Raw genomic sequence first — 56,022 nt, 5'->3', positions numbered from 1 at the left:
CATGCACCGGATCGGCAAACCCCGGCGTTAGCGTGGAGAGCGCGATGTGCGCATCGGTTGATGTAGCGTTCATCAGTCGCCTCGAACCATCGTGAAAAATTCGACGCGCGTCGATGCGACGTCGACTTGTTTTTCCGCGCGCGCCGCGGCCAGTTGCGCAGCTAGCGGGGCAACCAGTTGCGCATGCAAGCGCGCATGATGTTCCGGCAGTTGCAGCAGTGCATCGGCCAGCGCAGCCAGTTCGGCGCGCCGGCGGTCACGGCCGAGGTGACACGCAACGCCGACCGGCGCTTGACCCTCCGGTTCGCGCAGACGCAGCGTTGCGCGCGTCACGGTGGCCTCGCCGAGATTGAACGGATCGCCGCTGCCGCCGATACGTCCGCGCACCATCGCAAGGCCGATTTCGGGCGGCCGCAGCCAGTCGAATGCGGGCGCTGCTGTGCCTTCCAGCGCGCGTTCAAATGCAGCTTCGAGTGCGGCGCGCGGCGTGCGCGCGAACACCGCCATCCATGCGCGCCGGGCAGCGCCCGATGCAGGTGGCGAAACGGAAGAAGGGGAAGCAACGCTCATGAAGATGTCCTGTCGATCCAGCGTACCGCCATTTGAGCATCTATTCATCTAAACGTCTAGACGTTTAGAGTTAAAATGCGCCGTATCTCGCGCGATGGACATTTCATAATTCCATCACGGCTTGCGCACTACAATGCATCCAACGTTATTGAAACCGAAAGGAATGACAGCACCATGACATCGAACGACGGGGCAACACCCGGCACGACGGTGGAGCGAGGGGGTGGCGTTGCCGTGTGGCGACAGATCGAACAGATACTCGCGGCCGAGATCGCCGCCAGCGGTTTTGGAGAAGAGGGTCGTCTGCCCAGTGAGGGCGAACTGGCGAAGCGCTTCGATGTTAACCGTCACACGGTGCGACGCGCGATGCTCGGTCTAGCTGCGCTCGGACTCGTGACTGTCGAGCAGGGACGCGGCACGTTCGTGCAGCCCGGCGCGATCGACTACTCGATCGGCAAGCGAACCCGCTTCACGGAGAACTTGCGTCGCCAGAATCATGCGGCGGCGGGCACGATACTGTCGGCCGTGCGCGTGAAGGCGGAACCGGGCGTGGCGAAGGCATTGGGGCTGCGTGCCGGGGCGCTCGTGTACCGGATCGAGGTGCTGAACGAAATGGATGACGTGCCGCTCCTTTACGCGCGCAACTGGTATCCGGCTGCACGTTTTGCAGATCTGCCCGCTGTGCTCGAGCGAACCGGAGGTATCACGAAGGCGCTGGCGGAATTCGGTGTCGCGGATTATCTGCGCAAATGGAGTCGCATCGGTAGCGTGCTACCCGATGCGGATGTAGCGCGGCGTCTTAACATCAATCGTCAGCAGCCGGTGCTGTGGGTCGAGAACGTCGACGTCGACCTCAATGGCGTCGCGATCAAGTATGGCTTTACGCACTTTGCCGCAGACCGCGTGCAACTGATGGTGGAACACGACCTATGAGCGCAGCGGGGGAAGCGGAGTGGCCCGCGACGGCGCGTTTCGCGCTGTACTACGCACCGCCGCGAGAGTCGGCGTGGTGGCGCGCGGGTTGCGAGTGGCTGGGTCGCGATGCGGAAAGCGGCGTGTCTTGCACGACGCCGCAGCCGGATGGATTGCAGGGACCACTAGCCGATCTCACGCAGGCGCCCAGGCGCTACGGCTGGCACGGCACGCTCGTCGCGCCGTTTCGTCTCGCCGACGGTGTGACGCAGCACGATGTGCTCACGGTTGCGCGTCATTGGGCACAAACGTGCAGCAGTTTTGCGCTGCCGGTCGAGGCGGCCCGGCTCGGCGATTTCGTGGCGTTGCGACCGGCGACATCCACGGCTGAGGAACAGATGCGCGACCTGGCCGCCACCGCCTTGCACGCGCTCGCTGCGCTACGTGCTGCACCGACCCCCGCCGATCTCGCGCGCCGCCTCGAAACCCCATTGACCGAACGTCAGCGCACGTTGCTGATCGAATGGGGCTATCCGTACGTGTTCGACGAATTCCGCTTTCACATGACATTGTCGAATTCGCTCGATCTAGCCGACGAGCGCGATGCATTGCTCGCGTGGTGGCATGCGCGAGCAATGCACCTCGGACCGTTGCGGGTAGAGGGCGCAGCGCTGTTCGTCGAGCCGGCGCCCGGTGAACCGTTCGCGCTCTGGCAGCGGCTGACGTTTTCTCACACGCGCGACAGGTAATACGGAGCATCGATGCAGGGTCGTTTGATCTATGTGATGGGACCTTCGGGTGCGGGCAAGGATGCGCTGCTCGGTTTTGCGCGCAACCGTCTGGCAGGCGACCCGGTATTGTTCACGCATCGTTACATCACACGGGCCGCCGGTAGCGGCGAGAATCACATCGCATTGTCCGCCGATGAGTTCGACGTGCGTTCCGCACTAGGCCTCTTCGCACTCGAGTGGTCGAGTCACGCATTGCGCTATGGCATCGGCGTCGAACTCGATGCGTGGCTGGCGCGCGGTTGTACGGTTGTCGTCAACGGCTCGCGACAGCATGTGCCGCATGCGCTGGCGCGTTATCCGCAGACGGAACTGGTTCACGTGATTGCCGAGCCGCATATTCTTGCTGCGCGACTCGGCGCACGGGCGCGCGAAACGGCGGATGAAGTCGCAGCGCGCCTTGCGCGCCAGGCGCCGTTCGCGGTAGCGGACCACGTACGCGTCACGACCATCGACAACTCAGGCACGCTCGAAGAAGCGGGTGACGCATTTGTCGATGCGCTGCGCGGTGCGATCGAAAGCGAGCGCGTATAGCCCGGCCACTGAACTTCCCGTTTCAGGTGGTCAACCCACCGATCCGCTCGCGTGCCGCATCCTGCAGACACGACACGAATTGCAATGCCGCCGGCGTAGGCAGCAGGTCACGGCGTGACAGCACACTGATGTCATAACCCGGCAACGCTTCTTCGATCTCCACAACACGCACGCCGAGCGGCGCGACCGCGGCCGCGAGCGGTCGCGTGAAGCAGGCAATCACGTCGGTCTGCGAGATGAGTCCGAGCGTGACGGCAAACGACGATGGCGCACGCAATACACGCTTCGGTACGGGCAACCCGTGCGCATCGAACATCGCATGCACCACGCTGTGCGGCACGTCGTCGGTACCGACGGTCACGATCCATTCGCTATCGAGCAGTTCATGTAGCCGCCGCGCGTTAGCAAGCGGATGACCCGTGCGCATCGCAACCACGAACTGTGTCGAGAACAACGGCGTCTGCACGAGATCCGCGTCGAGCGCCTGCACGTGGTGAGTCGTCGCGATATCGAGTGTGCCGTTGCGCAGTTTCGCCAGCGCCTCGGGCAACGTCACCTCTTCCAGATGCAGACTCACTAGCGGCATCGCGCGACGAAACGTCGATACGGCTTGCGGCAACATCGTCAGTGCGATTGACGGCGTCGTGCCGAGGCTGACCTTTCCGGCCAGTTCGCCCTTCACCTGTTCGACTGCTTCGACGGTGCGCTGCATGTCGCCGAGCAACTGTTCGGCACGCGGCAGCAGCGCAAGCCCGCATGCGGTCAGTTCGATGCCGCGCACGCTGCGGATCATCAGTTCCGCGTTCAGCGTGGTTTCCAGTTCGCGGATCGTGTGCGTCACGGCCGGCTGCGTAATACCCATCTCCCGCGCGGCGGCGCGCAGACTGCGATGGTGGGCGGCCGCGACGAACGCCTGCAGGTGCTGGAATTTCATAGGGTATTCCCGGAGATAAACACTGTTAATCACGGTGAAAAAAACAGCATCTTATTCGAACAAAACGGCGCCGATATAGTGCTGGCGAGTTTGCCGTGCCTTCCCGCTGGCCGCGGCACGCGAGATATCCGAATCCACCCATGGAGTCCCTGATGAGCGAAGCACCCCACGCCGCCGCCCCGGTTACCGCAGGTTCTGCGGCCGGTTTGACCGAAATCGCCGATCTGGCGCCCGCCGCAGAAGGGCTGCGCGAGATCCGCCATCACATCCACCGTCATCCGGAACTCGCCTACGAGGAAGTGGAGACCGCGAAGTTTGTCGCGGAGAAGCTCGAACAGTGGGGCTGGCAGGTCACGCGCGGTGTGGGCCGCACCGGTGTGGTCGGTACGCTGAAGGTGGGCGACGGCACGCGCCGCATCGGCATTCGCGCGGACATGGACGCGCTGCCGATCATCGAGGAAACCGGCCTGCCGTATGCAAGCGAGACGCACGGCAAGATGCACGCATGCGGCCACGACGGCCACACGACGATGCTGCTCGGCGCCGCGCAACGCCTCGCCGCGACGCGCCGTTTCTCTGGCACCGTGCATCTGTACTTCCAGCCGGCCGAAGAAAGTGGCGTGGATAGCGGCGCGAAGAAGATGATCGATGACGGTCTGTTCGAACGCTTTCCATGCGATGCCGTGTTCGGCCTGCACAACCATCCGGGCGCCGAGCCGGGCATGTTGCTGTTCCGCAAGGGGCCGTTCATGTCCGCGGGCGACAAGGTGTTCATCACGGTGAAGGGCGTGGGTGGTCACGCAGCGCGGCCGCATCTGACGGTGGACCCGGTGGTGATCGCATCGAGCATCGTCATGGCGCTGCAGACCGTCGTGGCACGCAACGTGGACCCGTCGCAACCGTCGGTGGTGACCGTCGGCTCGCTGCATGCGGGCACGGCGAACAACGTGATCGCGAGTACCGCGAAGCTCGAACTGAGCGTGCGCTCGTTCAGCCCGGAAGTGCGCGCACTGCTGAAAAAACGCATCGTCGAGATCGCTCAGAGCCAGGCGCAGAGCTATGGCGGCGAGGCCGTGGTCGATTACATCGAAGGCTATCCGGTCGTCGTCAATTCGGATGAAGAGACGCAGTTCGCGATCGACGTCGCACGCGAACTGGTCGGCGACGACAAGGTCGTTGCGCAGACCGACATCCTGATGGGCAGCGAGGATTTCGCGTTCATGCTGCAGAAGCGCCCGGGCACGTTTCTGCGCATCGGCAACGGCGTGGGCGAAGACGGCTGCATGGTGCACAACCCGCACTACGACTTCAACGATCACAACCTGCCGATCGGTGCGGCATTCTGGACGCGGCTCGTCGAGCGTTATCTGAGTCACTGAGTCAACCGCTAGGGGAGCGCGTCACCGCCGCCATCCCGACAAAAACGCAACAACAATCACACGCTATCCAGCGACAAGGACGACCACCGATGAACACGGCCACCCACGCCCTGGACGTATCACGACCCACGAGCCGCAGCGCGATCGCCGCTGCGGTGATCGGCAACTGGCTCGAGTTTTTCGATTTCACTGTCTATGGTTTTTTTGCGGTGATCATCGGCAAGCTGTATTTTCCGTCGTCCAATCCGACGACGTCGTTGTTGTTGTCGGTGGCGACGTTTGCGGCGGGTTTCTTCACAAGGCCGCTTGGTAGCGTGCTGCTCGGCGTCTATGCGGACCGCAAGGGCCGCAAGGCCGCGCTGAACCTCACGATCATGCTGATGGCGTTCGGTACCGGTCTGATCGCGATTACGCCGACGTATGCGCAGATCGGCGCAGCGGCGCCGATACTGATCGTGTTCGCGCGGCTCGTGCAGGGTTTCTCGCAGGGTGGCGAGTTCGGTGCGGCGACTTCGACGCTGCTCGAGCAGGGCAATAGCGCGCGACGCGGTTTTCGCGCGAGCTGGCAACTCGCGACGCAAGGCGGTGCCGCGCTGATGGGCTCGGGCATTGCGGCGACGCTGTCGGCGGTGTTGTCGAAGGAGTCGCTGGAAAGCTGGGGCTGGCGCGTGCCGTTTGTGATCGGTCTGCTGATCGCGCCGGTTGGTCTCTATCTGCGTCGTCGTCTCGCCGACGATCCCGCCGGCGATGCGCACGGCATCCAGCGCGGCGTGTTGCGCGAACTGTTCTCCGACCATCTGCGCACGCTGATTCTGCTCACGCTGACGGTGATGGGCGGCACGGTCTCGACCTACATCCTGACGTTCTACATGCCGACCTACGCGATCCACACGCTCGGGCTACCGATGTCGCTGTCGATGCTCGTCGGCGTCACGTCGGGTTGCGTCACGTTGATCGCGTGTCCGCTGTTCGGTCTGCTGTCGGATCGTATGGGCAGTCGCAAGCGGCCGATGTTGATCGGTCGCGGCGTGCTGGTGCTGTTGCTGTTTCCGGCGTTCATCCTGATCGATCGGTTTCCGTCGCTGGCCACGATCATGCCGCTGACCGGGCTGATGCTGCTGTTCTTTGCGATGGGATCGGCGTCGGAATTCGCGCTGATGTGCGAGTCGTTTCCGCGCCATGTACGCGCGACCGGCATTTCGATTTCGTATGCGTTGAGCGTGTGCGTATTCGGCGGAACGGCGCAACTGGTCGCAACGTGGCTGATTCGCGTGACCGGCAATCCGCTGGCGCCGGCCGGGTATGTCGCGACGTGTGTACTGATATCGCTGGTTGCCATATCGCTGCTGCGCGAAACTGCGCGGACAACGGCTGCTGCGGATTGACCGCATTCAACTGCGCAGTGCAATCATCTCCGATACGCTCTGCGCCGCTTGCTGCAGCGGTTCGAGAAATGCTTTCACCATCTGCTTTGCCGAATTGCGCTGCGCGTTGCCGCTGATATTCATCGCAGCGATCACACGACCCTGGCGGTTGCGGATCGGCGCAGACAGCGAGATCAGTCCGACTTCGAGTTCCTGATCGACGATAGCCCACCCCTGGCGGCGCACCTGCACGATCGTCTTCTTCAATTCTTCCTTGTCGACGACGGTGCGCGGCGTATGCGCATAGAGCGGCGCGGAACTGAGCGTCGCATCGAGCGTGTCGTCGTCGAGGGCAGCCAGCAACACGCGTCCCATCGATGTGCAGTACGCGGGCAACCGGCTACCGATCGACAGGTTGATCGTCATGATCTTGTGCGTCGGCACGCGCAGCACATAGACGATCTCGGTGCGATCGAGCACGGCCGCCGAACAGCTCTCGTGAACTTGCGCAGAGAGGTTCTCCATGACCGGCTCGGCGAGATTCCAGAACGGCATCGAGGTCAGATACGCGAAGCCGAGGTCGAGAATCTTCGGCGTCAGGCGGAACAACCGGCCTTCGGCTTCGACATAGCCGAGCGTTTGCAGCGTGAGCAGAATCCGGCGTGCGCCCGCGCGTGTCAGCCCGGTCGCGGATGCGACGTCGGTGAGTGTCTGCGCGGGATGCTCTGCATTGAACGCACGGATCACGGCAAGACCGCGAGCGAACGACTGCACGTAGGAGTCGCCCGGTTTCTCGGGGAGCGGTTCGGCGCTGACAGGAACGGCAGAGGACGGCGGCAGGGCTTTGCTCATGGGCCTGTAGGAATCGCGTTCGCGAGAGAGTGAGTGCAGGGCGGCTCGCCTGCATACAAGGCGTAGCCGAAAGCCGTGACGATAGCTTATGAGTGGTCTTTCGCCAACCTTGCCGCGTTTTCCCGCTGGCTTGCCGACATCGGAAACCGACTTGCGCGCAGCGGCCAAGCGCTTGATTATAAATAATTTGTTGTCTTGAAGGGCGTTGCCGTCTCGTAGGCGGAGATGGCCCGAGTGGTCCCCATGTCGCGCTGATTCGACCGCTAACCATGTGCTACGCTTTGCGAAGGCACGCACGAGAACTGAATCATCGGCGGATCGTATACGTGAAGCGGCGAGGATCGATTCAGCAGGAATAATCGAGTTGTTCGACTGACATTCGGGGAGCTGCAATGAAAAGAGGGTACCAGGTGGTGCTGATCGGCGTCACGCTTCTAACGGGGTGTGCAACCGGGACGACCGTGCGATACGACAGCATGGGGCCGGCGATGTCGCTGATGTCGCAGCAGCAGAAATGCTATCTCGTGGCCCAGACCGCGTCGGCCGCGGCGCATTGGCGCGATGACGGCGTTCCCGTCAGCGAAGCGCATGCGCGACTCGACGCCGTCCTCACACCGATGCGGGCACCCGACGACTACAAGGAGCGCGTGCAGGAAGGCATCGATACGACCTATCAAAGCCACATCACGGCGCTGGAGCTCTATGCAAGCATGAAAGGTGCGTGCCGTGCTGAAAGCGCACGAGTGCCGCCGGCGAACTGAACTGCAATCTCACGGAAGCGCCGCCGGCGCCTGTCGTTGCGACACCGGCACCGGCGCAAACGCGCACGCAATGCCCACTGCAGCGAGCCCAACGATCGACGATCCGATATAGAGCCACGTATAGCGCCCGGACAGATCGAAGATCCATCCGCCGATAACCGGCCCTAGCGCCATCCCCAGGCTAGATAGCATCGTCGCAGCACCGAGTACGGTGCCGATGATCCGCGTGCCGAAGTACTCGCGTGCGAGCACCACATAGAGCGGCATCACGCCGCCATAGGCCGCGCCGAAAATCAATGCGAGCGAATAAAACTGCTCGAGACGATGCGCAAACAGATAGCCGCTGATCACCAGCGCCTGTATCAACAGTCCTGCAATGAGCACGCGTTTCGCGCCGAAGCGGTCCGCGAGCACGCCGAGCAGCAGACGGCCGCCCAGCCCCGATAGTCCTTCGACGCTGTAGATGCTGACCGCCGCCATCGGTGGAATACCGCACAGGATCGCGTAGCTCACCATGTGAAAGATCGGCCCCGAGTGGGCGGCGCAGCAGGCGAAGTAGGCGAGTCCGAGCGCAAGAAACTGGCGGCTGCGCAGCGCATCGAAGACGCGCATTCCTGTGGCGTCGGCGTGGTGGGCGGGCACGTTGCTGTCGAGCGCAGCCGCTGCCTCGGCGGCCGGCGGTCGGCGCACCAGCAGCGCCGCCGGAATCAGGATCGCGCAGGCGAGTACGCCGATCGACAGCATCGCGGTCCGCCAGTCGTACGTGGACACCAGCCAGCGCGCAAACGGCGAAACGGTCATCGGTGCGACACCCATGCCCGCCGAGACCAGCGAGACCGCCAGACCGCGCTGACGGTCGAACCATTTCGAGGTGATCGCCATCATCGGTGCGAAGAAGGCGCTGGCCGCGAGCCCGACGAGGATGCCGTAAGTGAGCTGAAACTGGAGCAACGACGTGGCGCGACTCGCGAGTGCAAGCGCGACGCCGAGCAGTACCGCGCTGGTCAGCACGACGGGCCGCGCGCCGATGCGGTCGCTTGCCGCGCCCCAGCCGAATCCGCTCACGCCCATTACGACGAAGTTCAGCGTCATGCCGCTCGAGATGCCTGCGCGGGACCAGCCGGTATCCGCGGAGATCGGTTGCAGGAAGATTGCCAGCGAGAACATCGCGCCGATCGCGATGCACGTCATGACCGCGCCGGCGCCGACGATGGTCCAGCGATACCGGTCGGCTGACGAACTATCAGGATCGGCTGAAAGCGTTTTGTCGTGTTGAGGGGTCATGGGTCGCTCCGTTCGTGGGGTTTCGGTGCGGTTTGCTGTGCTCCTGCAGCTACGACGAATGGGAACAGGCTAAATCGACAAGAACGTGGCGGGACTACGTTCGACATGGCGTACGCGGACCGCCAGTCAACGAAGCCCCGCCGGCGATCATCCCGGGCGCTTCATCCCGCTTCGAGCAGGATGTTCGCGATTTCTTCGGAGAATTGCGCCTTACGACCGGCAATCAGCACAAGCTCAGGATTGTCCGGATCGCGCTGCGCTGCCGGCATGCCATGTGCGAGCAGCGCGCGAGTGCAGGCAACCAGATCGCCGTCCGCGACCGGCTCGTTGACGGACGCCCACGACAGCGTGCCGATTACGTCCGAGTCATAGCCGTGTTTTTCCTGCCAGCTTGCTCCATGAGCTAACAGGAACGCGGCCAGATCGGCGTTACCGTTAAACACGGCCTGGTTCAACGCCGATGCACCCCAGTCGCCACCGGGCGTGGCAATCGGCCAGCCAAGCTCGACCATCACGCGAACGGCCGCGTCAGACGATCCCCAGGCGATGGTGTCGGGAAGCACGCGCAATTGCGCCTCCTGCAACGAACCGGGCAGATCGGGACGTAGCGCCTTGATGCGGCGCGCTTCGGCAGCGTCGGCGCGTGCGCAGGCAGCGACGAACTGCTCATCGAGCGAAAGCGGCTCGGCTGCGCCTGCGCGACTCAATACGTCAGCCACGTCCGGCATGCCGACCTGCAGCGCGAGCCTGTATGCGCCGATGCCGCCGGGCGTGCGTGCTGATGCGTCGGCGCCGGCACCCAGCAACGCTTCGATATGGCGAGGCGAGCGTCGAAGTGCGATCGCGCGCAGCAAGGGGGCGCCCCAGTCGCTGGTCGGTGGGCCGCTGGCTGGCTCGTTGGCATCGCCGCCGTGCGCGAGCAAGAGTTCGAGTGCCTCGGCGTGTGCCATGTCGAGCGAGCGGCGCAACGCATTGGTTCCCGCGACGTGGGCACCATGCAATAGCAACAGGCGTGTGCACTCCGGGTTCTCCAGCGAGTGGTACAGGGATTCGCCGTCGTTGGGATCGGCGCCGGCATCGAGTAGCAAGGTTGTCAACGCGGGATCGCGGTTGATTCCGGCGGCGCCGTACAACGCGGATAGAGGCGCGTTTTCACCAGGCGCTCCCAGCGATGCCCCCGGGTGCCGGTTGAAGATTTTCTGGTTCGCATCGGCGCCGGCTTCCAGCAGGTAGCGTGCGCTTCGGTAAAGCCGTTCCTGGAATTCAGGTAACTGCGCTAAGTGGGAATGCGCGACTGCGACGAGGGGCGGCAACTTTAACGGGCCGCCTGGACGATTGAGCCATGCCGGGTCGACCGCTGTCGCCTGCCGCAATATGGCTTCGTCTCCAATCGCGCAGGCGACATAGGGGTCGTCGCTTGCAAGACCGGGGTTCTCGTGCAAGATGCGGGCGGCGAGGTGTGGCCGGGCGAGACCGGAATGGCCCGCCACGTCTCCGCCGTAGACCACTGCAAGCCAGCGACTCAAACGGACCGTCGGCTCGTCCTGCCGCAGCCGCAGCGCCTCGACATGATCCGCGAGATCTGCCCACGAGAGAAAGCCATATTCGCGCGCGATGCACGACTGCGCGTCGTGCAAACGCAGTGGCTGCGCCGAAGTATTTTCAGGGCGCCGGTTTCTGGCGGATGGAAGACTGCGTGCGAACCGTGCGATGGCATCGCTATCGCCGGCTCTATAGAGACGAAGCAGATCTTTTGCCTGCTTCTTCAGATGCTCGAGATTGGGGTGATGGGGTAACAGTTGCATGAAAACCTCCGTGCGTTAGATCGCCGAAGGCCCGCGATACCGGCGGCACAAAGGTTCTGGCTGCTGTCCTCGATCAACACAAGTGGGTTCAACCCTTTCCGCGGGCCCGGAAGCGGCTTGCAACGCTGTAGGGGTGAAAGCCTAGCGAAGGCAATCTTAAGCGTCAAGCGGGCACGGTTTTGAAGCTGTCCGATAAACAAAGGTAAAAAACATCGGGTACGGGTGATAGCACTGCTTGCAGTTCTTCGTGAGTACGCTATCATTGATAGCATTCTTTGCGGGAGCGTGAAATGGCAAATCTTCTGGTTCGTGGGATTGATGATGCACTGGTGCAGAGCCTGCGTGAGCAGGCTGCTGCACATGGGCGCAGCGCGGAGGCTGAGCACCGGGAAATCCTCGCGCATGCATTACGTCGCCCGAGAAAGCGCAGCTTTGCCGAGGTGTTGATGAGTATGCCGGACGTGGGTGAGGATGCGGACTTTGAACGCGTGAATGATTCAGGTGAGGCCGCGCGTGTATTTGGTTGATACCAACATCGTGAGCGAAATAAGAAAGAAAGAGCGCTGCAATAAAGGCGTGCGCGCTTTCTTCCGGCAAGCAGTGAAGTCGGATATCGATCTGTATCTGTCCGTGGTCACCATTGGTGAACTGAGGCGTGGCGTCGAGATAGTTCGACATCGGGGAGATGTGGCGCAAGCCGCATCCCTCGAGGCGTGGTTGACGGCGGTGCTCAACGAGTTCGCGCAGAACATTCTCCCGGTGGACGAGGACATTGGGCAATTGTGGGGGAGACTACGCGTACCGCACCCGGAGCATGCGTTGGATAAGCTGATCGCGGCGACGGGGCTGATTCACGATCTGACTGTCGTGACGCGGAACGTCGATGATTTTTCGCCCACGGGGGTTCGTGTATTGAACCCGTTTGATTGACGGCACAGCAAACAGGGGGAAATCATGCGCACTACCGTTACTATCGATGACGATTTGATCGAGAGAGCCCAAGCCTATACAGGCTTGGAGGAAAAAACAGCACTTGTGCGCGAAGCGCTCAAGGCATTGATCGAGCGTGAAGCCGCAAAACGACTCGCCAATCTTGGCGGTAGCCAGAAAGGAATCAAGGGAGCGCCGCGTCGCCGGCGCGATGTGTTGCCAGCAGCACACCGATGATCATCGCTGAACCGTAATCCACGAGGATCCACCCACCGTTACAGCATCGCGACAGGAGGAAACCATGCACCCTTCAAGCGTTCCCACACGGCACACTGGATCATCGACTAACCAGCGATCGACACTAACCCGCAAACTGATCGCCGCGCTACTCACCCCCGCCATCTTCACAGCAAGCGCCTGGGCCGGAACGATACCGGTCACCGCACTCTCGCCGATCCAGCCCGCCAGCACCGGCACGGGCATCACATCCGAGTCGAGCAGCGACGCATATGACTACGTGTACGTACCGACGACAGCAAGCCAGCGACAGAATGTGCTCGTCGTATTCCTCGGTGGTTCGACTTCGACGCCGTCCAGCTACACCAGCATTACCGCGGAAGCCGCAAGCGACGGTTACGGCGCGATCGATCTACGTTATCCCGACAGCACGATAATCGGCACGTCCTGCGCGTTATCGCTGACACCCGCTCTCAAGAACGCCTGCTTTGCGAATGAACGCGGTGCGACGATTTTCGGCAGCGGCGTGGCGTACGCGTCTGGCTCGACAAAATGGAGTTCGCTTGGCGTGTCGGTCACGCTAGCCAACTCCGTCGTTAATCGTCTGGTCGGATTGCTCGACTATCTGGTCCATACGGACACAGCTCGCAGCAGCTACTGGAGCCAGTTCCTGATTTCGGATCGCACTTCACCCTATGTCACTGCCAACGAGGGACCGGTGTATCCCGACTGGTCGAAAATCGCCATCGCTGGGCACTCGCAGGGCGGAGGGCACGCGGCCTTTGTCGCGTTTCATCTTTCTGTTCTCGGCGCGATCATGTTTTCGTCCGTCAACGATAACGTCGCCGGTGCGAGTGCGAGCTGGATCACCGCGTCGTCGGTGACGCCGCTTGCCCGTTACTGGGGGCTCGTCAACGAGAGCGATCTGGCGTCGAACGGCTACAGCTCCGCGGTGGCCACGAACTGGGCCGATCTGGGCGGAGTGGGAATCGGTTCGCCCGCCAACACGGCGACAGTTCAAATTGCCGACGGAGCCGGTGCGCCTCTTGGTGCGCATCGCCTCGTCACGACCGGACCAACCTGCGCCAACAACGCTATCGCCGATCTCGCGTGCCACGACAATACAGCGGTCAACGGCGCATATCTCACGGATATCACTGCAGCGTGGGACTACTTGTTCGGGGCTGCAGGTTCACGGTAAGACGCTGTCTTGCGTCGTCACCTCAAGGAGACATCGATGAAGCGGTGGCATCGACTGCTACAAACAGTGGTCTTACTCGTTGGCGCGATCCTGTCGCACGCTTCTGTTGCCGCGCTGTTCGCCGGCGAGCAAATCGAAACAGACGCCGGCTTTCCAACCTTGACGAAATTTATCCCGGGCGACCCAGGCCGACCGCTCGTGGTCTTCGTCCCGGGCGCGCATCACAACGCGCGGATTGCCTATGGTGGCCACACCGGCAGTCACGACGACGACTTCGTTGCTTATTGGCTGGTGCGCGAAGGCTACAACTTTCTTGGCGTCTCGTATCCGTTGACCACCCACAACCCGGTGATCACCGACACCTACCCGAACTACGATGCGCGCGACTGGGGCAAACAGGTCGCGGCCGCTGCACGTCGCGCGATCGATGAGCACCATCTGACACGCAAGATCATCGTGATCGGCTGGAGCATGGGTGGTCGCAGCGCAGAGCCGATCGCAGAGGCTGCGAAGGAGCAAGGGCTAGACCTTGAGTTCTTCACCTCGTTTTCGGCGACGCCGGGCATCATGGGGCTCGTCGACATGAATGCGAACTTCCCGATGACGGCAAGTGGATACGCGGACCGCAGCAACATCTACCCGATGTTCATGAAGCAGATCGCACTAGAAAACGCGATGAACGGCCACACGATTATCGACACCACGAGCTATCTGAACGATTACGTCGGTGACATGCCAGTGAATCTCGAAGGTTACGGCTTGCACTATCGCGACGGTCGGTTCGTGCGCGACAACTGGGCCGACGAAGAAGAATTCAGGGTCTACGCATACGACAAACTGCCGTACATCGCAGCGCTCATGCCGAACGAGCCGCTTGACGCAAGACACGCGTTGACGGATCAGGCGAACTGGGGGTTCGTGATGACGAACAAGATTCAGGCCACCATCGAAGCCAGCAAAGTCGATCTGAGCGCGATGCCGCGTGCCCGCTGGCTCGCATTGATCGACCTGGTCCGCAGCGCGCCGCAACGTCTGTCCATCGAGATGAACGGCGACCATTTCTTCTTCATCGGTGCTGCCGGAGCGCACGAAACCGCACGGGCAATCCAGACGCTCGACGACCGGGTTGCCGGATTCAAATCGCAGCTACAGGAGCTCGTGCCGTTAAAAGCGACGCCGAACTGATCAGCCGCTGAAGCTGTACACGCCAAATGTCATCGTCTCAAAGGAGTTGTCCTCATGCTTCGCTTCGCTGCGAACCTCACCATGATGTACACCGAGCACGCCTTTCTTGACCGCTTCGCCGCCGCGGCTAAAGACGGTTTCAAGGCTGTCGAGTACCTGTTTCCCTACGATTTCCCCGCCGCCGAACTGAAGACCCGTCTCGACGAAAACGGTCTCACGCAAGCGCTCTTCAATGCACCGCCCGGCGACTGGGCCGGTGGCGAGCGCGGCATCGCGTCGCTGCCGGGACGCGAAGACGAATTTCGCCGCGGCATCGATACCGCGCTCGGCTATGCGCGTGTGCTCGGCAACCGCAGGCTGCATGTGATGGCCGGCCTGATTGCCGCGGGTGAATCGCGCGAACGTCATCGCGAGGTCTATTTGCAGAATCTCGCGTATGCCGCGAATGTCGCACAGGCCGAAGGCATCACGATTGTCATCGAGCCGATCAATACGCGCGATTTCCCGGGCTTCTTCCTGAACCGCCAGGACGATGCGCAATCGGTGTGCGCGGCGGTCGGCGCGCCGAACCTGAAGGTGCAGTTCGATTGCTATCACTGTCAGATTGTTGAAGGCGATCTCGCGGTGAAGCTGAAACGCGACATTGCCGGCATCGGCCATATCCAGATTGCCGGCGTGCCCGAGCGCCACGAACCGGATACCGGCGAACTGAATTACCCGTACCTGCTCGATCTGATTGATTCGCTCGGCTACGACGGCTACATCGGCTGCGAGTACCGGCCGCGCGCGGGTACTTCGGCGGGACTGGGTTGGCTCAAGCCATATCTGCGGGACGCACTTTGATTGAAGGACGAACTCCGTCATGAAAGTACTGATTACCGGTGGCGCCGGCTTTCTCGGCCAGCGCCTTGCACGCGAACTGCTGGCGCGCGGCACGCTGAAGGACGCGGAGGGCAAGCCGCAATCGATTACCGAACTGGTTCTGCTCGACGTCGTACGTGCCGCGGATGCCGGCGACAGCCGCGTGCGCACGGAAGTCGGCGATATCGCGGATCGCAATGTGCTGGAGCGCGCAATCGACGAGCGCACAGCGGCGATCTTCCATCTGGCGGCGATCGTCAGTGGTCAGGCGGAAGCGGATTTCGATCTCGGCATGCGGATCAATCTGGATGCGTCGCGCCTGCTGCTCGAGACGTGCCGGCAGCGCGGACATCGACCGCGCGTGGTGTTCACGAGTTCGGTTGCGGTGTATGGCGGTGACATGCCCGAGATCGTGCAGAACGATACTGCGTTGAATCCGCAGTCGTCGTACGGTACGCAAAAAGCCATCGCGGAGCTGCTGCTGAACGATTACACACGACGCGGTTTTATCGACGGTCGCGTGTTGCGGTTACCGACTATCAGCGTGCGGCCGGGCAAGCCGAATGCGGCGGCATCGTCGTTTGCGAGCGGAATCGTTCGTGAACCGCTGAACGGTGTTACCGCTGTGTGTCCGGTTGCGGGCATCACACGTGTGTGGCTACTGTCTCCGCGCAAGGCGATCGAGAGCCTGATTGCCGGACTCGAAATCGATGCGGCGTTGCTAGGTATGCAACGCGCGCTGAATCTGCCTGGCATCTCGGTGAGCGTCGACGAGATGGTCGCGGCGCTGCGAGAAGTGGCCGGCGATACCGTCGCGCAGCGGATCGTCTGGGAGCCCGATGCGCGTACGGAGAAAATCGTCAGTAGCTGGCCGGGGCGTTGGGACACAATGCGCGCGGAACGGCTCGGCCTGACCGGCGACCGGACGTTCGCCGAGGTGATTCGTGCCTATATCGATGACGAGTGCATTCAGATTCGCTGAAGTTGACAGTCTTTCCCGCGTGCGCCTATTATCGACCTAAATGTTCGTTAGACGATCTCGTTGTTCTTATATAGAACAATTTGCGTCGACATCGAACCTGTTCATCAACGCCTTGCGCCAGGCTCGTTCCATACGTGCTGTGGCCCAAGGCCACTCGTGCATGGCATGGCCACTGCGCATGTGCGCTCGTTGCGGCAACGCATGGCGCTGCGCGTTGCCCATCAACTGGAGACATCTCATGACCGAAGCTTTTCTGTGCGACGCGATTCGCACGCCGATCGGCCGCTATGCGGGTTCGCTGTCGCAGGTGCGCGCCGACGATCTCGGCGCCGTGCCGTTGAAGGCGCTGATGGAGCGCAACAAGGAAGTGGACTGGAGCGCAATCGACGACGTGATCTACGGTTGCGCGAACCAGGCTGGCGAAGACAATCGCAACGTCGCACGTATGTCGTTGCTGCTGGCAGGCTTGCCGCAGGGCGTGCCGGGCTCGACGGTGAACCGTCTGTGCGGCTCGGGCATGGACGCGGTGGGCATCGCGGCACGGGCGATCAAGTCCGGCGAAACATCGCTGATGCTTGCGGGCGGGGTCGAAAGCATGAGCCGTGCACCGTTCGTGATGGGCAAGGCGACCAGCGCGTTCTCGCGCGAGGCCAATATCTTCGACACGACGATCGGCTGGCGCTTCATCAATCCGCTGATGAAGCAGCAATACGGCGTCGATTCGATGCCCGAAACCGGCGAGAACGTCGCGCAGGAATACGGCGTGAGCCGGGCCGATCAGGATGCGTTTGCATTGCGCAGTCAGCAGAAGGCGGCACGTGCGCAGCGCGACGGTACGCTCGCGCAGGAAATCACAGCGGTAACGATCGCGCAAAAGAAGGGCGATCCGCTCGTCGTGTCGCAAGACGAGCATCCGCGCGAAACCAGTCTTGAGGCACTGGCGAAGCTGAAGGGCGTCGTCCGTCCGGACGGCACGGTGACGGCCGGCAATGCATCGGGTGTCAATGACGGCGCGGCGGCCTTGCTGCTGGCCAACGAGGAAAGCGCGAAACGCTTCGGTCTTACGCCGCGCGCACGCGTGCTGGGCCTTGCGACTGCCGGCGTTGCACCGCGCGTGATGGGTATCGGTCCCGCACCCGCGACGCAGAAACTGCTCGCGCGCCTGAACATGACCATCGATCAGTTCGACGTGATCGAACTAAACGAAGCCTTCGCCTCGCAGGGACTCGCAGTGTTGCGCCTGCTCGGTGTCGCGGACGACGATCCACGCGTGAATCCGAACGGCGGCGCAATTGCGCTCGGTCATCCGCTCGGGATGAGCGGCGCGCGTCTCGTCACGACCGCGTTGTACCAGTTGGAGCGCACGCGTGGACGTTTCGCGCTGTGCACGATGTGTATCGGCGTGGGGCAGGGCATTGCGCTTGCGATCGAGCGGATCTGAGGCGCATGCGGCGTAATGGTGGCCGTGCGCAGTACATCGCGCACCGCCATAACCAACGCCATCATTCCCAGTTCAAACTTGCCGATCGAAAAGCGCGAGAGAACAGGCGAGTCCCACTCACCTTACTTGTTACGCGCAAGCGCCCCTGCATTGTTATTGCCGCCAAATAGCTGCGTCAGATAGTTCTTGTTGTTATTCATCGTCGTCATCAGCTTGTTTAGCGCGGTGAATTGCGCGTTGTACTGCGAGGTCAGCGTAGTCGAATAGGTCTGCAACTGCTTCGCCTGATCCTGCAACGTGGAGAGATCGGAGTTGAGCGCTTGCGTGCGCGTGTCGATAAGACCGCTCGTCTGCACGTAGTTCGTCGCGAACTTGTTCAGCGACTTGCCGATGCCGTTCGACGTGTTGAACAGCGCAGCCACCGATCCATCGTGCGACGTCAACGCGGTTTGCAGCTTCGCGTTGTCGAGTTTGAGCGTGCCGTCGTGCTGCAGATCCATGCCGATCGCCGACAGGCTGTGCGTCTTGCCGCCCGCCGCGACGCCGCGGCTTAGCGTGTCCGCGAGACCGTTGGTGATGTCGCGCAGCATCGCGTCGCCGAGCAGCGGGCCCGCCTGCGAGCCGGCCGTCGCGTTGGGCGTGTAGGTCGACAGCGAATGCGCGGTAGTGACATACGCGTTGTATGCCGTGACGAAGTTGTTCAGTGCGGTGGTGCTCGCGGTGTCATCGGCGGCGACCGTCAGGGTTTGCTTCGTGTTGGCAGCGCCAGGCGCAAGGTTGATCGTGACGCCCGGCAGCGCATCCGAAATGGTGTTGGTCGCGCTTTTGACCGGGTTGCCGTCGATCGTCAACTGCGCGTCCTGTGCCGCGCTCACTTCCCTGAAACCCGACGAATTGAGTCGTGCATCCACACCGCTGCCTGCCGTGAGCGAGACGGTGTTCGCGGCGCCCGTCGCTTTCGACGTAACGACGAGGTGTTGTCCGTCGGCGGCACTGACGACCGTCGCCGTTACGCCCGGATTATTCGACGCACCGTTGATCGCCGCGGCAACGCCCGCGAGCGTATGGTTCGACGCATCGAGGTTGACGTCCATCGACTTGCCGCCCACGGCCACGGTCAACGTGCCGCTGCCGAACGTCGTGTCTTTAGCAAATGCGTTCGACGACAGCTTGTGTGCGGTCGCAACCGTCGAGATATCGAGCGCGTAGTTGCCGCCCGTCGCGCCGGTCGAGGTCGTCGCGGTGAGTCCGTTGCCGCTCGCCGTCGCCGAGAATTTCGCCAGCGCCGAGCCGTCGGCAAGACCGCTGACCGCGCTTTGCAGCGCGGACAGCGCCGCTTTCAGCTTGCCGATCGCCGACAACTGGGTGTTGTCGAGCGTCTGCTTGTTGGTGATCTGCGCGTTGCGACCGGCGGTCTTTGCCGTGACGAGCGCCTTGACGAGATTGTCGACATCGAGCGACGAGTTGGTCGACCCGCTGATGATGGACTGCGCCGCCTGGGCGAGCAGGTTGCTGGTATCGGTGGAAGTCGGGGTTGTGCTGGCCATGCAAAGCTCCGTGCGTGTGCGGCGTGATCTCCGGGCGGTCTCCGCAGATTGAAGCCGGATGCCGACCCTCTTTTATGGTTTACGGTGCCCTTTCATGAAACTTTATGTAATTATCGAAAAAGTTTCGTAAGGTTCAAGGGGCTCGCTTGTTTGCGTATCGGGTGTGGCGGTATTCAGCCCGCCAGGCTGCGCTGAATCTGCCGCGCGACATCTTCGCGTAGCGTCTGGCGCTTGCGCCGCAACGCGTTGCCGGCCGTCACACTGTCGGCTCGCGACGCATAGCGGGACGGCGGCGCGAGCACGAACCAGCCGTTCCAGCTCGCCACTGCGCCGCATTCGCGCGACAGCCCGTCGTAGTCGGCCGCCACGCGTCGCTTGCGCAGGAAGTAGCGCCAACTGCCATAGATATGCGCCTGCTGCGACACGATGAAGGTCCCGCCGGTCCCCAGTCCCGCGGCGACGCATTGCGCCAGGTAGACGATGAAGATCTTCGGGCGCAGCCCGTACCAGCGCTTCGTCAACGCGCGAAACAGCTCACGACCGTTCACCGAGGCGTCCGGTCCCTGGACCGAGCCGACGCACAGGCGCGGGCGCCGCCGCTTGCCGCCGAGGTACGCAATGCTGAACGTGCACGACACGGCACGTCTTCCACTGGCATCGCGAATACACAGCGTCCAGTCGCCTTCTCTCTGGAACTGCTCGAGCGATTCCAGCGTGATCAGCCAGCGTTCCGCGCCGACCGAAAAACTGGCGATGGCCGCGTGGCCTTCGCGGGCAATCTGCTGCGCGAGATGCGGCACGCGCTGGAGCGTCAGCGCCTGGTGATCGAGGCTCGCAGCGAGCCGTTCGCGGGAATTGAAGCCGCCATGCAGGAACGGCCGGTGCGGCCGTTCGAGCGCGCCAGGATGACGGACGATGAGCTCGCGCAGCGGCGAAATCGAACAGCGCCTGAGCCAGACCGTCGTGGCTTTCCACCAGAGGATCGAGCGCAGCCACAGTCGCACCCGGCGCCAGCGATGAAACAGCGTGGCGTCCGGATAGACCTTGCGTCCGGCGTGCCGGATCATCGAGAACGAGCGCAGGAGGTCGCCGATCCAGAGCGAGCACGCGGCAAGTCTTGCGACCAGAAAAGGCGTCACGCGCGGTCCTCCCGATATAGCGATGGGGTGGATGCTAGCGACGCATGTCACCTGCGGCTGTCGAATTGAGCGCAGAATTGTCGAGTTTTGTGGGGGCGCCCGAAGCGGGCCAGGCGCTTCCGCTAAGCTGTCGCGCCCGGCCATTGCGCGCTGCATAAAAAACGTCGAAGCGCGTGGCGGCCAACACGGCCGACTCGCGATAACCGATAACCGGTCCGGCCCGGTATCATGTACGCCGACTGCGCGTTTTCGCGCCGCGCAGCGGCCGTGGCGCACAAGCACCGCGGTACCTGGCAGCGCGAACCATGCCGGCCTCCGAACCCAGTCAGCCTTGAACGATTCGCCCATGTCTTTCCGGATTCTGCTCGTCGAAGACGACAATCGACTGTCCGCACTCGTCGCCGGCTACCTCAGCAAGCACGGTTACGAGGTCGACGTCGTGCTGCACGGCAACGACGCCGTGCCCGCCATCCTGAAGCGCCAACCCGATCTCGTGATCCTCGACGTGAACCTGCCGGGTAAGGACGGCTTCCAGATCTGCCGCGAGGCCCGCGAACATTACGACGGCATCATCATCATGGTGACTGCGCGCGACGAGCAGTTCGACGAACTGCTGGGCCTCGAATTCGGCGCCGACGATTACGTCCACAAGCCGGTCGAGCCGCGCATCCTGCTCGCGCGAATCAAAGCGCAACTGCGCCGCGTGTCGGGCCGTACCGCCGAGGTCCCGAACCAGCCGGACAGCTATACGTTCGGCAAATTCGTGATCAACCGCGCGAGCCGCTCGGTGATGCTGCCGGACGGCAGCACGCCCGATCTGACCTCGGCGGAATTCGATCTGCTGTGGGTGCTGGCGCGCCATGCCGGCGAGGTGGTGAGCCGCGACGACCTGATGCGCGCGCTGCGTGGCGTCGAATTCGACGGACTCGACCGGACCATCGACGGCGGTATTTCCAAATTGCGTCGCAAGCTGCACGACGACGCAGGCAATCCACAGCGCATCAAGACGATCCGCAGCAAGGGTTATCAGTTCAGCAAGATCGCGTGGGAATAGCCGCCGCCGTATGAGACGGGCCGCAACGGTCCGCAAGACGGCGTAACGCGCGCCCGACAAAACTCGACACAGCGCACCTCAAATCGACAGTCACGCGCGCGTGGACTCTCTACTATCCGGGCTTCGCTGCTCTACAAGCCCGTGTCATGTCCGCTTCCTCCACTCCGGCTTCCCGTCACGCCGTTCTGATGATTCATGGCCTCGGCGGTACGCGTCACGACTTCGGTTCGCTCGACAGGAAGCTCGAGGAGGCCGGCAGCGACGTCTACCTGCCGTCATTGCCGGGTCACGGTTCGTCGCCGGACAAGCTGAACGACGTGAGCCTCGGCGACTACATGCGGCTCCTGAGCCAGACCTACCGCGAACTGTCGACGCGCTATGAACGCGTCGACGTCGCGGGTATTTCGATGGGGGCGTTGCTCGCGCTGATGCTGTGCGCCCGCGAAGGCATCACGCGCGGCCGTCTGATCCTGCTGTCGCCGCCGCTTTTTCTCGACGGCTGGAGTGCTTCGCCGATGCAGTGGGCGCGGTATGTGCTGTACTGCGTGCCGGGTCTGCGCAATCTGATCCGTGTGCCGGAGAACGAACCGTTCGGCATCAAGAACACACGCATTCGCAATCTGATCCGCCGGCACATGAAGAAGGGCAGCGGCGTGCACTATCCGTACGTGCCGCTCTCGGCGATCGCCCAGGTGGACTGGCTGCGCTTCGCGGTCAAGCGTGCGTTGCATCGCGTCTCATGCGAAACGCTGGTTGTACATTCGGAAGAAGACGAAGTGACGAGCATCCGTTCCGCCGAATTCCTGTGCGACAACCTGGGCACGCGCGACGTCACGTTCGTGCGCCTCACCGACAGCTACCACATGATCACGCTCGACAACGAGCGTGACACCGTCGCCGCCCGTACCGTCGACTTCGTGCGGCGTGAGGGTATGCTAGCGTGAGCCGCGCGGGCGGTGACCGGCCGGAGTCGCCGGAGGTTGCGGGTCCGCTCGACGTGACCCAGCCACCCCCGCCGCCCGTGACCATGACTGCCGCCGAGCGAAAACTCACTCCCTACCGATACTGCAAATGGCGCTGGCTGCGCTTTCGCCGCTCGTGGACCGACACGCGCGCCGACCGTGTGCCGAGCTGGTCGCGTCTGTATGTCCGCGTTTATACGCGGCTGCTCGTGCTTGGGCTGCTGGTCCTCGCCGTGCCGCTGCTGGCGTTGCTGCGCGAGCTGGGCGTAGACGTCGTGTGGCATGCGTTGCGTGCGTTGCCCGGCGGCGAGACACTGGTTGCGCTGGTGGTGTTCGGTACGCCTGCGTTAGCTGCCTACGGCTGGATGCGGCCGGTCTGGCTCGATCTCGTGATGGTTCGCGAACGCGCCATCGATTTCACTGGCGGCCGTTTCAACACGCGTGCACGCGAATCGCATAGCGTGATCATCGGGCCGCTGGCCCGTACGCTGAACGCGCTCGCCATGCGCATGGAGCGGCTGATCGCCGCGCAGCGCGAACTCACCAACGGCATCTCGCACGAACTTCGCACGCCGCTTGCCCGCGTGCGCTTTGCACTGGAAGTGCTGCGCGAACCGGCATCGGCCGCCGAATACGAAAGCGCGCTCGCGAGCATCGGCCAGGACGTCACCGAACTCGACGAGCTGATCGACATGAGCCTCACGTACGCACGGCTCGAATACAGTTCGCTGCAATCGAATCTCGAACCGACGGTGCTCGCGGTGTGGTTCGACGGCCAGATCAACGATGCGACGTTGCTCTATACCGGCCGCGAAATCGTTGCGAAGGTCGAGATCGATCGTTTGCTGCGCGTTGCGATGGACAAGCGTTTGATGTCGTACGCAATGCGCAACCTGCTGCGCAACGCGAGCAAATATGCGCGCTCGCGCATCATCGTCGGTCTTGCGCTGCGACACGGCAACGTCGAGATCTTCGTCGAGGACGACGGCGTTGGTATCCCGCTTGAAGAGCGCGAACGTATCTTCGATGCATTCGTGCGGCTCGATCGGCAGACCGGCGGTTACGGCCTCGGGCTCGCGATTACGCATCAGGTGCTGCGCGCGCATCGCGGGCGGATTGTTGTGACCGATCCGCTCACGTTGTCCGGTGCGCGCTTCGAAATGAGCTGGCCGGCCGGGAGTGCGTGAAGAGGTACTTGAAGCAACGCGCGGCGGCTCGCCGCGCGTCGTTCAGTAGGTGTGACCCAGCTGGAAGTAGAAGTTGTAGCGCCCGCCTGGTGCGAATGCAACGCCGACGTAGATCGGGCCGAACGAGGTGGTCACGCTGGAGAAGAACGTGACGCTGCGTTTGAGTGGGCCCTTGCCTGAATCCACCACGTTGTTACCCGCGTTGCTGTTGGTCCAAACGTTGCCGGCTTCAAGGCTGATACCCGCGAAGAGCCCCCGGAATAGCGACGTGTCAAACGTCGCGAGCTGGTTCATATAGGTAACCTGGCCGTACATCATCGTGCTGCCGGAGAGCTGGTCGGCGGCGTAAGCGGACAGATGCTGGAAGCCGCCCAGCGTGAAGCCGAACGGATCAACCGGGTTGGTGCCACCGAAATCGTTGCCTGCCTCGACGCTCGCACTGAAGCTGTGCCGTCCGAAACTGGCGGCGGCGAGTGCCTTGCCGTAGACCTCGGTGTAACGGGATGAGTCGTCCGTGAACTGGCCGTTGCTTCCCCCGGACAACGACCGTTCTACGCGCAGGTCGAGGAAATATCCCTTGCGGGGAAACAGCGGATCGTCGAGCTGGTCGACGACAAACCGCGCGTGCGCATTGATCTCCCGCCCGTAGTAACTGGGGTAGAGATTGGTGCCGTCACCGAACGGAAAGTTATAGGTGGGCGATCCATAACCGTGCTCGTAACCGACACCGATGCGGAAGTCACCGAGGTCTGACAGCGGGACGCCCAGATCCAGGCCGACGTTTTCTTTCTGCTGAAGGTACTGGGTGAGTCTCGTATTCGAGTCGGGGTCGTAGAGACTGATGTACCGGCGCTCGATGCCCACGTAGGGCGCGAAGTAATACCCGAACTGATCCGACAGCGGCTGGCGTAACTCCCCGTGCACGTTGATAAGATCGCTGCCCACCGTCGCGTCGACTCGCCCTTCGAGTCCCGATGATGTAATCCACGGTCGGCGATAGCCGATGTGCATCCGGAAGCCGCCTTCATCGGTGGAACTGCTCGACAGCCCGAGACCGAACAGCAGGAAATTCGGCCCCCAGGATTTTTCTTTAGCGTCGACGATGAGCGTGTGCTGATCGCCGTCGGTGATCATCTGCTGCGTCACGCTTTCGAAGTCGCCGGCGGTCGTGAGCTTGAGCAGATTCTTGTTCAGTGCCGCCGGATCGTAAAGATCGCCGGGCTGCACATGCAACGCGTCGCGGATGCGTTTTTCCGGAACCCGACCCGGCGACGCGATCTCGATCTGCGTAATGTGGATCGGCTCCAACGGCTGTGCGCTGTGCGCCGCGCGGTACGCCACGTATTGCTCCGGCGACAGCGCGAGATGCTGAAGCGTCGGCAGCGCGGCGCGCGCAGCTGCTTCGCCCGCGGCGATCGCCTGGCTCGCGTTGGCGAAGTCGGTAAAGCTCAGCGCACCGAGCTGCGGTTCGACGAGGACATCCTGTGGCCCCAACTGCTTGCGCTGCATCGCGACGTTCTGATGGATCAGGATGCCGATCATCTGCTGCGCGACGTCGGCGGGCGATGCAAGCGCATCGAGCGGACGCAGCGGCGAACCGATGTCCACGGCGATCACGACTTTCGCGCCCATGTCGTGCGCGGTCTGGATCGGCAGATTGCTGACGAGACCACCGTCGACCAGTGTGCGGCCGTTCACATCGGCGGGCGCGAACAGACCCGGCAGCGCCATGCTCGCGCGGATCGCGAGCGGTAGCGAACCCTGATCGAGCGTGACCATCTGGCCGGTGCGCAGGTCGGTGGCGATCGCGCGGTAGGGGATCGGCAGCTTGTCGAACGGCTGGTTGGCCGGCACCGCGGCGGTCCAGTCCTGCAACAGCGCCTGCAGACGATTGCCCTGCACGAGGCCGGCGGGCAGCCTGAAACCGTTGGCGCCGAAACCGAACGACAGGCTGTTCACATACAGGCGCTCGTCTTCGCGCCGTGCCTGCGGCAGGTCGGCGCGGGCGGTGACGTCGAAGGCAATGTCGGCGAGATTGACCGACGCGAGGCGGTCCTGCATTTCCTTCGCGGTCATGCCGCTCGCATACAGGCCGCCGACCACCGCGCCCATGCTGGTTGCCGCGATGCAGTCGACGGGAATGCGATTTTCTTCGAGCACCTTCAGCACGCCGAGATGCGCGTAGCCGCGCGCGCCGCCGCCTGACAGCACCAGGCCCACCGACGGCCGGTTCGGCTCGCCTGCGGTGGCGTGGCAGGCGTTGTCGTCGGCCAGCGCGCGCTGGGTAAAAGCGATACAGCCGAACGCAATCGAGGCAGCTAACGCCCTGCGAGCCACCGCGCGCGTCGCGTGTCGGCGCGAGTGAGCGAGCCGGGCAGATGTTTCACGCGTCGCTTCGTCAAGCGACACCTCTGCTGTTATGTGCGCCGACTGTCGAATCATCTGCAGTGTCAAGCCCGGAGAAAATACGGAAGATTACATGGTTTTCGGGCCTTTAATAAGCGTCACTGGGGGCGCGCGCGAAGACGTGTGCCAATCCGTGGGGATCAAGCGGCGCCGGCTTCGGTGGCGCGGCCGCGCAAACGCAGATAGAGCAGCGCGCAACCGGTGACCGCAAGCGGCCACAACAGATACCAGCCGGTTGCGACACACAGGCCGGCGACGGCAACCAGCGCGACCCACGCACAGCGCCAGGCCCAGCTGCCGCGCGGCAACAACCGTACCGCTGCCGCGGTGCCGAGCGCGTAGACCGTGACAAACGATCCGGTGGTCAGCAGCACCAGTGGTTTCGCTCCGACGCCCGCCAGCAGGACCACTACGAGTGACGCGATCGCGAGCGTGGCAACGACGGCGAGGCTGCGCCGCGGCACATCGCCTGCCAGGCTGCCGTGCGCAAGCCACGCGGGCAATGCACCGTCGCGACCGAGCGCGGCCCCGAGCTTGGCGGCGCCGGCGAAGTAGGCGTTCATCGTGCCGAGCGTCAACAGCAGCGCGGCCGCCGCGGCCAGTATCTGCACATTGCCGCCGAGCCCGCGCGCGAGCAGTTCCGCGAGCGGTGCGCTCGCCGTGCCTGCGGCCGGCCCGAGCACCAGCACGCTGGCAACGGCGACCGCCATATACAGCACACCGACGATCGCAACCGCGATGCCGGCCGCGAGCGGCAGGTCGCGCGCGGGACGACGAAACTCCGCGGCCAGATGGGTGATCGCTTCCCAGCCCGCAAAACTCCAGACCAGCAAGGCGGCGGCCGGCCCGATCGCGAGCCAGCCGTGCGGCGCGAACGGATGCAGATTCGCGAGCCGCGCATGCGGCGCCGATGCGACCACGGCGGCAAGCAGTAACGCAACGAGTAGTGCGGCCAGCACGAGTTGCAATCGCCCTGAAACCGTGATGCCGAATGCGTTGGCGGTCGTCACCGTCAGCATCAACGCTGCGGCAGTAATGACGACGGTCGTCTGGCCGCCTCCGAGTGCCGCAGCGACATAAGCGCCACCGAACATCGCCGCAGCCGGCGCACCCGCCGGCACCGCGAAATAGAAACACCAGCCGACCACGGCGGCGACGCGCGGACCGAATGCATTGCGCACATAGGTCGAGACTCCGCCCGCATCGGGATAGCGTGCGCCGAGCGCGGCGAAGGTCGCGGCGAGCGGCACCGACAGCACGACCAGTCCGAGCCACGCGAGTAGCGACGCCGGGCCGGCGACTTCCGCGGCGAGCGACGGCAGCGCGATCACACCGGTGCCGAGCACGGCGCCGACATACAGCGCGGCGCCCTGCAGTACGGTCAACTGACCGGCTTGAGTGGACGGGTTCGATTCGGACGAGGTGCGGGTCATGCGTACGACTCCGGAGTAGAGCGCGGGCGGCAGGTTCGCCAGTTGCAGGGAGAGTCATCGTTATACTGGGCAATAGCTGACAACCTGTGTCAGGAATTCGACGAGAGGTTGAGATTGCGTACGAGCCGGCTGGTTTCGATGATGCTTCTGCTGCAGATGAAGGGGCGCGTAACCGCCGAGACACTCGCCGAGCAATTCGAGGTGTCGGTGCGTACTGTCTATCGGGACATCGAGCAGCTAGGTGCGGCGGGCGTGCCGGTCTATGCCGATCGCGGGCCCGGCGGAGGTTTCGCGCTGCTCGACGGCTATCGTGCGCGGCTGACCGGTATGACCCGGGCCGAAGCCGAGACGCTGCCGATTGCCGGACTGGGCGGCGCCGCCGAAGATCTGGGGCTTGCCGATCAATTGCGGGCCGCGCAACTGAAGCTGGTTTCCGCGCTGCCGGACGCCGCGCCGAACGCGTCGAGGATCGGTTCGAGACTGCATGTCGACCCGGTTGCGTGGTACCGGCGGCCCGCCGCCGCGCCGCTGTTGCCGCTGCTGGCAAGCGCGGTATGGGAGCAAAAGCGTGTCTCGATGCACTACGAAAGCTGGGACAGCGGCGGCCGGCGTATTCGCGAGCCGCTCGGTCTCGTACTGAAAGCCGGCGACTGGTATCTGCTCGCGCGTGCTCGCACGCAGATGCGCATCTACAAGGTCGCGAGCATGACGCAACTGGTCGTGCTCGACGAATCGTTCGAGTACCCGCCGCAGTTCGATCTGCGCGCCGAGTGGTCGGCGGCTGTGGTCGCTTTTGAGCGGAGTCTGCTGAAGGGTATGGCGCGCTTGCGTGTCGCGCCGCAGGGGATGGTGCGTCTCGACCGGCTGGGGGCGGCGGCACTCGACCAGGCCCGCATCGGAGAGCCAGATGCGCGCGGCTGGCGCGAGGTCACGCTGCCGGTTGAATCACCCGATTTCGCCGCCGAGCAATTGCTGGGGCTAGCCGGATATGTCGAAGTGATCGAGCCGCGCGCACTGCGTACGCGGCTACGAGGTCTTGCATTGCGAGTGGCGAAACTGAACGCGAAGTGAGTGCGACGCGGGTGCGACGTGAACGCAGGCGCCGATAGCACAGCGCCCGCGTACGTATTACTTCGCCGATTCGACCTGACCGCGAATTTCACCGCCGGGGTTCTTCGCCGTGTGGACGTTGAAATACCAGTTGCCTGCGAGCAGGTCTTTTTCCTGTGCGTCGGTGAGCGTGGCATGACCGTCGATCGGGCTCGGCAGATCCTTCGCCGCGATCGGGATCACGACGCCCGCGTTCTTGCCGACCGGTGCAGGACCATGGAAGTGAGCCATCGTCGCGGGACCGGTCAGATCCGAATAGACGACATGCCACTGCAAATCTTTCGTCGATGTGTCATAGGTGCCGGTCAATTGCCCGTGACCGTCGCTGGTCTTGGCCGGCACTTCGGATGCAGCCTTCAGGTCGGCGTGCAGGTTGACCGTATCGGCAAGCGCGATGAGCGGCGAGCCGAGACCGAGCGTCAGTGCGATCAGGGGAATGCTGTGCGTCAGTTTCATGATTTCTTCCGTGGTCGATTTCGATGAGGGGGCTTCTCGTTCGGCTGGTGTTCTACCGTCCGATTCGATAACGGGCATGTAGCAAACGTTATTCCATCAAGCGTCGCTTTTCTTTGTGACATGACATCGGGGCTGCACATCCTGCTGGACGCGCGCTTCATGTTTAGCCCACGTGCGGCGCGAGCCCCGGCAGGGCGGCGTCGCCAAACAGCGAGTCGACCTGATTGCCCGAGATGCGCTTTGCAAGCGCCGCGAGATCGACCTGATCGGGCTTGCCGATCAACGCATAGCCAAGTTCCGCTTGCCGCCAGGTGACGACGTTCATGCTGTCGATACGTCGTTCGGCGACGGCCTGGTCCGGCTTCGTCTCCTTCATTACGCACAGTGCAACGGGCGCACCTTGCTGCGGCAAATAGACGATCTGCACGAGCGCCTTGTTGCCGAAACGCAGACGCTGGACGCGCTTGAACGTGAGACCCGCGGCACGCAGGTCGGGAATGTTGACGGCCAGGCCATCTTCGCTGCGAATCTCGTCGAGCGTCTTCTTCGACAGATCGGCGTTGCCGTCCACGTACTCGAGCGTGTCGCGCGAATAAAGCTGCTGATAGCCGGCTGCTGCGACGACCCAGGAGCGCGCACTACCTGCACTCTCCACCGATGCCGACTGCAAGCCAGCCGCCGCGCCCGGTCCAAGCCGCAGCACCGCACCGCAAACAAATGCGCCGGCGACAAACGCGACGGCGAGCCACGCGGGCGCAAAGCGCAGCCGCGAACGCACCGGCGCAGTGGCTGCGACGCCGGGAACCTGCGGCATGACGGGGTCGTTGGCGCCGGGCTGGGGCGTGCTGTCTTTCTGGGCCGCTGCGCGGGCCAGATCGTCGATTTTCTGCGCGAGCCCAGCCGGCACCGGCGGCAGTTTTTGCCGGGCAAACGCCTCGCGATACGGTAATTGCGAGGCGCGCAGCAGCGCAACCTGCTCCGCGACATCCGGTGACGACCGCAGCGCCTGTTCGATTTCCGCGCGCTCGTGCGCCGGCAATTCGCCGTTCACATAAGCCAGTAGCTGGATTTCGTCCGGTTTCATAAGACGGCGCGGTTTCTCTGTACGGATGGATTCAATGCTTCGCTCTTCTTCGTTCTTGCCATCGATGGTCTGATCGATGCTTCCTTACGAATTGAAAACACTTCGGCGCGCGGATTTGTTCCAGCGCGCCGAGGTTATTTTCGAAGGGCGATTTTCAGGCGTCCGGCGATGTCCAGGACGCGGCCGTCGGCCCGGCTGTTGCGCCGAACAACGGGTTGGTGCCGTGCCCCGCAATCTGCCTGCCGATCGATTCGAGGTCGATGTCGCTTACGTTGCCGAGCAGCGCGTAGCCCACTTTCGCCTGGCGCCACGTTATCACATGCATCGAATCGACCGTCCTTGCTGCCACCGCGGCATCGGGCTTTGGATCGCCGATCACGCACAGCGAAACCGGTGGCCCTTTGCGCGGCAGGTAGACGATCTGCACGAGCGGCTTGTTGTTGAAGTTGAGCCGCTGGATCGCCTTGAACTGCAAACCGGCGCTGCTGAGGTCGGGTACGTTCAGTGCGAGATGGTCCTTTGCGCGGATCTCGTCGATGACGCTTGCCGTACGCTGCGGATCGACCGGCGTATAGGCCACGGTGTCGCGCGTATAGAGACGCTGGTAACCGGCCGCGGCGGCAACCCATGGCGACATGCCGTCGCCGGCGGTACCGATCAGCGGGCCCGTGCGCAACAGCAGGCCGGCGCAGAACGCGCCGGCTACGCACGCTGCAGCGAGCCATACCGGGACGCCGCGCAAACGCGAGCGGACGGGGGCGGCTGCGGGCGTGGCTGCGGGGGTGGCTGTACCGGTGGGTGGCACACCGTCGACCTGATCGGCGTTTGCGGCCGCATGAGTCCCCCGGTGTTGCTGGACCAGTGCGTCGATGTTCTGCGCGAGCGACGCGGGCACCGGCGGCAGTTTCTGTGCGGCGAACGCGCGCCGATAGTCGAACTGCGATGCGCGCAACATCCTGACGAATTCGGCTGCTTCGTCCGAACCGGCGACGAGCGTTTCCACTTCGGCGCGCTGCGTCGGCGGCAGTTCGCCGTCGACATAAGCCAGCAGTAAGGTTTCGTCGATTGTCATGCGATCGAGTCCTTACGTTGGGTCGCGCCGCGCGGTGCTTCATCGCGCGTGGCGAATTGCGCGCCGATTGCCTGGCGAGCGCGCGACAGCCGGCTCATCACGGTGCCGATCGGGACTTCGAGCGCATCGGCGGCTTCCTGGTAGCTCAAGCCTTCCACGGCCACGAGCAGCATCACGACGCGCTGCGCTTCGGGCAGACGCGCCACGGCGTCGATGATCTGCGCGTTCATGACCTGCGTTTCCGGCGTCTGTCCGCTCGGATCGGCGATGTTTTCGAGGAAGTCGTCGTCCCATTCCATGCTGGAACGCTTGCGCACGCTGCGGGCGCGCAACTCGTTGATCCAGGTTGTGTGAACGATCGAGAACATCCAGCTGAGCGGTGCGGTACCGGGCTGCAATTGATGCGCCCGTTCGAGTGCCCGCACGCAGGCGCGCTGCACCAGATCTTCCGCATCATGCTGATCGCCGGCAATGCGCAGCGCGAACGCCCACAGCCGCGGCAGCATCTCGGGAAGCATGCTGGGTAAATCTACACCGGTCATCGACGTGTCTCTCCAGGTGTCCGAATGCGTCGTCTACCGGTTTTGTGCGCGTGAATGCGCGCGCCGGCATGACGTCGATGCCGGAGTTTAACGTGAGACCCGTGTTTTTGCCTGGCGCCGCGGCGACGCGCTGGCGGTAATTGCCTGGAGGACAGGTGCGGTGATGTGTTCCATGCCGGACACGACGCAGGTTAGCGCAGCAAATGGCTGCTTGACCTGCGTCGTGTTGCTTTCATGAAGCCGACAACAGACTGTCGAACTAGCTGTTTATCGGGCTACGTGTCGAGCTTTACGGTGTCACGTCGAGGCGACCGTACACACCGGTTGTCGGCGTGGGGCCGGCCGCGAAGAAAAGCGTGTTGAGCGGCTGGTTGTCGACGTTGTTGCCGAATGCCATGCCCCAGATACCCGGTTGCTTGAACGTCGAACCACTCGTGCTGGTTAGCGCGCCGAGGAACTTGCCAGTGTTCGGATCGAACGCATCGATCGTGCCGTCGCCGAAGTTGCCGACGAGCAGATCGTTGCTCGCCGCGCCGAAATTGGCGGGCGCGACTACGAGTCCCCATGGCGAATTGAGTGTGCCCGCGGTGGCAATGCGTTTGATGAAGTTACCGGCGGTGTCGAATGCATCGACGACGCCGTTGCCCGCACCGTTCACCTGCGTGTGTCCATCGGGACCGAGCAACGCGTAGCTGACGTACACGGTACCGCCGATCGCGGCGACGCCGAACGGCGACAGGCCCGCAGGCAATTGCGGATCGACGAACTTGCCGGCCAGTTGAATCTTGTTGAAAGACTTGTCGAACACATCGATTTTCTTGTTGTGGAAGTCGGTTGCGTATAACAGGTTCGCACCTGCGTTCACGCCGATCGCGAGGCCCTTGTAGACCGCTGCGCCTGCGCCGTCGTCGTAGGCGTTGACCGCTTGTGTCGGCAGGACCTTCGGCGACCATGCCGCGATCGTGCCGGCGTCGGTTGCCCACAGGAACACTGCATTGGCCGAGGCTCCACCGTTCGCGCTGATCTGGAAGTCGGTGCTCTTGTTGAACACGATGCCCGTGGGCCCCGCTGCCTGGCCCGCGGCATTCGGTGCAATCGTGACGACGAGCGACTGTACGACGCCATTGCCGTCATACAGGGTCGACTTCTTCGTGTTGTTGTCGGACACCCACACCACACCGGTCGGATTGAAGGCGATGCCCCAGCCGTTTTTCAGATTCGGGTCGATGTTCGCCGCGGCGACGCTGCCGTCCGACACGAGTGTCGTAGCCTTGAATTGTGCCGGCATGGTTGGCGTCGAACTGTTGTCGCTGCTGCCGCATGCGGCGAGCGTGGCTGCCGTGATCGTGCACAGTGTGACGAGTACTGCGTTTCGATGCAGTTTCATGGTGAATTCCCAGTGGATGGATGTGTGTGCGGTTGCTCTACAGCGATGTCTCTGTGTCGCTGTCGCAGAGATGAGCTAACGCTATGGGTCGCAACGATCTGAGTGCTCGATGGTTTTTGCCGCGATTACTCGGTCGTCCTGTGCAAAACGTGCGGTGAGGCGGTTTATTCCGCGTTTATCGCAAAGACGTTTTCGATGCATCGCTGTTTGGAAACGTGCGGTTTATACGCGTGAAAATAATCGACCGGCGATGGAATAGTTGCGGCATACCGGCTGTTATGCAGGTGCGTCTATGAAAGGCCAGCTGCTCATCCGCGGCTACAATCTCGCGTGCCATGTGGTTCATATCAAGGTGATAGTCATGTCCAGGAACAGTCTGCTGTTGGGTGTTGCAACCGTTGTCGGTATGTCGGTGTTGGGTGCGTGTACAACGATGCCGGCTACTTCGACGGCGGCCTCGCCTTCGATCGATCCGCCGGCGCAAGCCGTGCATGCGATGACACTGGTGGCGTCGGGCGTGCAGATCTATTCGTGCGAGTACGATGCGCAGCATCGTCTGGGCTGGGTATTCAAAAGCCCGCAGGCCACGCTGTTCGATGCGAGCGGCGAGGCTGTGGTCCGGCATGGCGCGGGGCCGTCGTGGGAGGCGCAAGACGGTAGCCGCATCGTTGGGCACGTGCTTGCACAGCGCGCCAGCGATACGTCAGCGAGCGTGCCGCAACTGCTGCTCGAAACGCACAGCACGTCGGGCAACGGCACGCTTTCAAACGTGCGGTATGTGCAACGTGTGAAGACCGTCGGCGGATTGATGCCGACGGCGCCGTGTTCCACGGAACATCAGGCAGGCAGCTCGCCCTATCTTGCCGATTATGTTTTTTATCGATAGGTACCGAAGGCGGCTGCCGTGAACATCGAACGCGCGTCGGCTATTTCACCGTGAACGCGTAGTGGCCCTGGGTGCGATGTCCGTCCGCGGCGACTGCAACCCAGGCAACTGTATAGACGCCAGGCGTCAACGCGTTCAGACCCACCGACATGTGTTTCTGGTTCGACGGATCGACGGTGGCTTTGCCGTTCGTGACCGCCTTACCTTGCGCATCGGTGACGGTGATCGAACTGAATGCCGGTTCGAGGCCATCGTCGAAATCGATCGTGACATCTTTCTGCGCAGCCGATACGGTCGCGCCCGCGCCGGGCATCTGGTGAGTCGGATACGCGTGCGCGTGCGCCAGTTGCGCAGCGCCCAGCAGCAATGCGGCAGCGAGGGCGCGCGCGGTGGTCAGGTTTGAATAGAGCGTTTTCATGATCAGAAGAGTGGTTTGCCGAGTGAGTTAGGGAAGATGTCGTCGAAGTACAGGTGGGCGTCGAGCAGTACGCCGACATGGTTGCCGCTCGCGCGATTGGCGGGAATCTGCGCTTCGATGCCGAACTGGCCGTAGCGGTTGAGCCACAACACACCGGGGTTGATCGTGCCGGTGGTGTGGCCCGCGCATGCACCGGCCGTGCAGGTGCTCATCGGGAATTCGACGACGGGAATCAGGTTGCTCAACGGTTGCGGCAGCCCGAGATCTTTCACTTGCGATTGCAAGTAAGGGATGCTGTACTGCAGCGTCACGCCCCAGCCGAGCGAATTCGGTCCGTTATCCGACGACGCTGTCGTCAGGTTCGGACCGATCTGCCCGGTAATCGCAAACGGCCGCAGATAACCGAGACTCGCAGGCAGGTCGCCAAAGCCTTTGCCGAAATAGGCCGAAGGCGTGAAGGTCGAATACGAATTCGCAATCGGCCGTGCACCGCTTCCACCAATCTCCGATTCAAGCCCGATCGACGCCATGAATTCGTGCACCGCGTTCGCATACACCATGTATTTAACGCCTAACGTCACGTTGTCCCAGCCTTTTACCGAACCGCCGTCCGGTGCATTCTGCGTCACGTAGTTGCTGGCGACGCTGAACGCGAGGTTCTTCGTGATCAGCTTGTCCCACTCGTACGAGACGGTATTGACGTTGATCGTGTTGCCGTTGTCGTCGGTTGATTTGATGTGACCGAACTGCGTGTCGAATTCGTCGCCGACGCCGGGGTCGTCCACGGTGAGCGTCGCGGGAAAGACGCGGTCGCCGACTACCGCGTGCGCCGATGCTGCCGGCGCGGTGACGAGGCAAGCCGCCGTGCCGGCCATCATCAATGCAGTGCGCGCAGGTGTGATGTGCCGCTTGAAAAGCGTGCGCATGAAGGGTTTCTCCTGTTGTCCTGAGGCGTCGTCCCGCATGCGCAGGACGACGGGCCGCTATTGCGTATGCAATGCGGCGAGTAAGTACGACAAGACGGGATCAGGAGAAAGCCGGAGGGGCCCTAGGCTGGGCAGCGGTGTAGACGAGAAGCGGGCGTACTTCGTGTTGAACTGCAAGCACGAGCGACGGTGCCACCGAGCGGCTGGCCGCAAACGAGGTGGTCGTTCCGGGCAGCACCGGCAGATGCGCGAGCAAACCGCAATACGCGCAGGCTTGCCAATGCAGTGCGGCACCGTGTGCCGGCGGGTTGTCCGGTTGCGACGCATTGGCGCTCGTGTCCGCCGAACAATACGTGGCGAGCGCCTGGCCCAGCCTGTCGTGCGACGCGAGCGCTTGCGAAATGGTCGGCGCAAGCGTGCTCATCAGGATTGCAAGCAATCCGAGCAGGCTGCCGAGTTTCAGAAGGCGGATGCGTGACATGCGGCTCGCGGCGCGAAGGGACGACGAAGTGTGCCGATTATGCCACGCGATTATTCGGCTCAGGTGCGGACAATTGCCACCGATGCTTCCGTTGTCAGCAGCAGGAACGTGAACGTTTCCTGCAGATACAACCGCACGGTTTCTTCGTTGTGGCTGAGATAGCCGATCGACAGGTCCTGGCCAATATGCAGTTCGAAATCGCCGCCGCGCGTGGACAGCACGCAGCCACCCGCGATGGCCGGCGCCCAGATCACTTCGCCGTCGACCAGCCGGCGGATATGCCCAAGCACCGGGTAGCCCTGATCGCTGGCTTCGCCAAGTGCGGTGTACGCGTCCGCACCGAGCAACACCGAGTAAGGACCATCGACACCGGCAAGACGCAATTGCTCAAGCGCCTTCGCAATGGCCGCCGGGTAGTCGCTTACTTCGGCGGGCAGCGTCAACAGCGGATTCGATGTGCCTTCGCGAATCCCTACGATGCCCGCAGCCTTGTAGCCGTCGAAAATCGCCTGGTCTTCCGAATAGGCGAGCTGCGTCGCCGCGTCCTTTGCCGGTTGCCAGTCGGAATCGTTCGCGCCGCGCTCGACGTCATCGACTGCTTCGCGCCGCAACTCGAACGGCACGCGCAGTTCGACGACGGCCTTGACCTCGCGTTGCCGCGCGGTCATGCCTTGCAGTGGCGCCGCGATATTGATCTGATGACCGGTGCCGACCGCCGCGAGTGTGGAGCCGCCAGGACCCTTGAAATCGACCACTCGCCGGCCCGCAACCGAGCGCCTGAAGGTTCTGGCCACTTCCTCTTCGATCTGTTCCCACGCCTCGGCGGAGATAGGAGCTAGCTCGCGGTGCAGATTATTCATGGCCGGGTATTCCTTTGAGAGAACCGATGTTGAGCGATCCGTCGTCGTTCTGCACGGATGGCGAGGCGGGATTGGCGCTGTCGGGTGCAGAGGTTGCCGCGGGTTGCCCGCGCTCCGCGAGCGCTTCGAACAGCGCTTGCGACGGCACGAAGAACAGACCACCAGTCACCGCGCGGCTAAAGTCGAGCAGACGGTCGTAGTTGCCGGGCGGACGACCGACGAACATGTTTTCCATCATCTGTTCGATCGGTTGCGGCGAACGCGCATAGCCGATGAAATACGTACCGAACTCGCGCGAACCCGGCCTGCCGAATGGCATGTTGTCGCGCAGGATTTTCACTTCCGTACCGTTCTCATCGAGCGTGGTGAGCGAACTATGCGACGAGGTCGGTTTGATCGAATCGTCGAGTTCGATATCGGAGAGTTTCGTGCGACCGATGATGCGTTCCTGCGCTTCGACCGGCAGCGCGTTCCAGCCATCCATATCGTGCAGATATTTCTGCACGATGACATAACTGCCGCCGGCAAACTCCGCGTCTTCGTCGCCGATCACGGTGAACGCAACGGCTTCATCACCCTCGGGATTTTCAGTTCCATCGACGAAACCGACCATGCTGCGCATGTCGAAGTTGCGGAACCCGTGTACTTCGTCGACCGTCGTCACCGCCGTGCCGAGACGCCCCAGCAGTTGCGTGGCCAGTTCGAAGCACAGGTCCATCCGGTCCGCGCGGATATGCAGCAGGAGATCGCCGGGTGTCGCGACGGCCACGCGGTCGCCCGAGCCGAATTCGCGGAACGGATGCAGGCCCGCCGGGCGCGGCGCGCCGAACAGCGTGTCCCATGCGGTGGAGCTGAAGCCGCACACGCACGACAAGCCACCGCCCGGGACGCGTTTGCCTACGGCTCTGACCAGTGCGGCGACGTCGGCGCACCAGTCGCGGACGGTTTGATGACTGTCGGTATCCGGTGCAAGAGTCGCGACGATGAAGATCGCGCTTCGCGTAATGGGCACGGAGACAGCTTGTGGTGGAGAGGAGGTTCCGGATGCCAGGTTATTGTTCATCGCGTGGGAACGGGGTGACGTGGAAGTAGAGAGGCACGGGGTTCGAGCGAATATAGCTTAATCAGCAGAAAAACGCCGCCCAATGCGCATCGAGGCGAACATCCTGGCATGTCCGCGTGACGTTCGTAAAGTGCGCGTGGTTCGTGGCCGGTATTCACCGGGTGATCGGACGCTGCCAGGCTCGACGGCGCAGGTAGACATTGTTGAAGATCAGTGCGGCCCCCGTCATGCACGCTCCCGCGATTTGTGCGCGCGCCGGAATCACACCGGTCAGTGACGAAACGATGAATGTCGTGACAGGCAAGACGTCCATGAACAGCACGCCGTTAAGCGGCGTAAGAATCCGGTTGCCCATGTTCCAGAACAGGATCGCCAGGAAACCCGCGACCGGCCCCATGTAAAGCAGGTGAGGGACGATGGCGCGCAAAGCCGATGCGGAAGGTACGGCGATGACATGAAGCGCGAATAGCAGCGCGTTGAGACCGAGGATCGTGGTCAGTCCGAGCCATGTGGTCATCGTCGTATATTTCAGTGCGGACCAGTTCCTGAAATGCGCCGCGCTGAACGTATAGATCACCCAGCACAAGGCTCCGACCACGATGAGCGCATTCGCCGAGTAATGCTGCGGTTCGCTCAACGCCGCGGCGATATCCCCCTTCGTGACAACCAGCGAGACACCCGCGAACGACATCAGGATAAACAGAAACGAGAACAGCGGCGGCGCGCTCCTGCGCACGATCGAATTCACGAGCAGGCCCATCATCGGTTGGGTTGCCATCATGATCGAGGCGGTCAATGCACCTTCGGGGCCGGCCAGCTGTTGGCCAAGAAATACGAACGAACCGAAGCCGCAAAACCCCACCGAGCCGAGTAGCCACGCCAGTGCAATCGATTCCCCATTTGCGCGGAGCGCACCGGCGCCTTCCTTGATCAGCAGCAGAACCAGAAACGCCGTACCGGCGATCAGGTATCGCAGCGATGTGAACGTGAACGGGTCGATATGCGTCAGCGCATTCGTCATCACCGGGAACATGATGCCCATCAGTACTGTCGCGATCATGCACAGCAACACGCCCTTGCCGTAGAGGCGATGGCTCGACGCAGCAGCCATTGCCGATACCACCGGTAACTCGATTGGCTTATTCATGAATGATCGTTCCATAAATGGGCAAAAAAATTTTAGACCAGCACGCGCATCGTCATATCGACGATCGAAACCAGTTCCTGCTCCTGCGTGTCGATCTTTCCCAGCACCCGCATACCCTGGATGACGCATAACAGAAACATGCTGACAGCCTGTTCGTCGAGCGTGGTATTGAAGTCGCCGGTTTGCTGTCCGCGAACCACGGCGGCCGCCAAATGCAAGGCGATGCGGCGCAGCGTGCTTTCGATATGCGGACGCAGTGCTTCATCGGCAGGCAGTAGTTCGATGGCCGCATTCGTGATGAAGCAGCCGTACCGCCCCGATAGTTTTGCGGCGACCTGTGTGTAGTACAGCAATGCATTGCGCAATGTTTCGCGCGGCGGCAAGTCCGCTTCCAGCCGTTCCTTCAAACGAGCCACGGCGCCTTGCGCATAGTGATCGAAGGCGGCGACGAGCAGCCCGTGCTTGTCGCCGAACGCACTGTAGAGGCTTGCCCGAAAAAGTCCCGTCGACTGACACAAGGTTTCGATGGAGGTAGCGTTATAACCCTGCTCCCAGAAGACCTGACTGGCGGCTTGCGTGACTTCGTCGATATCGAACTCGCGAGGCCGTCCGCGTTCGGGCGGAGGCGGGGAATGTCTGGCGGATGAAGAGGGTCGTGTCATGGTGACGCTGATATTAAGACCGTTCATTCTTTAAATCAAGCGATGCTGCCGTTTTCAGTGCTACCGTTGAGCCTTCGTTCAGCAGCGAGGCCCGGATATGGACCGCATGACAGCCATGGAAACGTTTGTCGCCGTCGTCGAGGCGGGTTCCTTCTCGGCCGCGGCGCGTCGGCTCGATGTGGGGCAGCCGGCCGTATCGAAGTCGATTGCACAACTCGAGGAACGGGTCGGTGCGCGCTTGCTGTTGCGTTCGACGCGCGGGCTCAACACGACCGATGCAGGTCAGCGCTTTTACGAACACGCCAAGGTTGCGATCGACGAAGCGGAAGAAGCGGAGCATGCAGCGAGGCAATCGTCGGAAAGTCTGTCGGGGCGGTTGCGCGTGTCGGCGGCGGTGACGTTCGCGCGTCTGCATATTTTGCCGGCGCTGAAGCGCTTTCTCGACGAACATCCGCAACTCGAGATCGACATCGTGCTCGACGACCGCAATATCGATCTGTTCGAAGAGGGCATGGACGTGGCGCTACGCATGGGCGCTCTCGACGATTCCGCGATGACCGCGCGACGCATTGCCCGCAGCCCCAGGTTCGTCGTCGGCACACCGGCCTATTTCGCCGAAGCCGGCGTGCCGGTGACACCGGCAGATCTGAGCGGACACCAGGCCATCGTGTATTCGCAGCGCGGCGGAGGCGAGTCGTGGTCGTTTAGCCAGAGCGGTAAGGAAGTCGCCGTGGTGGTGTCGGGCAGGGTGCGCGTGAGTGCTGCGGAAGGCATTCGCACAGCGGTGCTGTCCGATATGGGTATCGCCATCGCTTCGCAGTGGATGTTCGAACCCGAACTGGCCGACGGCACCGTGCGTGCGGTACTGACGGACTGGCAGTTACCGCCGATAGACCTGTGGGCCGTGTTTCCGTCGGGGCGACGCGTCACATCGAAGGCGCGTGCGTTTGTCGCTTTTGTCGAAAGCGTGTTGTCCGGTGCGCCTCAAGCGGAAACCGATATTGCGTAGTTATCGGCTTGCGGCACACGGGAATTGCAGCGGTTCGGCTCGCGGAGAACGAGATCACGCCATCTGCGTCAGCTTTTTCAGAATCGGCAACATCTCCGACGGATCGGGACGACGTGTGTAGTCCGGGTTCACCTCGGAGTAGGCAACGATGCCATCCGTGCCGATCACGTAACGCGCGGGCATCGGCAGCGTCCAGCCCGGATCGCCATTGATCGCAGGCAGATCGTTCTTGAGTTTCTTATACAGCTCGACGAGATAGTCGGGCATGGCAAAGCGCAGTCCAAACGCGTTCGCCGTCTCGTTGTGCGTGTCGCTGAGCACCGGGAAGCCTAGTTCGTTGACGCGCACCGCCTTGCGGCTGTTGACTTGCAACTGCGGCGAGATCGCCACCACGTTAGCCCCATAGCGTTGCAGTTCAGGCAGCGCTTCGTTAAGCGCCTTCAGTTCGAGATTGCAATACGGACACCAGACGCCGCGATAGAACGTCACGACAAGCGGACCCTTCTCGAGCAACCCGGCCAACGAAACCTCGTTGTCCTCCTGGTCTTTCAGGCTGAAGTCTGGCGCGCGATCACCGGCTTTCACGGCGCGGCTTGCCTGGCCGGTGGCGATGAGTTCGGCGGTGGCGCGCTCCATGATCGGGTGGATGTCCGCCGGTGCGTTATAGGGCGGTTTGCCGGCCTTGAAATCTGCCTTGAAAGCGTCGAGTTTGTCCTGAAGCGACATGATGTTCTCCGATGATTGAGTTGATGTCCGCTGCTGTCAGCCGTTATCCGGAGATAGAGTTCGCCGGCAAACCGGTTTTCGGTTGCGGCGCCTCGGTGGCTGTGCAGTTCGGCATGACTGCATGATCGGAGATGGACGAAACGACCGGTAGGCGGGCCGAAGGCATAACAGCCATTCCTGCGCGACATACCGGAACGTAGTCCCGGGCGGATTCAACCGCCGGCTACATTGTGCGATGCATCGTCCAGCACGCAATAGCCGGTGAAAAGATGACACACGGCCCGTGCATCGACACAGGCGTGCAACTGCTCGCGGAAATGATGATCGCAGAAGTGCCGCGCGACATCGGCCAGCAGACGCAGATGCGCGCTGTTCGCCCATTGCGGCACGAGCAGCACGACCATATCGGTCACCGGGTGACCGTCCGGTGCGTCGAAGGAAATCGGCGTAGCGGGGCGCACGTATAACGCCAGCGCGTGGCGTAGCCCCTTGATCTGCCCGTGCGGCACCGCCACGCCCTGGCCCAGTCCCGTCGAGCCGAGCGCTTCGCGTGTCTGGAGACCTGCCGTCACCGCTGCTGCCGATAACCCGTGGTGCCGCTCGAAGAAACGGCCGAGTTCGATGAAGAGCCTTTGTTTGTCGGTTGCTTGCAGCCCGAGTAACACATGGTCCTGGGTGATCAGTTGCGCGAGCGTGTCGCCGCCCTTCTCGTTGTTCGCGCTGCTGTCGGCAGGTTGAGCGGGTATGTCGTCGCGTGGCGACTCGGCATGCATGAGGCCGCGCCAGACGCTTGTCGGTGTGTCGGGCACTTCCAGCAGTTGCCCCAGTTCGGCGGCTGGAGCCAGATGCGCAACGCGCTGCAGTGCGCCGCTCACCGCTGTTTTCGGCAGATAGAGCGAGAGCCGCACGCGGCCTGTTCCAGGCAACGGGGCGATGCGGATGGTCCACGGCTGATCGGCGCAATCGCGGATCAATGCCTGACGTAACGGCGTGGCGTGCTGCTCGTCGAGCGTTACATGAATGATCACGTTGCGGCTTGCCGTGGGACGCGCTTGCGGTTGAAGCGGGCCTTTGCGGCTTCCGAGGAAACTCCGCATGCTTGTCATCGGGCGTGTCATATCACCACCGGTTTCGATTACATACCGTCAGGCTACACAAACCGGCATTAAGGTGGAGTAAAAATCACGCTCGACCTTGCGCCCGGAATCGGTGCAAGCCGGTTCATTCATGGAACGCCCTGCCGCTATACATACCAACCGCTTTTCCAGTCGCGCTCACCGAAGGCAAACGCGACTGGAAAAGCGGTCGAATACGGCTATGTAGCGGCACGTCTTGCTGAACTGCGCTACCGAATCGCTTAAGCGCGTTACCCGATTTGCGAATCAGTGCGCCGCACCGTTGATGGCCAGTCCTGCCGGTCGCGCTTCAAAGCGGTACTGAAGATGAGTGGGGTAGTGCGGGTCCACTTCGCGCACGAGACGATCGATTTCCCGTCGCAGCTCATCGGAGCCTTCGACACCGAGCACGCGCGTTGCCCGCGCAATCCCTTCGCCGAACTTCTCGACCATCAGCGCTGCGAGCGCCGGCGTATCGGCACCGCGTGCCACATCGCTCAGGCGATGATGCGCGTAGAGCTGGAGTACCTCGATCAATGCATCGATATCGCGGTTTTTCATTGCGTTGGCGGCCCCGTCTGTTTGTTCCTTCACTACACACTCATTTCAGCACACGCCATGTCAAGAAGCCGTAAAACTGCCGCAGTCGCGTGCAAAGAATCTGCTAATGCGGTGCAGCACACTCACACCGCATTTGAGTATTGCCGCAGCATAAGATCTTCTTGACGTTCCAGATGGCCGGCCTAATATTGCGCATGTAATTCTTCAGAAAAACCAGAGGCGTATCAAAGCGCGGAATGAAGCAATGTGTCCGCGCTCTTCATCTGCAAAGAAGAAAGGGATAACAGTTCCCGGTAACGAAGCGTATGTCGCACGATGTACGTTCCGTCACGCCGTCGCATCCCCATGTTTCCTCGCAAGACATCGTCGCGTCACAGATAGCGTTCGCCATGCCTGTGCTGCCGGCGTATCGGGCAGGATTCCAGATTACATGGGGAAGTGTCATGCATTCCAGTAGGCGTCGCAGAAGTCTGTTCTGAAACCGTGGCACGTACCACTACACCAGCCCATCCGGTCGTGATTTAGCGGGCTGTGGCACCCAGCAACTGGTCAGGCTGGGTGTGGCGACAGGTTCGCAATATGGCGCGGCCTATGTCGGCACGAGTGCGGTGGAATGCTATTAACAGGAAAGGACAACAAGATGAAAGCAGATCGTCAATTGAATGTCAGGATTGCTCCGCAAAAACTTCGAAGATTCATGCGCACGGTAGCGCCGGCGCTGACGCTGGCTGCCGGTGTGTGCGGGATAGTGCTCGCGCCGCCCGCGGCCTATGCTTTTCCGCCCGATCAACCGTACGTGGATAACACCGCTTACGCATTCGGCGCCACCGATGGTCTGGCGGCATCGGCCGTGAACGAAAAGGCCGGCGTGGCTTATCACCAGTTGACCTATAAGGACAGCGGCAGGCGGGTCGACTACACCACCACGACCGGGCATCTAACCGCAATGGATGCGAACGGCAATCCTGAAGCGTCGATGTTCTACGTTGCGTACATCGCGAAGAACAGAGGACCGTTCCCGCGTCCGGTCACCTTCTTCTATAACGGCGGCCCCGGGTCTTCGTCGATCTGGCTACGGCTCGGTTCATTTGCGCCAAGCAGAGTCGCGACGCCCGATCCGTACACGACCGGCTGGCCTAACTTCCCGCTCGTGGATAACGAAGAGAGTCTGATCGATACCACCGACATGGTCTTCATCGATCCTCCCGGCACCGGCTTCTCCGAAGCGGTGTTGCCCAACTCCAATCAGACGTTCTGGGGTGTCGATCAGGATGCCGGCGTGATGCGCGATTTCATCCTGCGCTATCTGGCGGTGAACCCGCGGCCTAATTCGCCTATCTATCTGTACGGCGAATCGTATGGCACGCCGCGTACCGATGTGCTCGCGCCATTGCTTCAACAGGCTGGCGTGAAGCTGACCGGGATCGTCCTGCAGTCGTGCATTCTCGACTACAACGATCAGTACCCAAGCACGTCGGACTTGCAGCGTGCTACCGACTACACGGTGTCGCTGTTGCCGGGCTATGCCGAAGTGGCTGCATTCTTCGGGCTGGTTACGCCGCCACCGCCGTTTGGTGTACAGGTAACACCGCCGCTACCGTGGCTGCGTAACTTCGCACAGATGATGCGCGACTTTTCGACTCGGGATTACGCGCAATTCCTGCCGTACGGACCGACCTTCCTCGGGCTCGCTAACCCACCGGTATTCCCGACGCCGGCGGTGTACACGCAACTCTCGGCGGAGAGCACCGTCAACGTCAGTGCGCTGACCGCTTACCTCGGGCCGAATCCGTTGAATACCGCACTGGTTCCCGGTTACACCATCGGCAGTTACGATGGTCGGGTTTCGGCGGCGAACAACAGCCCGATCATCGCCAGCGATTCCGATCCGTCGGATGCATTGATGTCCACGCCGTTCCCGATCATCCTGAACCAGCAACTGCCCAACTACCTGAAATACACCGCGCCGAATACGACCTACGTGACCTTGAGCGATACCGCCAACGAGAACTGGGACTTCAGCCACGGCGGCCTGGCGGAACCGGACACGATTCCCGATCTGCTGGCCGCACTGACGCTGAATCCGCATCTCAAGGTACTGGTTGAAAACGGCTACCACGATCTGGTCACACCGTTTTTCATGACCGAGAAGGATCTGGGGCGGCTAAAGAGTGTGAAGGGTATCCACCCGGATATTCAGGTCACGCACTATGCCGGCGGCCACATGATCTACCTGGAAGACACTTCGCGGCCGCACATGAAACGCGATCTGGTCAGCTACTACTATGGCTTCCCGATCGAAGGCGCAATGCGTTTCCACCAGTTGCCGAAACCCTGGTCTGACCAGCCACCGGCCGGCACGCCTTAAGCGCCGGCTGCTGTTCGTGGAACCGGCGTCAATGACGCACGGAACGACTATGATCAAGGAAGGCATAAAGGAACTGCTATGAAAAAGGCACTTTATCTGACGGTATTTGCGCTTGCTGCAATCGCCGGCACGGCTCAGGCCAGCGATGTGACCCAACCGTCTACCCGCGTTGTCAGACACGGTGTGGACGGCCCGTTCTTTCCGGCCAACAGGCCAGTCACACCGGCACCGGCGGCATCGACGGGCGATACGCTGCAGGCTCAGGCAATGGCGCGTCTGAAAACGAATTTCGATGCGGCCGCTGCTACCGGCAACGGTTCGCTGACGCAGCAACAGGCGCAGAAGAGTCGCTTGGGTTATATCGCCAATAACTTCAACCAGATCGACGTCAACAAGACGGGCAAGGTTACTTTCGACGATGTGAAGCGTTATCTGCAGTCGCAGCCGTAATCGACCGACTCTCCGCTGGGGAGTCGATCAGCAAAAAGCGCAGCCCGATACATCGGGCTGCGCTTTTTTTACGACTTCTCTGTACGCCTACCTGATTTCGCCCACTCGCCGCATTGCCAATCTTCGTAGTACTAGATAGGCTCACACAGTTTTGTCATCGAAGGAGGAGACGGACGGCTGTCTCGATTTAGCATGTTTCTCAATACCGCGGTAACGTCTGCCGGCCGTGCTTGCATGTGCAGCGCAAGCCTGCTGAAACGGCGACGAAACCCGCAAGCAATCGTAGGTAAGGAATGGTTATCAAAAGTCTCAAAATCTTCACTGGCATTGGTGTGTTTATCGTTCTTGCGTGGGTCATCGCGACAATCCGTGTGCCGCGGGCGCCGACGACTCAGCCATGCACGCAGGAATGGTTTTCATACCTGGACAAGAACTACTTCGACATTTCAGATGGAGAAGGGCACGGCCCGGATGTGGGCAGCGGAGAATGGCTCGGTGCAGTAGAGGTAAAAAGCGGACTTCCTCGGCAGAGTCTCCTTCCAATGCAGCAGCGGTGCGAGTTGATCCAGAGCCGGCTCGAGAGTCGTACTTACATCGTCAATCGAGATCGTCGTTGGGCAACCTCGTTTTGAGGGCGCCTTGACTTCACACTTCGTGCCCATTTAAGGGAAAAAGCCTGGCCAGCGGGTAGCGGCCAGGCGGCTGAAACAGCCCAATTCGGGATAGGTGGGGCGGTTGTGGCAAGCTATGGCGAATGCCGGATATGTTTTTTGCTACTCCTCGCTTACGTCATGCATCGAAACCCATCCTGAATATGTCGCTAAAGTTCTTTTCACACATCGCTGTGGTCGCCGCGCTCACGCTGAGTGCGGCGGCATTGCCGGCTGCGGATGCCGCCGGCACAGGCAACACCGATGCTGCCGCTGTTGTCGCCGCCAGCGCGCCGGTTCTTGAGGCACCCACTACCGTCGCAATCACGCCCGAGGCCGCACAAGCTGAACTAAAACGGCTGCAGGGCGCACAGGACCGCATCAAGCAGCAGGCCGGCGGAGCGACGAGCTTCAAGCAACTGTCCGGATTCGACGATGCAGCCCAGCAACTGGTAGCCGATACCGACAAGCTGATCGCAGAATTGCAGCCCGTGCGTGCGCAACTGCAGACGCAGATCGATGTGCTCGGTCCGCCGCCCGCCGCGGGCGCCACAACCGAAGCGCCCGCCGTCGCGCAGCAGCGCTCCGGGCTCGACAAGCGCAAGGTGCAACTGGATGCCCAACTCAAGCAGGCCGCCGACACAAAGACCGCGCTCATCAATCTGATTGCGCAGATCGCGCGGCTACAGCACGGGTTGCTGAAGAATCAGCTGGCATTTCGTTCTGGCAGTATCCTGGGCGGACAGTTCTGGTCGCCGCTGTTCAAACCGAATCCCGACGACGTGCAGAGCCTCAGCGCCTTCGGCGCGGAGGTCGCACCGGTGCTCGAAGCTGCATGGCAGCCGGGGCAAAAAGCCGGCACGCTCCTTCTGCTGCTGCTCGCCGTGGTGGTATGGACGGTGGGCCGTCGTTTGATCGATCGCGGCATGGCGTATGTGTGCTTTCACCATTTGCCCGAAGGTCGCCTGCGGCGCAGCGCGCTGGCGCTGTCAGTGACGCTTGGCACCTTGCTGGCGACGGGCGTTGCCGTGCAGTTTGTGTACCTCGCGTTGACGCGCCACGCGGAACTCACACCGTCGCTGCAGGACTTTGCCGATGCGCTCGCGAAGCTCGCGTGGACCTGCGCACTGATCGCGGGTCTCGGTCGCGCGTTGCTGTGCACGCATCATCCATCGTGGCGTCTGCCAGCGATCGCCGATCCGGTGGCGCTGGCGATGAAGCCGTTCCCCACGGCTCTGGCAGGGTTGCTGCTGCTATCGGGTGCGCTCGAACAGTTGAACCGGACCGTCGATACGAGCCTGCAGGTGACGCTCTTCGGTCGTGGGCTCGTATCGCTCGTCGTGGTACTGACCATTGGCGCGTCGCTGATACGGGCCAACCGGGTGCGCTCGGCGCTCGCCGCCGCGGGCGAATCGCCCGAAGCACGTTCGACGTTTGCCGGTCTGATCCACGGAGCCGTCACGTTGACGGTGGTGGTATCGCTGTTCGCGCTGCTGATCGGCTACATTTCGATCGCGCGGTTTCTGACCTACGAGCTCGTATGGTTCGACCTCGTGCTGTGCAGCATGTACCTGCTGACGCAACTGACGAAAGATCTCTGCGAAAGCTTCTTCTCGCCACATCACGCGAGCGGCAAGGCGATCAAGCATCTCTTCGGTCTGCAGGACATGCATCTCGATCAGGTGTCGACGATCCTCGCAGGCGGCGGGTCGAGCCTGTTGATGCTGCTCGCCGTGTTCGCATTGTTTACCGGTGGCTTCGGCACGACACCAGGGGATCTGCTCGACAGCCTGCTTAATGCATTCGGTGCGGACCGGTTGCAGCGATTGAATATCGTTCCTGCGCATATTCTGAACGCGCTGATTGCGTTGATCGTTGGTGTTTATCTGCTGCGCACCGTGCGCCGCTGGCTCGATGCCGAGTTGCTGCCCAAGAGCGGCGTCGAACCGGGTATGCGCATCTCGCTCGTTACGCTGTTCAGCAACCTTGGCTACGTGGTCCTCGTGCTGCTGATCCTCGCGTTACTGGGCGTGCAGTGGAGCAACCTCGCGTGGATTGTCAGTGCGTTGTCGGTGGGGATCGGTTTTGGTTTGCAGGAGATCGTCAAGAATTTCGTGTCCGGTCTGATCCTGCTGACCGAGCGACCCGTGAAAGTCGGTGACATGATCAGCATCAGCGGTGTGGAGGGCGATATCCGGCGCATCAATGTGCGTGCCACGGAAATCCAGTTGAGCGATCGGTCTACGGTGATCGTGCCGAATTCGCAGCTGATCTCGCAGAACCTGCGCAACGTGACGATGGGCAACAGTACGCAAGGGGTGGCGACGTTGATGCTGACGTTTCCGCTTAACACCGACCCAGAGCAGATTCGCGACATTCTGCTGGGTGCGTACGAGGCGCATCCGGCGATTCTCGACAAGCCTGCGCCGTCGGTGACATTCAGCCAGCTCACGCCGGATGGGATCACGCTCAGCGTGACCGGCTACGTGATCAGCCCGCGCATTTCAGGTTCGACGAAGAGCGAGTTGTTGTTCGAGATTCTGAAGGCTCTGCGTGCTGCGGAAATTCCGCTGTCGAATCCGCAGACCTTGATGATTCACAACATGACTGCGCCGGGGGGGGATCGGCGGGTTGAGCGGTGCGTTAAGGACGTGCCTTGTGAAAGGGCGACCGCGCACTGCACGGTCGACTTCAATCAGGGCTTCGCATCCTCTTGCTTCACGTCGTCGCTGGCGGGAGCGAAACGGCCTTGTGCCGCGACGAGTTGATCGTCGGTGGTTGCCACGAGCCACAGACGCGCATGCTCCCCGATCCAGCGGTTGTGGTCCTTCAACGGACCCATCGCCGCGGCGGCTTTCCAGACCACGGGCGCGGTCTTGCTCTTCCTGCCCGACGGCGCACCTACGAGCAGGCAGTAAGGCCCGAGCGGAAGCGAGACAAACGGCAGGGCAGGACGGGCCTGCACGCGCCAGTCGATGAACGGCATTTCGCTGATCAGCAGCGGCGCGGGCAGGCCGTACAGCACACTGAAATCGTAGAGCGCCAGTTGCTCGCGCATCCCGACATAAACACGCCGGATATCCTCGACGACAGCCGCGCGGATCTCGTCATCGAACATGGCCTCTTCAGCATAGCGGGCTGATGCCTGCTGAGCTTCCAGTTGATACGCGCTGAAGAGGCCGAGTTCGATGCAGTCCTGCACGGCGCGCTGAACCTCGGCGACTGAACCGGCTTCCTCCGGTTTGCCGAGTTGCGCCGCCCGCAAAAAGCGGGCGAGGCCGGCTTCCTGGACGGCAGGTCCATCCGTGGAGCGATCCTCTTCGAGGATCTTGCCAATCGGCACGTAGACATATTGCTCGGCTGCGAAATGCGACTTCTTGCCTTCGTCGAACTTGATCTGGCCGTCGAGGCAGTCCAGATAACGCGTCCCAACCCGGCCATGTTCCCACACCCAGTTTTTCAGGAACGGGCGCAGGGGGTGCAGTCTTTCGTGATCGGTCATTGAAACCTCCAGGTTGCCCAGTATAGTTCGAGGTGATGCGATCTGCGCAATTGGGAGGGAAGGGTAATGAGTCGAATCGTAGTTGACCTGGCCGAAGGGCAAAACGAAGCGTTGGCGGTGCTTGCGAAGGGGACCGCGTTCAATGCCGTGACTCTGTCACTTCATCAGAAACAGAGTGATCAGAAACGGCGCAATCAAGGTCAGAATAAGACCGCTGACTAGCGCCGTGGGGATATCCGCAGCCCTGCAGGTCTGCTTGATGATGGGGAGCGTCGAATCCAGCGCTGTCGCACCGCTCGCTCCAATACATGATTCTGAAAATCGCGCGCCCGGGCTGTACAGGAGAACGATTGCAAGCAACTCGCGGAACAGGTCGGTGAGTAACGCTATCGTGCCGTACGTGTTCCCGAGATAACCGGCTACCAGCACGCCGGACAGCGTGAACCATCCGAAGCCGCTTGAGAGTCCGAGCGCTACTGCCAGTGATGGACCGCCCACTGCCGAAGCGATTGCACCACCGGTCAGCGAACCGAGTATCACAAGAACGGGGATCGAGAGCACTCGCAGGGAGAGCCATTTACTGTTGACAGAGAGACCTACGAGATCGACGCCTATCAGCCAGATCAATGCATACAGAAGTTGATCGGTCGACGGGAGAGGCATGTTCGACAGGTGCGCGGGTATTTCTACGAAGCTGAGCAAGACGCCCGTCGCGACCATGAGAAGCGCTATCGTGCACTCCTTAAGCGGTTTCAGAACAGCGTTGAATGTTCCGCCGCCAGGACTCGAAAACCGCGGGGTCGTCTCGTCGAGACGGTGTGCCAGCGCGATGAACAGCCAGGGAAAAATCGTCGTTAGCGTAGCAAGCAGGAGTGCAACTGCTACAGCGTGTGTCACCTCCGTTGCTCGTCCAAGCACATCGCCGAACTGATATCCGATCGAAAGCAGGAGGAGCCACACCAGTGGAGTGATCAACCGGATCAGGCTGTTCCGTATTCTCGAGTTGATAAAGCGTCCAGTGATATAGCCTGCTACCAGAGCGAGGAGTATTGGAAGAACCGCCATTGCGAGCGTTTGCATCAGATGTTCTGCCTTGTCTGGGAGAAATCGATGAGGATGATGCAGCGCTCGGCTACTGCATCTTTCATTACCTCATACGCGTCGCAATGCGTTGTGTGAGCTTCGCTGAATATCGTGAACATCCGTGGTTGTCATAGCTGTGTTGAACGGCTCAAGCTTAAAAAACTGGGACTCGGGGTCCTCGCTTTCGTCCGTCTGAGCGTCGCAGATCACTCCGAACCAGTGCTGACCAAAATCGAGACGCGCCTTGCCGCACATCAGAATGTTCTTAGTTGCCACAAAGTTTCTGGCGATACCGACTATCTCGTCCAGATCGTCGCTAAGGACCTCGACGAATATAGTCGATTCTTCACGAGCATATTCTCGGACCTACCGGGAATTGTGACCCTGCACTCAAATCTCTCTCTTCAGGAGGTGAAGGCGACCTCTCAATTGCCTATCTACTAGATGCTAGAAAAACCTGTAACGACTGTAAGTAAACTCCTCATCTCATTTCCTGACACACAGATCGCGTAGCATAGACAAGCTCGCACACCGCGAGCGATTGAGTGCTTCTGCGAATCACCAACCCATGGGAGATGAAAAATGAGCATCTTTGGCGAAATCGTGAGCAAGCTGTTCGGCAAGGCGAAGCCGGATCAACCCGCGCCGGCGGCCGAACCTACTCCGGACCCGGCCGCAGCGCAGGCCGCTGCCCCGGATGCCGCGCCGGCTCCCGCGCCGCTGGCCGACGTCGATGTCGCAGCCGTGATGGACCAGGCGGTTGTGGATAGCGGTCAAACGCTGAACTGGCGCACATCGATCGTCGATACGATGAAGGCGCTCGGTGTCGACAGCAGCCTCGAACACCGCAAGCAGCTTGCCCAGGAACTCAAGTACGACGGCGACACGAACGATTCAGCGAGCATGAACATCTGGTTGCACAAGCAGGTCATGCAGGCGCTGGCAGCAAACGGCGGCAAGTTGCCGGCGGATCTGGCGGGCTGAGTTCGTTTCGGACCGTGCCTCAGCAAGGGGCGCTGCGAAAGTCGTGTCATGCGAAGCATGCGCAACTTTCGCAGCGCCCCTTTTCATTCGTACTCGCCGCTAAGGCTGGTTGTATTCCGGCACGATCGTATTGAGTTGTTCCAGCAACTTCAAAGCCGGACTCGGCAGAATCCCTTGGCGTCTGCGAAACGCCGTCAACGTGCGCCGCCCGACCAGCCCCGGAACCGGCAGCGTATCGAACACGCCCGCGGCGCTTTCCGTGTCGTACATCGGCGCGGCCATCCAGCTCAGAAAACCGGCTCGCGTGACGAGACTCTTCAGCACCGTGATCGAACGCGTTTCGACCGCGATAGCGGGCATGCCCAGTCCATGTTCGGCGAATACCTGCTGCATATGCTCGAACGGACCTGTGCCGCGCGGCGGCGCACACCATTGCTGATCGAGCGTATCGGCGAGACATAAATCCGCTTTGCGGCGCAACGGATGATCGAGCGCGGCAACCACATGGCTCGTGTCTTCCCAGCGGCAACTGGAGATCGCGACGATCTCGCTGGTGTCGGGCACAGCCATGCTGAGCACGAGATCGATCTCGTGCTTCATCAGGCTATCGGCCAACCGGTCCCAAACACCTTCGACGATCTCCACACGCAGATTCGGCCAGCGCGCAAGTACGCTGCTCACCGCGAGCGGCAGCACGAGTGTGGCGATGCTCGCCACGGCGCCGACGCGGATCGTCCCCTTCGCGAGGCCGCGCATCGCGTCGATTTCCTCGTGAGCGCTTTCGGCTTCGCGCAGCAGCAACGTTGCGTGCGGCAGCAGCGCTTCGCCGATCGCGGTCAAGCGCATGCCTTTCGAATGACGTTCGAATAACGCGGCGCCGAGCTCCGTCTCGAGTTTCTTGATCGTACGACTGAGGGCGGGTTGGGTGATGTGGAGCGCGTCCGCGGCGCGGCCGAGACTGCCGCTCGAAATGATCGTCGTGAACGCCTGAAGTTGCGGAAAACTGAAGTTCATCGCTGGTCTACATCGAACTAGGGGAAAGTCATGCCAAAAAGTAATGCCTTTTCGTCAAAAAGGCAATTTCCAGTCAGGCATCGGGGCCTGGATAATGGCGCGATCAAAACCACAACACACATCCACAGGAGCCCATTGCATGACCCGCAGCGCGCCTCATCCCGATCTCCCGAACACCCGTCGCGACGCACCCTTCACGGTGCGCGACGCCGTGATCGACCTGCTGCGCAGAGTCGGCATGACATCGATCTTCGCCAACCCCGGCTCGACCGAGCTACCGCTGTTTCGCGATTTCCCCGCCGATTTCCGCTACGTGCTGGGCCTTCAGGAAGCGGTCGTGGTCGGCATGGCCGATGGCTTTGCCCAAGCCAGTGCGAACGCGTCGTTCGTCAATCTGCATTCGGCGGCGGGCGTCGGCAATGCCATGGGCAACATCTTCACCGCCTTTCGCAACCGCACGCCGATGGTGATCACCGCCGGCCAGCAGGCGCGTTCGATCCTGCCGTTCGATCCGTTTCTCGCGTCGACGCAGGCCACCGAACTGCCGAAGCCCTATGTGAAATGGAGCATCGAACCGGCGCGCGCGGAAGACGTGCCGCTCGCGATCGCGCGTGCGTACCATGTTGCGATGCAGGAGCCGCGCGGGCCGGTGCTCGTATCGATTCCCGTCGACGACTGGGATCGTCCCGCCGAGCCCGTGCCGTCGCGCATCGTCAGTACCGCAACGCGCCCCGATCCTGAACTGCTCGAGCGGATCGGCGCGGCACTCGATGCGTGCGAGCGTCCCGCGTTCGTGATCGGCGGTGCGATCGATCGCGCCGGCGCGTGGGATGACGTCGTGCGCCTCGCGGAGCGTCATCGGGCGCGCGTCTACGTCGCGCCGATGTCGGGGCGCTGCGCTTTCCCGGAGGATCACCGGTTGTTCGCCGGTTTCCTGCCGGCCATGCGCGAACAGATCGTCGAATTGCTCGGCGGTCACGATCTGATCTTCGTGATCGGCGCGCCGGCTTTCGTCTATCACGTCGAAGGTTACGGCCCGCACGTGCCGGACGGTGCTTCGCTCTATCAACTGATCGACGATCCTGGCGTCGCTGCGTGGACACCGGTCGGCACGGCTGTGGTCGGCAATATCCGGCTCGGCGTGGTCGATCTGCTGGCGCGTCCCGCACCGAAGCTGCGCGCGTTGCCTGCGCCGCGCGAGCGACCGCCGCGCGCGCTGCCGCCGGTGTCATCGGCGCCGTCGGAGCGGATGTCGGTGGCGTTCGCCTTGCAGACGCTTGCCGAACTGCGCGATGCCGCCGACATCGTCGTCGAAGAAGCGCCCAGCTCGCGCGCGGCGATGCAAAGCTATCTACCGATCACGCGCAGCGGCACGTTCTTCACGATGGACAGCGGCGGCCTCGGCTACGGCATGCCGGCCGCCGTCGGCATCGCACTGGCGAAACGCGGCACCCGCGTCATCGCGCTGATCGGCGACGGTTCCAGCATGTATTCGATCCAGGCGTTGTACAGTGCCGTACAGCTGAAGCTACCGATCACGTTCGTGATTCTGAACAACGCGCGCTATGCTGCGCTTCAGGAATTCGCGCCGGTGTTTGGCTTCGCAGCAACCGATCCGGTGCAGGGCACCGCACTTCCGGGCATCGATTTCGTCGCGCTTGCCGCGGGCATGGGTTGTCCTGGCGTGCGAGCGAACGATGCCGGGACGTTGCGCGACATGTTGCGCGATGCACTGGAAGCACGTGCTCCGCGACTCGTCGAGGTGATAGTCGCGTAACGCGATTGAGCAAGCAAAGATTTCGCAGAAAAAAGACAGGAGACAAACGATGCAAAACATCTCGATGTTGATCAACGGCGAACGCGTGCAGGCGCGCAACGGCGCGACCTTCGAGCGCCGTAATCCACTCGATGGCGAAGTCGCCACGCGTGCGCCGGCAGCCACCGTCGACGACGCGCTCGCCGCAGTCGATGCTGCCGCAGCCGCGTTCCCTGCATGGTCCGCCAGCGGCCCCAGCGAGCGCCGCGCGCTGCTGATGAAAGCCGCGCACGCGATCGAAGCACGCAGCGACGCCTTCGCCGCCGCGATGGCGGCAGAAACCGGTGCGTCCGGCATCTGGGCCGGATTCAACGTACACCTTGCCGCGGGCGGCCTGATCGAAGCCGCCGCACTGACGACGCAGATCGCAGGCGAGCTGATTCCCTCTGATGTACCCGGCAGTCTCGCGATGGGCGTGCGTCAGCCCGCTGGCGTTGTACTCGGTATGGCGCCGTGGAATGCGCCGGTAATCCTCGCGGTGCGCGCGATCGCGTTACCGCTCGCATGCGGCAATACGGTCGTGTTGAAGGGCTCGGAAGTGTGTCCTGCCACGCACGGATTGATCGTAGAGGCGTTGCAGGAAGCGGGCTTGCCGCCCGGCGTGGTGAACTTCGTGACGAACGCACCCGCCGATGCGGCTGCGGTAGTCGAAGCGATGATCGCGCATCCGAAAGTGCGGCGCGTCAACTTCACAGGCTCGACTCACGTCGGCAGGATCATCGCGCAGAGTTGCGCGCGTCATCTGAAACCGGCTGTACTCGAACTGGGCGGCAAGGCGCCGCTCGTCGTGCTCGACGATGCGGACCTCGACGCCGCCGTCGCAGCGGCTGCGTTCGGCGCGTTCGCCAATTCAGGCCAGATCTGTATGTCGACCGAACGGATCATCGTCGACCGGCGTATCG

Annotated in this window: 55 protein-coding genes and 1 pseudogene (2 of these 56 only partly in view); 28 read left to right on the top strand and 28 right to left on the bottom strand. The window is 62.1% G+C overall.

Going from position 1 to position 56,022, the window contains the following annotated elements:
• Both phnH and phnG read right to left on the bottom strand, forming a co-directional pair.
• On the bottom strand, positions 1-73 hold the beginning of the coding sequence (gene phnH / locus FNZ07_RS02170) for a phosphonate C-P lyase system protein PhnH (RefSeq protein WP_091007824.1). The gene continues 575 nt to the left of window position 1, outside the view; only the first 73 of its 648 coding nucleotides appear in the window; its start codon is at positions 71-73; its stop codon lies beyond the left edge, outside the window.
• A complete protein-coding gene (phnG, locus tag FNZ07_RS02165; protein ID WP_091007821.1) occupies positions 73-570 on the bottom strand; it encodes a phosphonate C-P lyase system protein PhnG in 498 nt (165 codons plus the stop codon). The genes phnH and phnG overlap by 1 nt, the downstream gene beginning before the upstream one ends.
• A gap of 174 nt (positions 571-744) precedes the next feature.
• Here phnG and phnF point away from each other — a divergent pair, with 174 nt between their 5' ends.
• Genes phnF through phnN form a run of 3 tightly spaced genes read left to right on the top strand, consistent with a single transcriptional unit; the run spans position 745 to position 2,804 of the window.
• On the top strand, positions 745-1,503 hold the full coding sequence (phnF, locus tag FNZ07_RS02160) for a phosphonate metabolism transcriptional regulator PhnF (protein ID WP_091007817.1): 759 nt from the start codon (positions 745-747) through the stop codon (positions 1,501-1,503).
• Complete coding sequence (locus tag FNZ07_RS02155; RefSeq protein ID WP_091007815.1) at positions 1,500-2,231, top strand: DUF1045 domain-containing protein; 732 nt, start codon at positions 1,500-1,502, stop codon at positions 2,229-2,231. Before phnF ends, FNZ07_RS02155 begins: the two co-directional genes overlap by 4 nt.
• A 12-nt stretch (positions 2,232-2,243) precedes the next feature.
• A complete protein-coding gene (gene phnN, locus FNZ07_RS02150) occupies positions 2,244-2,804 on the top strand; it encodes a phosphonate metabolism protein/1,5-bisphosphokinase (PRPP-forming) PhnN (RefSeq protein ID WP_091007811.1) in 561 nt (186 codons plus the stop codon).
• A 22-nt stretch (positions 2,805-2,826) separates the two neighbouring features.
• Here phnN and FNZ07_RS02145 read toward each other — a convergent pair whose 3' ends face one another.
• Entirely contained in the window at positions 2,827-3,738 is a 912-nt protein-coding gene (locus FNZ07_RS02145; protein ID WP_091007807.1) for a LysR family transcriptional regulator, read from the bottom strand.
• Between the two features lie 152 nt (positions 3,739-3,890).
• Here FNZ07_RS02145 and FNZ07_RS02140 point away from each other — a divergent pair, with 152 nt between their 5' ends.
• Together FNZ07_RS02140 and FNZ07_RS02135 are read left to right on the top strand one after the other, a co-directional pair.
• Complete coding sequence (locus FNZ07_RS02140; RefSeq protein ID WP_091007804.1) at positions 3,891-5,117, top strand: M20 aminoacylase family protein; 1,227 nt, start codon at positions 3,891-3,893, stop codon at positions 5,115-5,117.
• An 89-nt stretch (positions 5,118-5,206) separates the two neighbouring features.
• Complete coding sequence (locus FNZ07_RS02135; protein ID WP_091007801.1) at positions 5,207-6,502, top strand: MFS transporter; 1,296 nt, start codon at positions 5,207-5,209, stop codon at positions 6,500-6,502.
• Between the two features lie 6 nt (positions 6,503-6,508).
• Here FNZ07_RS02135 and FNZ07_RS02130 read toward each other — a convergent pair whose 3' ends face one another.
• Positions 6,509-7,333: an IclR family transcriptional regulator gene (locus tag FNZ07_RS02130; RefSeq protein WP_091007799.1), complete on the bottom strand. Its 825-nt coding sequence runs from the start codon at positions 7,331-7,333 to the stop codon at positions 6,509-6,511.
• Between the two features lie 392 nt (positions 7,334-7,725).
• Between FNZ07_RS02130 and FNZ07_RS02125 the strand changes: the two genes are divergently transcribed.
• Entirely contained in the window at positions 7,726-8,094 is a 369-nt protein-coding gene (locus FNZ07_RS02125; RefSeq protein ID WP_091007796.1) for a hypothetical protein, read from the top strand.
• 9 nt (positions 8,095-8,103) lie between these two features.
• Here FNZ07_RS02125 and FNZ07_RS02120 read toward each other — a convergent pair whose 3' ends face one another.
• Together FNZ07_RS02120 and FNZ07_RS02115 are read right to left on the bottom strand one after the other, a co-directional pair.
• Positions 8,104-9,378: an MFS transporter gene (locus FNZ07_RS02120; protein WP_091007793.1), complete on the bottom strand. Its 1,275-nt coding sequence runs from the start codon at positions 9,376-9,378 to the stop codon at positions 8,104-8,106.
• A gap of 161 nt (positions 9,379-9,539) precedes the next feature.
• The gene (locus FNZ07_RS02115) at positions 9,540-11,183 is read right to left on the bottom strand and encodes an ankyrin repeat domain-containing protein (RefSeq protein ID WP_091007791.1); all 1,644 of its coding nucleotides are present in this window, start codon (positions 11,181-11,183) and stop codon (positions 9,540-9,542) included.
• Between the two features lie 290 nt (positions 11,184-11,473).
• Here FNZ07_RS02115 and FNZ07_RS02110 point away from each other — a divergent pair, with 290 nt between their 5' ends.
• From FNZ07_RS02110 to pcaF, 8 genes are all read left to right on the top strand, one after another.
• Positions 11,474-11,710, top strand: a complete 237-nt coding sequence (locus FNZ07_RS02110) for a FitA-like ribbon-helix-helix domain-containing protein (RefSeq protein ID WP_091007788.1) — start codon at positions 11,474-11,476, stop codon at positions 11,708-11,710.
• On the top strand, positions 11,676-12,113 hold the full coding sequence (locus FNZ07_RS02105; protein ID WP_245811348.1) for a type II toxin-antitoxin system VapC family toxin: 438 nt from the start codon (positions 11,676-11,678) through the stop codon (positions 12,111-12,113). Before FNZ07_RS02110 ends, FNZ07_RS02105 begins: the two co-directional genes overlap by 35 nt.
• 24 nt (positions 12,114-12,137) lie before the next feature.
• Positions 12,138-12,350 carry a type II toxin-antitoxin system VapB family antitoxin gene (locus FNZ07_RS02100; protein WP_091007783.1) on the top strand — a complete coding sequence of 71 codons (213 nt, stop codon included), beginning with the start codon at positions 12,138-12,140 and terminating at the stop codon, positions 12,348-12,350.
• Between the two features lie 64 nt (positions 12,351-12,414).
• A complete protein-coding gene (locus tag FNZ07_RS02095; protein WP_091007780.1) occupies positions 12,415-13,551 on the top strand; it encodes a BPSS1187 family protein in 1,137 nt (378 codons plus the stop codon).
• 36 nt (positions 13,552-13,587) lie between these two features.
• Positions 13,588-14,736, top strand: coding sequence for a lipase family protein (locus FNZ07_RS02090; RefSeq protein ID WP_091007775.1), 1,149 nt, complete (start codon positions 13,588-13,590; stop codon positions 14,734-14,736).
• Positions 14,737-14,790: 54 nt separating this feature from the next.
• Positions 14,791-15,579 carry a 2-oxo-tetronate isomerase gene (otnI, locus tag FNZ07_RS02085; RefSeq protein WP_091007771.1) on the top strand — a complete coding sequence of 263 codons (789 nt, stop codon included), beginning with the start codon at positions 14,791-14,793 and terminating at the stop codon, positions 15,577-15,579.
• Positions 15,580-15,598: 19 nt separating this feature from the next.
• Positions 15,599-16,579 (top strand): D-erythronate dehydrogenase, encoded by a 981-nt coding sequence (gene denD, locus FNZ07_RS02080; RefSeq protein ID WP_091007768.1) that lies wholly within the window; start codon positions 15,599-15,601, stop codon positions 16,577-16,579.
• A 238-nt stretch (positions 16,580-16,817) separates the two neighbouring features.
• On the top strand, positions 16,818-18,020 hold the full coding sequence (gene pcaF / locus FNZ07_RS02075; protein WP_091007766.1) for a 3-oxoadipyl-CoA thiolase: 1,203 nt from the start codon (positions 16,818-16,820) through the stop codon (positions 18,018-18,020).
• 122 nt (positions 18,021-18,142) lie between these two features.
• On the opposite strand, the gene fliD is transcribed toward pcaF, so the two are convergent.
• Both fliD and FNZ07_RS02065 read right to left on the bottom strand, forming a co-directional pair.
• Positions 18,143-19,567, bottom strand: a complete 1,425-nt coding sequence (gene fliD, locus FNZ07_RS02070; protein WP_091007762.1) for a flagellar filament capping protein FliD — start codon at positions 19,565-19,567, stop codon at positions 18,143-18,145.
• A gap of 173 nt (positions 19,568-19,740) precedes the next feature.
• Entirely contained in the window at positions 19,741-20,706 is a 966-nt protein-coding gene (locus FNZ07_RS02065; protein ID WP_170275650.1) for a DUF535 family protein, read from the bottom strand.
• Positions 20,707-21,052: 346 nt separating this feature from the next.
• Between FNZ07_RS02065 and FNZ07_RS02060 the strand changes: the two genes are divergently transcribed.
• From FNZ07_RS02060 to FNZ07_RS02050, 3 genes are all read left to right on the top strand, one after another.
• The gene (locus FNZ07_RS02060) at positions 21,053-21,760 is read left to right on the top strand and encodes a response regulator (protein ID WP_091007755.1); all 708 of its coding nucleotides are present in this window, start codon (positions 21,053-21,055) and stop codon (positions 21,758-21,760) included.
• 146 nt (positions 21,761-21,906) lie between these two features.
• A complete protein-coding gene (locus FNZ07_RS02055; protein WP_091007752.1) occupies positions 21,907-22,704 on the top strand; it encodes an alpha/beta hydrolase in 798 nt (265 codons plus the stop codon).
• A gap of 83 nt (positions 22,705-22,787) precedes the next feature.
• Positions 22,788-23,909 (top strand): ATP-binding protein, encoded by a 1,122-nt coding sequence (locus tag FNZ07_RS02050; RefSeq protein WP_091007751.1) that lies wholly within the window; start codon positions 22,788-22,790, stop codon positions 23,907-23,909.
• A 42-nt stretch (positions 23,910-23,951) separates the two neighbouring features.
• Here the strand turns inward: FNZ07_RS02050 and FNZ07_RS02045 are convergent, their stop codons facing one another.
• Positions 23,952-26,351: a patatin-like phospholipase family protein gene (locus FNZ07_RS02045; RefSeq protein ID WP_091008892.1), complete on the bottom strand. Its 2,400-nt coding sequence runs from the start codon at positions 26,349-26,351 to the stop codon at positions 23,952-23,954.
• Positions 26,352-26,455: 104 nt separating this feature from the next.
• Positions 26,456-27,748: an APC family permease gene (locus FNZ07_RS02040; protein WP_091007748.1), complete on the bottom strand. Its 1,293-nt coding sequence runs from the start codon at positions 27,746-27,748 to the stop codon at positions 26,456-26,458.
• Positions 27,749-27,886: 138 nt separating this feature from the next.
• Between FNZ07_RS02040 and FNZ07_RS02035 the strand changes: the two genes are divergently transcribed.
• Positions 27,887-28,819, top strand: coding sequence for a helix-turn-helix transcriptional regulator (locus tag FNZ07_RS02035; RefSeq protein WP_245811347.1), 933 nt, complete (start codon positions 27,887-27,889; stop codon positions 28,817-28,819).
• Positions 28,820-28,876: 57 nt separating this feature from the next.
• Here the strand turns inward: FNZ07_RS02035 and FNZ07_RS02030 are convergent, their stop codons facing one another.
• From FNZ07_RS02030 to FNZ07_RS02010, 5 genes are all read right to left on the bottom strand, one after another.
• Positions 28,877-29,314, bottom strand: a complete 438-nt coding sequence (locus FNZ07_RS02030; protein ID WP_091007742.1) for a CHRD domain-containing protein — start codon at positions 29,312-29,314, stop codon at positions 28,877-28,879.
• 163 nt (positions 29,315-29,477) lie between these two features.
• Positions 29,478-30,398, bottom strand: coding sequence for an anti-sigma factor (locus FNZ07_RS02025; protein WP_091007739.1), 921 nt, complete (start codon positions 30,396-30,398; stop codon positions 29,478-29,480).
• Positions 30,399-30,552: 154 nt separating this feature from the next.
• Positions 30,553-31,470, bottom strand: a complete 918-nt coding sequence (locus FNZ07_RS02020; protein ID WP_177228242.1) for an anti-sigma factor — start codon at positions 31,468-31,470, stop codon at positions 30,553-30,555.
• Positions 31,467-32,012 carry an RNA polymerase sigma factor gene (locus tag FNZ07_RS02015; protein ID WP_091007736.1) on the bottom strand — a complete coding sequence of 182 codons (546 nt, stop codon included), beginning with the start codon at positions 32,010-32,012 and terminating at the stop codon, positions 31,467-31,469. Before FNZ07_RS02015 ends, FNZ07_RS02020 begins: the two co-directional genes overlap by 4 nt.
• Before the next feature lie 289 nt (positions 32,013-32,301).
• Positions 32,302-33,399 carry a TIGR03118 family protein gene (locus FNZ07_RS02010; RefSeq protein ID WP_091007733.1) on the bottom strand — a complete coding sequence of 366 codons (1,098 nt, stop codon included), beginning with the start codon at positions 33,397-33,399 and terminating at the stop codon, positions 32,302-32,304.
• A gap of 361 nt (positions 33,400-33,760) precedes the next feature.
• Here FNZ07_RS02010 and FNZ07_RS02005 point away from each other — a divergent pair, with 361 nt between their 5' ends.
• Positions 33,761-34,285 (top strand): DUF3455 domain-containing protein, encoded by a 525-nt coding sequence (locus FNZ07_RS02005; protein ID WP_091008889.1) that lies wholly within the window; start codon positions 33,761-33,763, stop codon positions 34,283-34,285.
• A 40-nt stretch (positions 34,286-34,325) separates the two neighbouring features.
• Here FNZ07_RS02005 and FNZ07_RS02000 read toward each other — a convergent pair whose 3' ends face one another.
• The 7 genes from FNZ07_RS02000 to FNZ07_RS01970 all read right to left on the bottom strand — a co-directional run bounded on the left by FNZ07_RS02000 (position 34,326) and on the right by FNZ07_RS01970 (position 39,842).
• The gene (locus tag FNZ07_RS02000; protein ID WP_091007730.1) at positions 34,326-34,703 is read right to left on the bottom strand and encodes a copper resistance CopC family protein; all 378 of its coding nucleotides are present in this window, start codon (positions 34,701-34,703) and stop codon (positions 34,326-34,328) included.
• A 2-nt stretch (positions 34,704-34,705) separates the two neighbouring features.
• Entirely contained in the window at positions 34,706-35,629 is a 924-nt protein-coding gene (locus FNZ07_RS01995; RefSeq protein WP_245811345.1) for a hypothetical protein, read from the bottom strand.
• Between the two features lie 100 nt (positions 35,630-35,729).
• A complete protein-coding gene (locus tag FNZ07_RS01990) occupies positions 35,730-36,110 on the bottom strand; it encodes a DUF2946 domain-containing protein (protein WP_091007727.1) in 381 nt (126 codons plus the stop codon).
• A 59-nt stretch (positions 36,111-36,169) separates the two neighbouring features.
• Positions 36,170-36,970, bottom strand: coding sequence for a family 1 encapsulin nanocompartment shell protein (locus FNZ07_RS01985; protein WP_091007724.1), 801 nt, complete (start codon positions 36,968-36,970; stop codon positions 36,170-36,172).
• The gene (locus tag FNZ07_RS01980; RefSeq protein ID WP_091007721.1) at positions 36,963-38,033 is read right to left on the bottom strand and encodes a Dyp-type peroxidase; all 1,071 of its coding nucleotides are present in this window, start codon (positions 38,031-38,033) and stop codon (positions 36,963-36,965) included. Before FNZ07_RS01980 ends, FNZ07_RS01985 begins: the two co-directional genes overlap by 8 nt.
• 154 nt (positions 38,034-38,187) lie before the next feature.
• Positions 38,188-39,180: a DMT family transporter gene (locus FNZ07_RS01975; RefSeq protein ID WP_211367857.1), complete on the bottom strand. Its 993-nt coding sequence runs from the start codon at positions 39,178-39,180 to the stop codon at positions 38,188-38,190.
• A 32-nt stretch (positions 39,181-39,212) separates the two neighbouring features.
• Positions 39,213-39,842, bottom strand: coding sequence for a TetR/AcrR family transcriptional regulator (locus FNZ07_RS01970; protein ID WP_091008883.1), 630 nt, complete (start codon positions 39,840-39,842; stop codon positions 39,213-39,215).
• A gap of 97 nt (positions 39,843-39,939) precedes the next feature.
• Here FNZ07_RS01970 and FNZ07_RS01965 point away from each other — a divergent pair, with 97 nt between their 5' ends.
• Positions 39,940-40,851, top strand: a complete 912-nt coding sequence (locus tag FNZ07_RS01965) for a LysR family transcriptional regulator (protein WP_091007715.1) — start codon at positions 39,940-39,942, stop codon at positions 40,849-40,851.
• 54 nt (positions 40,852-40,905) lie between these two features.
• On the opposite strand, the gene FNZ07_RS01960 is transcribed toward FNZ07_RS01965, so the two are convergent.
• From FNZ07_RS01960 to FNZ07_RS01950, 3 genes are all read right to left on the bottom strand, one after another.
• Positions 40,906-41,577, bottom strand: coding sequence for a peroxiredoxin-like family protein (locus FNZ07_RS01960; RefSeq protein WP_091007712.1), 672 nt, complete (start codon positions 41,575-41,577; stop codon positions 40,906-40,908).
• A 212-nt stretch (positions 41,578-41,789) separates the two neighbouring features.
• Complete coding sequence (locus FNZ07_RS01955) at positions 41,790-42,674, bottom strand: PTS sugar transporter subunit IIA (protein WP_245811343.1); 885 nt, start codon at positions 42,672-42,674, stop codon at positions 41,790-41,792.
• A 285-nt stretch (positions 42,675-42,959) separates the two neighbouring features.
• The gene (locus tag FNZ07_RS01950; RefSeq protein ID WP_143098017.1) at positions 42,960-43,286 is read right to left on the bottom strand and encodes a hypothetical protein; all 327 of its coding nucleotides are present in this window, start codon (positions 43,284-43,286) and stop codon (positions 42,960-42,962) included.
• Positions 43,287-43,950: 664 nt separating this feature from the next.
• Between FNZ07_RS01950 and FNZ07_RS01945 the strand changes: the two genes are divergently transcribed.
• The 4 genes and pseudogenes from FNZ07_RS01945 to FNZ07_RS01930 all read left to right on the top strand — a co-directional run.
• Positions 43,951-45,621, top strand: a complete 1,671-nt coding sequence (locus FNZ07_RS01945; RefSeq protein ID WP_091007701.1) for a S10 family serine carboxypeptidase-like protein — start codon at positions 43,951-43,953, stop codon at positions 45,619-45,621.
• Between the two features lie 78 nt (positions 45,622-45,699).
• Entirely contained in the window at positions 45,700-46,071 is a 372-nt protein-coding gene (locus tag FNZ07_RS01940; protein WP_091007698.1) for an EF-hand domain-containing protein, read from the top strand.
• 293 nt (positions 46,072-46,364) lie between these two features.
• Positions 46,365-46,703, top strand: coding sequence for a hypothetical protein (locus FNZ07_RS01935; protein ID WP_091007694.1), 339 nt, complete (start codon positions 46,365-46,367; stop codon positions 46,701-46,703).
• Between the two features lie 182 nt (positions 46,704-46,885).
• Positions 46,886-49,345, top strand: a pseudogene (locus FNZ07_RS01930) (DUF3772 domain-containing protein); the annotation flags it as partial.
• Positions 49,346-49,416: 71 nt separating this feature from the next.
• Here FNZ07_RS01930 and FNZ07_RS01925 read toward each other — a convergent pair.
• Positions 49,417-50,223, bottom strand: coding sequence for a hypothetical protein (locus tag FNZ07_RS01925; RefSeq protein ID WP_091007689.1), 807 nt, complete (start codon positions 50,221-50,223; stop codon positions 49,417-49,419).
• A 156-nt stretch (positions 50,224-50,379) separates the two neighbouring features.
• Entirely contained in the window at positions 50,380-51,303 is a 924-nt protein-coding gene (locus tag FNZ07_RS01920) for a LysO family transporter (RefSeq protein ID WP_091007686.1), read from the bottom strand.
• 114 nt (positions 51,304-51,417) lie between these two features.
• Here FNZ07_RS01920 and FNZ07_RS34420 point away from each other — a divergent pair, with 114 nt between their 5' ends.
• The gene (locus FNZ07_RS34420) at positions 51,418-51,750 is read left to right on the top strand and encodes an Lrp/AsnC family transcriptional regulator (protein ID WP_170275649.1); all 333 of its coding nucleotides are present in this window, start codon (positions 51,418-51,420) and stop codon (positions 51,748-51,750) included.
• 138 nt (positions 51,751-51,888) lie between these two features.
• Positions 51,889-52,290, top strand: a complete 402-nt coding sequence (locus FNZ07_RS01910; RefSeq protein ID WP_091007678.1) for a DUF3597 domain-containing protein — start codon at positions 51,889-51,891, stop codon at positions 52,288-52,290.
• 99 nt (positions 52,291-52,389) lie between these two features.
• Here the strand turns inward: FNZ07_RS01910 and FNZ07_RS01905 are convergent, their stop codons facing one another.
• Positions 52,390-53,304, bottom strand: a complete 915-nt coding sequence (locus FNZ07_RS01905; protein WP_091007675.1) for a LysR family transcriptional regulator — start codon at positions 53,302-53,304, stop codon at positions 52,390-52,392.
• 139 nt (positions 53,305-53,443) lie between these two features.
• On the opposite strand from FNZ07_RS01905, the gene mdlC reads away from it, so the two are divergent.
• Together mdlC and FNZ07_RS01895 are read left to right on the top strand one after the other, a co-directional pair.
• Entirely contained in the window at positions 53,444-55,081 is a 1,638-nt protein-coding gene (mdlC, locus tag FNZ07_RS01900; RefSeq protein ID WP_091007672.1) for a benzoylformate decarboxylase, read from the top strand.
• A gap of 49 nt (positions 55,082-55,130) precedes the next feature.
• On the top strand, positions 55,131-56,022 hold the 5' portion of the coding sequence (locus tag FNZ07_RS01895; protein ID WP_091007670.1) for an aldehyde dehydrogenase. Its footprint extends 560 nt past the window's final position; 892 of the gene's 1,452 nt are visible here — the first part of the coding sequence; it begins with the start codon at positions 55,131-55,133; its stop codon lies off the right edge, out of view.

The organism is Paraburkholderia megapolitana (assembly GCF_007556815.1).
Lineage (GTDB): Bacteria > Pseudomonadota > Gammaproteobacteria > Burkholderiales > Burkholderiaceae > Paraburkholderia > Paraburkholderia megapolitana.
The sequence above is the reverse complement of the archived record's forward strand: the minus strand, read 5'-3'. Positions and strand labels throughout refer to the sequence as shown.

Excerpts from the sequence above, each read along its gene's own strand:
- phnG (WP_091007821.1), bottom strand. The coding sequence starts at position 570 with ATGAGCGTTGCTTCCCCTTCTTCCGTTTCGCCACCTGCATCGGGCGCT.
- phnF (WP_091007817.1), top strand. The coding sequence starts at position 745 with ATGACATCGAACGACGGGGCAACACCCGGCACGACGGTGGAGCGAGGG.
- FNZ07_RS02155 (WP_091007815.1), top strand. The coding sequence starts at position 1,500 with ATGAGCGCAGCGGGGGAAGCGGAGTGGCCCGCGACGGCGCGTTTCGCG.
- phnN (WP_091007811.1), top strand. The coding sequence starts at position 2,244 with ATGCAGGGTCGTTTGATCTATGTGATGGGACCTTCGGGTGCGGGCAAG.
- FNZ07_RS02145 (WP_091007807.1), bottom strand. The coding sequence starts at position 3,738 with ATGAAATTCCAGCACCTGCAGGCGTTCGTCGCGGCCGCCCACCATCGC.
- FNZ07_RS02140 (WP_091007804.1), top strand. The coding sequence starts at position 3,891 with ATGAGCGAAGCACCCCACGCCGCCGCCCCGGTTACCGCAGGTTCTGCG.
- FNZ07_RS02135 (WP_091007801.1), top strand. The coding sequence starts at position 5,207 with ATGAACACGGCCACCCACGCCCTGGACGTATCACGACCCACGAGCCGC.
- FNZ07_RS02130 (WP_091007799.1), bottom strand. The coding sequence starts at position 7,333 with ATGAGCAAAGCCCTGCCGCCGTCCTCTGCCGTTCCTGTCAGCGCCGAA.
- FNZ07_RS02125 (WP_091007796.1), top strand. The coding sequence starts at position 7,726 with ATGAAAAGAGGGTACCAGGTGGTGCTGATCGGCGTCACGCTTCTAACG.
- FNZ07_RS02120 (WP_091007793.1), bottom strand. The coding sequence starts at position 9,378 with ATGACCCCTCAACACGACAAAACGCTTTCAGCCGATCCTGATAGTTCG.
- FNZ07_RS02115 (WP_091007791.1), bottom strand. The coding sequence starts at position 11,183 with ATGCAACTGTTACCCCATCACCCCAATCTCGAGCATCTGAAGAAGCAG.
- FNZ07_RS02110 (WP_091007788.1), top strand. The coding sequence starts at position 11,474 with ATGGCAAATCTTCTGGTTCGTGGGATTGATGATGCACTGGTGCAGAGC.
- FNZ07_RS02105 (WP_245811348.1), top strand. The coding sequence starts at position 11,676 with ATGATTCAGGTGAGGCCGCGCGTGTATTTGGTTGATACCAACATCGTG.
- FNZ07_RS02100 (WP_091007783.1), top strand. The coding sequence starts at position 12,138 with ATGCGCACTACCGTTACTATCGATGACGATTTGATCGAGAGAGCCCAA.
- FNZ07_RS02095 (WP_091007780.1), top strand. The coding sequence starts at position 12,415 with ATGCACCCTTCAAGCGTTCCCACACGGCACACTGGATCATCGACTAAC.
- FNZ07_RS02090 (WP_091007775.1), top strand. The coding sequence starts at position 13,588 with ATGAAGCGGTGGCATCGACTGCTACAAACAGTGGTCTTACTCGTTGGC.
- otnI (WP_091007771.1), top strand. The coding sequence starts at position 14,791 with ATGCTTCGCTTCGCTGCGAACCTCACCATGATGTACACCGAGCACGCC.
- denD (WP_091007768.1), top strand. The coding sequence starts at position 15,599 with ATGAAAGTACTGATTACCGGTGGCGCCGGCTTTCTCGGCCAGCGCCTT.
- pcaF (WP_091007766.1), top strand. The coding sequence starts at position 16,818 with ATGACCGAAGCTTTTCTGTGCGACGCGATTCGCACGCCGATCGGCCGC.
- fliD (WP_091007762.1), bottom strand. The coding sequence starts at position 19,567 with ATGGCCAGCACAACCCCGACTTCCACCGATACCAGCAACCTGCTCGCC.
- FNZ07_RS02060 (WP_091007755.1), top strand. The coding sequence starts at position 21,053 with ATGTCTTTCCGGATTCTGCTCGTCGAAGACGACAATCGACTGTCCGCA.
- FNZ07_RS02055 (WP_091007752.1), top strand. The coding sequence starts at position 21,907 with ATGTCCGCTTCCTCCACTCCGGCTTCCCGTCACGCCGTTCTGATGATT.
- FNZ07_RS02050 (WP_091007751.1), top strand. The coding sequence starts at position 22,788 with ATGACTGCCGCCGAGCGAAAACTCACTCCCTACCGATACTGCAAATGG.
- FNZ07_RS02045 (WP_091008892.1), bottom strand. The coding sequence starts at position 26,351 with ATGATTCGACAGTCGGCGCACATAACAGCAGAGGTGTCGCTTGACGAA.
- FNZ07_RS02040 (WP_091007748.1), bottom strand. The coding sequence starts at position 27,748 with ATGACCCGCACCTCGTCCGAATCGAACCCGTCCACTCAAGCCGGTCAG.
- FNZ07_RS02035 (WP_245811347.1), top strand. The coding sequence starts at position 27,887 with ATGATGCTTCTGCTGCAGATGAAGGGGCGCGTAACCGCCGAGACACTC.
- FNZ07_RS02030 (WP_091007742.1), bottom strand. The coding sequence starts at position 29,314 with ATGAAACTGACGCACAGCATTCCCCTGATCGCACTGACGCTCGGTCTC.
- FNZ07_RS02025 (WP_091007739.1), bottom strand. The coding sequence starts at position 30,398 with ATGAAACCGGACGAAATCCAGCTACTGGCTTATGTGAACGGCGAATTG.
- FNZ07_RS02020 (WP_177228242.1), bottom strand. The coding sequence starts at position 31,470 with ATGACAATCGACGAAACCTTACTGCTGGCTTATGTCGACGGCGAACTG.
- FNZ07_RS02015 (WP_091007736.1), bottom strand. The coding sequence starts at position 32,012 with ATGACCGGTGTAGATTTACCCAGCATGCTTCCCGAGATGCTGCCGCGG.
- FNZ07_RS02010 (WP_091007733.1), bottom strand. The coding sequence starts at position 33,399 with ATGAAACTGCATCGAAACGCAGTACTCGTCACACTGTGCACGATCACG.
- FNZ07_RS02005 (WP_091008889.1), top strand. The coding sequence starts at position 33,761 with ATGTCCAGGAACAGTCTGCTGTTGGGTGTTGCAACCGTTGTCGGTATG.
- FNZ07_RS02000 (WP_091007730.1), bottom strand. The coding sequence starts at position 34,703 with ATGAAAACGCTCTATTCAAACCTGACCACCGCGCGCGCCCTCGCTGCC.
- FNZ07_RS01995 (WP_245811345.1), bottom strand. The coding sequence starts at position 35,629 with ATGCGCACGCTTTTCAAGCGGCACATCACACCTGCGCGCACTGCATTG.
- FNZ07_RS01990 (WP_091007727.1), bottom strand. The coding sequence starts at position 36,110 with ATGTCACGCATCCGCCTTCTGAAACTCGGCAGCCTGCTCGGATTGCTT.
- FNZ07_RS01985 (WP_091007724.1), bottom strand. The coding sequence starts at position 36,970 with ATGAATAATCTGCACCGCGAGCTAGCTCCTATCTCCGCCGAGGCGTGG.
- FNZ07_RS01980 (WP_091007721.1), bottom strand. The coding sequence starts at position 38,033 with ATGAACAATAACCTGGCATCCGGAACCTCCTCTCCACCACAAGCTGTC.
- FNZ07_RS01975 (WP_211367857.1), bottom strand. The coding sequence starts at position 39,180 with ATGAATAAGCCAATCGAGTTACCGGTGGTATCGGCAATGGCTGCTGCG.
- FNZ07_RS01970 (WP_091008883.1), bottom strand. The coding sequence starts at position 39,842 with ATGACACGACCCTCTTCATCCGCCAGACATTCCCCGCCTCCGCCCGAA.
- FNZ07_RS01965 (WP_091007715.1), top strand. The coding sequence starts at position 39,940 with ATGGACCGCATGACAGCCATGGAAACGTTTGTCGCCGTCGTCGAGGCG.
- FNZ07_RS01960 (WP_091007712.1), bottom strand. The coding sequence starts at position 41,577 with ATGTCGCTTCAGGACAAACTCGACGCTTTCAAGGCAGATTTCAAGGCC.
- FNZ07_RS01955 (WP_245811343.1), bottom strand. The coding sequence starts at position 42,674 with ATGCGGAGTTTCCTCGGAAGCCGCAAAGGCCCGCTTCAACCGCAAGCG.
- FNZ07_RS01945 (WP_091007701.1), top strand. The coding sequence starts at position 43,951 with ATGCGCACGGTAGCGCCGGCGCTGACGCTGGCTGCCGGTGTGTGCGGG.
- FNZ07_RS01940 (WP_091007698.1), top strand. The coding sequence starts at position 45,700 with ATGAAAAAGGCACTTTATCTGACGGTATTTGCGCTTGCTGCAATCGCC.
- FNZ07_RS01935 (WP_091007694.1), top strand. The coding sequence starts at position 46,365 with ATGGTTATCAAAAGTCTCAAAATCTTCACTGGCATTGGTGTGTTTATC.
- FNZ07_RS01925 (WP_091007689.1), bottom strand. The coding sequence starts at position 50,223 with ATGACCGATCACGAAAGACTGCACCCCCTGCGCCCGTTCCTGAAAAAC.
- FNZ07_RS01920 (WP_091007686.1), bottom strand. The coding sequence starts at position 51,303 with ATGCAAACGCTCGCAATGGCGGTTCTTCCAATACTCCTCGCTCTGGTA.
- FNZ07_RS01910 (WP_091007678.1), top strand. The coding sequence starts at position 51,889 with ATGAGCATCTTTGGCGAAATCGTGAGCAAGCTGTTCGGCAAGGCGAAG.
- FNZ07_RS01905 (WP_091007675.1), bottom strand. The coding sequence starts at position 53,304 with ATGAACTTCAGTTTTCCGCAACTTCAGGCGTTCACGACGATCATTTCG.
- mdlC (WP_091007672.1), top strand. The coding sequence starts at position 53,444 with ATGACCCGCAGCGCGCCTCATCCCGATCTCCCGAACACCCGTCGCGAC.